At 63.1% G+C, this 55,848-nt stretch carries 55 protein-coding genes and 1 tRNA gene (2 of these 56 only partly in view); 19 read left to right on the forward strand and 37 right to left on the reverse strand.

Going from position 1 to position 55,848, the window contains the following annotated elements:
- From BX591_RS19775 to BX591_RS19785, 3 genes are all read left to right on the forward strand, one after another.
- Window positions 1-60 (forward strand) — tRNA-Thr (locus BX591_RS19775) (it extends 16 nt beyond the left edge of the window).
- A gap of 362 nt (window positions 61-422) precedes the next feature.
- Entirely contained in the window at window positions 423-992 is a 570-nt protein-coding gene (locus BX591_RS19780; RefSeq protein WP_167444586.1) for a TetR/AcrR family transcriptional regulator, read from the forward strand.
- A gap of 292 nt (window positions 993-1,284) precedes the next feature.
- Window positions 1,285-2,409, forward strand: a complete 1,125-nt coding sequence (locus BX591_RS19785) for a methyltransferase (protein WP_111933008.1) — start codon at window positions 1,285-1,287, stop codon at window positions 2,407-2,409.
- Between the two features lie 94 nt (window positions 2,410-2,503).
- On the opposite strand, the gene BX591_RS19790 is transcribed toward BX591_RS19785, so the two are convergent.
- From BX591_RS19790 to BX591_RS36165, 3 genes are all read right to left on the reverse strand, one after another.
- Complete coding sequence (locus BX591_RS19790; RefSeq protein ID WP_111933009.1) at window positions 2,504-3,844, reverse strand: TIGR03862 family flavoprotein; 1,341 nt, start codon at window positions 3,842-3,844, stop codon at window positions 2,504-2,506.
- 304 nt (window positions 3,845-4,148) lie between these two features.
- Complete coding sequence (locus tag BX591_RS19795) at window positions 4,149-4,469, reverse strand: type II toxin-antitoxin system HicA family toxin (protein WP_111933010.1); 321 nt, start codon at window positions 4,467-4,469, stop codon at window positions 4,149-4,151.
- A 144-nt stretch (window positions 4,470-4,613) separates the two neighbouring features.
- Window positions 4,614-4,877: a hypothetical protein gene (locus BX591_RS36165; RefSeq protein ID WP_146749793.1), complete on the reverse strand. Its 264-nt coding sequence runs from the start codon at window positions 4,875-4,877 to the stop codon at window positions 4,614-4,616.
- Here BX591_RS36165 and BX591_RS19800 point away from each other — a divergent pair.
- The gene (locus BX591_RS19800) at window positions 4,867-5,709 is read left to right on the forward strand and encodes a class I SAM-dependent methyltransferase (RefSeq protein WP_111933011.1); all 843 of its coding nucleotides are present in this window, start codon (window positions 4,867-4,869) and stop codon (window positions 5,707-5,709) included. The two genes, BX591_RS36165 and BX591_RS19800, sit on opposite strands and share 11 nt — an antisense overlap.
- Window positions 5,710-5,744: 35 nt before the next feature.
- Here the strand turns inward: BX591_RS19800 and BX591_RS19805 are convergent, their stop codons facing one another.
- Complete coding sequence (locus BX591_RS19805) at window positions 5,745-6,299, reverse strand: DUF1415 domain-containing protein (protein WP_111933012.1); 555 nt, start codon at window positions 6,297-6,299, stop codon at window positions 5,745-5,747.
- Between the two features lie 73 nt (window positions 6,300-6,372).
- Window positions 6,373-7,014, reverse strand: a complete 642-nt coding sequence (locus BX591_RS19810) for a TetR/AcrR family transcriptional regulator (protein ID WP_111933013.1) — start codon at window positions 7,012-7,014, stop codon at window positions 6,373-6,375.
- Window positions 7,015-7,168: 154 nt separating this feature from the next.
- Here BX591_RS19810 and BX591_RS19815 point away from each other — a divergent pair, with 154 nt between their 5' ends.
- Window positions 7,169-8,452, forward strand: a complete 1,284-nt coding sequence (locus BX591_RS19815; RefSeq protein ID WP_111933014.1) for an MFS transporter — start codon at window positions 7,169-7,171, stop codon at window positions 8,450-8,452.
- Between the two features lie 209 nt (window positions 8,453-8,661).
- Window positions 8,662-9,255 carry a nitroreductase family protein gene (locus BX591_RS19820; protein ID WP_176343102.1) on the forward strand — a complete coding sequence of 198 codons (594 nt, stop codon included), beginning with the start codon at window positions 8,662-8,664 and terminating at the stop codon, window positions 9,253-9,255.
- Between the two features lie 85 nt (window positions 9,256-9,340).
- On the opposite strand, the gene BX591_RS19825 is transcribed toward BX591_RS19820, so the two are convergent.
- Window positions 9,341-10,834 carry an MFS transporter gene (locus BX591_RS19825; protein ID WP_111933015.1) on the reverse strand — a complete coding sequence of 498 codons (1,494 nt, stop codon included), beginning with the start codon at window positions 10,832-10,834 and terminating at the stop codon, window positions 9,341-9,343.
- Between the two features lie 190 nt (window positions 10,835-11,024).
- On the opposite strand from BX591_RS19825, the gene BX591_RS19830 reads away from it, so the two are divergent.
- Window positions 11,025-12,275, forward strand: a complete 1,251-nt coding sequence (locus BX591_RS19830) for an Hsp70 family protein (protein WP_111933016.1) — start codon at window positions 11,025-11,027, stop codon at window positions 12,273-12,275.
- Between the two features lie 111 nt (window positions 12,276-12,386).
- On the opposite strand, the gene BX591_RS19835 is transcribed toward BX591_RS19830, so the two are convergent.
- Window positions 12,387-12,590 carry a cold-shock protein gene (locus BX591_RS19835; protein WP_060858913.1) on the reverse strand — a complete coding sequence of 68 codons (204 nt, stop codon included), beginning with the start codon at window positions 12,588-12,590 and terminating at the stop codon, window positions 12,387-12,389.
- 482 nt (window positions 12,591-13,072) lie between these two features.
- Between BX591_RS19835 and BX591_RS19840 the strand changes: the two genes are divergently transcribed.
- Window positions 13,073-14,668, forward strand: a complete 1,596-nt coding sequence (locus tag BX591_RS19840; protein ID WP_111933017.1) for an APC family permease — start codon at window positions 13,073-13,075, stop codon at window positions 14,666-14,668.
- 105 nt (window positions 14,669-14,773) lie between these two features.
- On the opposite strand, the gene BX591_RS19845 is transcribed toward BX591_RS19840, so the two are convergent.
- The 7 genes from BX591_RS19845 to BX591_RS19875 all read right to left on the reverse strand — a co-directional run bounded on the left by BX591_RS19845 (window position 14,774) and on the right by BX591_RS19875 (window position 20,940).
- Window positions 14,774-15,559 carry a DODA-type extradiol aromatic ring-opening family dioxygenase gene (locus BX591_RS19845; RefSeq protein WP_111933018.1) on the reverse strand — a complete coding sequence of 262 codons (786 nt, stop codon included), beginning with the start codon at window positions 15,557-15,559 and terminating at the stop codon, window positions 14,774-14,776.
- 133 nt (window positions 15,560-15,692) lie between these two features.
- Window positions 15,693-16,292 carry a UbiX family flavin prenyltransferase gene (locus tag BX591_RS19850; protein WP_111933019.1) on the reverse strand — a complete coding sequence of 200 codons (600 nt, stop codon included), beginning with the start codon at window positions 16,290-16,292 and terminating at the stop codon, window positions 15,693-15,695.
- A gap of 61 nt (window positions 16,293-16,353) precedes the next feature.
- Complete coding sequence (gene grxD, locus BX591_RS19855) at window positions 16,354-16,665, reverse strand: Grx4 family monothiol glutaredoxin (protein WP_035554969.1); 312 nt, start codon at window positions 16,663-16,665, stop codon at window positions 16,354-16,356.
- Window positions 16,666-16,803: 138 nt separating this feature from the next.
- Entirely contained in the window at window positions 16,804-17,652 is an 849-nt protein-coding gene (gene prmC, locus BX591_RS19860) for a peptide chain release factor N(5)-glutamine methyltransferase (RefSeq protein WP_111933020.1), read from the reverse strand.
- Window positions 17,653-17,662: 10 nt separating this feature from the next.
- The gene (gene prfA, locus BX591_RS19865) at window positions 17,663-18,745 is read right to left on the reverse strand and encodes a peptide chain release factor 1 (protein WP_111933021.1); all 1,083 of its coding nucleotides are present in this window, start codon (window positions 18,743-18,745) and stop codon (window positions 17,663-17,665) included.
- Between the two features lie 122 nt (window positions 18,746-18,867).
- On the reverse strand, window positions 18,868-20,154 hold the full coding sequence (gene hemA, locus BX591_RS19870) for a glutamyl-tRNA reductase (protein ID WP_111933022.1): 1,287 nt from the start codon (window positions 20,152-20,154) through the stop codon (window positions 18,868-18,870).
- 63 nt (window positions 20,155-20,217) lie between these two features.
- Complete coding sequence (locus BX591_RS19875) at window positions 20,218-20,940, reverse strand: response regulator transcription factor (protein ID WP_111933023.1); 723 nt, start codon at window positions 20,938-20,940, stop codon at window positions 20,218-20,220.
- 204 nt (window positions 20,941-21,144) lie between these two features.
- On the opposite strand from BX591_RS19875, the gene BX591_RS19880 reads away from it, so the two are divergent.
- Genes BX591_RS19880 through BX591_RS19890 form a run of 3 tightly spaced genes read left to right on the forward strand, consistent with a single transcriptional unit; the run spans window position 21,145 to window position 23,899 of the window.
- A complete protein-coding gene (locus BX591_RS19880; protein WP_111933024.1) occupies window positions 21,145-21,399 on the forward strand; it encodes a hypothetical protein in 255 nt (84 codons plus the stop codon).
- 19 nt (window positions 21,400-21,418) lie between these two features.
- The gene (locus BX591_RS19885) at window positions 21,419-23,236 is read left to right on the forward strand and encodes an aminopeptidase P family protein (RefSeq protein ID WP_111933025.1); all 1,818 of its coding nucleotides are present in this window, start codon (window positions 21,419-21,421) and stop codon (window positions 23,234-23,236) included.
- Window positions 23,237-23,275: 39 nt separating this feature from the next.
- Complete coding sequence (locus tag BX591_RS19890; RefSeq protein ID WP_111933026.1) at window positions 23,276-23,899, forward strand: HAD family hydrolase; 624 nt, start codon at window positions 23,276-23,278, stop codon at window positions 23,897-23,899.
- Window positions 23,900-24,011: 112 nt separating this feature from the next.
- On the opposite strand, the gene BX591_RS19895 is transcribed toward BX591_RS19890, so the two are convergent.
- From BX591_RS19895 to ugpB, 7 genes are all read right to left on the reverse strand, one after another.
- A complete protein-coding gene (locus BX591_RS19895) occupies window positions 24,012-25,136 on the reverse strand; it encodes a DUF748 domain-containing protein (protein WP_111933027.1) in 1,125 nt (374 codons plus the stop codon).
- Between the two features lie 175 nt (window positions 25,137-25,311).
- Entirely contained in the window at window positions 25,312-26,976 is a 1,665-nt protein-coding gene (gene ettA / locus BX591_RS19900) for an energy-dependent translational throttle protein EttA (RefSeq protein ID WP_111933028.1), read from the reverse strand.
- Between the two features lie 231 nt (window positions 26,977-27,207).
- On the reverse strand, window positions 27,208-27,510 hold the full coding sequence (locus BX591_RS19905; RefSeq protein WP_111933029.1) for a DUF3761 domain-containing protein: 303 nt from the start codon (window positions 27,508-27,510) through the stop codon (window positions 27,208-27,210).
- 67 nt (window positions 27,511-27,577) lie between these two features.
- Window positions 27,578-28,666, reverse strand: a complete 1,089-nt coding sequence (locus BX591_RS19910; RefSeq protein WP_111933030.1) for a sn-glycerol-3-phosphate import ATP-binding protein UgpC — start codon at window positions 28,664-28,666, stop codon at window positions 27,578-27,580.
- A 108-nt stretch (window positions 28,667-28,774) separates the two neighbouring features.
- On the reverse strand, window positions 28,775-29,620 hold the full coding sequence (gene ugpE / locus BX591_RS19915; RefSeq protein WP_111933031.1) for a sn-glycerol-3-phosphate ABC transporter permease UgpE: 846 nt from the start codon (window positions 29,618-29,620) through the stop codon (window positions 28,775-28,777).
- Window positions 29,617-30,501 carry a sn-glycerol-3-phosphate ABC transporter permease UgpA gene (ugpA, locus tag BX591_RS19920; RefSeq protein WP_111933032.1) on the reverse strand — a complete coding sequence of 295 codons (885 nt, stop codon included), beginning with the start codon at window positions 30,499-30,501 and terminating at the stop codon, window positions 29,617-29,619. The genes ugpE and ugpA overlap by 4 nt, the downstream gene beginning before the upstream one ends.
- 100 nt (window positions 30,502-30,601) lie before the next feature.
- Window positions 30,602-31,927, reverse strand: coding sequence for a sn-glycerol-3-phosphate ABC transporter substrate-binding protein UgpB (ugpB, locus tag BX591_RS19925; RefSeq protein ID WP_111933033.1), 1,326 nt, complete (start codon window positions 31,925-31,927; stop codon window positions 30,602-30,604).
- Between the two features lie 364 nt (window positions 31,928-32,291).
- Here ugpB and BX591_RS19930 point away from each other — a divergent pair, with 364 nt between their 5' ends.
- Window positions 32,292-33,263 (forward strand): glycerophosphodiester phosphodiesterase family protein, encoded by a 972-nt coding sequence (locus tag BX591_RS19930; protein WP_111933034.1) that lies wholly within the window; start codon window positions 32,292-32,294, stop codon window positions 33,261-33,263.
- 42 nt (window positions 33,264-33,305) lie between these two features.
- Here the strand turns inward: BX591_RS19930 and BX591_RS19935 are convergent, their stop codons facing one another.
- Together BX591_RS19935 and ychF are read right to left on the reverse strand one after the other, a co-directional pair.
- Window positions 33,306-33,656, reverse strand: a complete 351-nt coding sequence (locus tag BX591_RS19935; protein ID WP_111933035.1) for a nucleotide pyrophosphohydrolase — start codon at window positions 33,654-33,656, stop codon at window positions 33,306-33,308.
- Window positions 33,657-33,776: 120 nt separating this feature from the next.
- Window positions 33,777-34,871, reverse strand: a complete 1,095-nt coding sequence (ychF, locus tag BX591_RS19940) for a redox-regulated ATPase YchF (protein WP_111933036.1) — start codon at window positions 34,869-34,871, stop codon at window positions 33,777-33,779.
- A gap of 332 nt (window positions 34,872-35,203) precedes the next feature.
- Here ychF and BX591_RS19945 point away from each other — a divergent pair, with 332 nt between their 5' ends.
- The 5 genes from BX591_RS19945 (at window position 35,204) to BX591_RS19965 (ending at window position 40,329) form a co-directional block, all read left to right on the forward strand.
- Entirely contained in the window at window positions 35,204-35,563 is a 360-nt protein-coding gene (locus BX591_RS19945; RefSeq protein ID WP_111933037.1) for a hypothetical protein, read from the forward strand.
- Between the two features lie 99 nt (window positions 35,564-35,662).
- Window positions 35,663-36,835 (forward strand): UbiH/UbiF family hydroxylase, encoded by a 1,173-nt coding sequence (locus BX591_RS19950; RefSeq protein WP_111933038.1) that lies wholly within the window; start codon window positions 35,663-35,665, stop codon window positions 36,833-36,835.
- A 121-nt stretch (window positions 36,836-36,956) separates the two neighbouring features.
- A complete protein-coding gene (locus BX591_RS19955) occupies window positions 36,957-37,682 on the forward strand; it encodes a DsbC family protein (protein ID WP_111933058.1) in 726 nt (241 codons plus the stop codon).
- Window positions 37,683-37,785: 103 nt separating this feature from the next.
- A complete protein-coding gene (locus BX591_RS19960) occupies window positions 37,786-39,576 on the forward strand; it encodes a M61 family metallopeptidase (protein ID WP_111933039.1) in 1,791 nt (596 codons plus the stop codon).
- 156 nt (window positions 39,577-39,732) lie between these two features.
- Entirely contained in the window at window positions 39,733-40,329 is a 597-nt protein-coding gene (locus BX591_RS19965) for an FMN-dependent NADH-azoreductase (RefSeq protein ID WP_111933040.1), read from the forward strand.
- A gap of 152 nt (window positions 40,330-40,481) precedes the next feature.
- On the opposite strand, the gene BX591_RS19970 is transcribed toward BX591_RS19965, so the two are convergent.
- The 8 genes from BX591_RS19970 to rpe all read right to left on the reverse strand — a co-directional run bounded on the left by BX591_RS19970 (window position 40,482) and on the right by rpe (window position 47,826).
- Window positions 40,482-41,318, reverse strand: coding sequence for a uracil-DNA glycosylase (locus BX591_RS19970; protein ID WP_111933041.1), 837 nt, complete (start codon window positions 41,316-41,318; stop codon window positions 40,482-40,484).
- 69 nt (window positions 41,319-41,387) lie between these two features.
- Window positions 41,388-42,014, reverse strand: a complete 627-nt coding sequence (locus BX591_RS19975; RefSeq protein WP_111933042.1) for a CYTH domain-containing protein — start codon at window positions 42,012-42,014, stop codon at window positions 41,388-41,390.
- 48 nt (window positions 42,015-42,062) lie between these two features.
- Window positions 42,063-42,848: an indole-3-glycerol phosphate synthase TrpC gene (gene trpC / locus BX591_RS19980; RefSeq protein ID WP_111933043.1), complete on the reverse strand. Its 786-nt coding sequence runs from the start codon at window positions 42,846-42,848 to the stop codon at window positions 42,063-42,065.
- Between the two features lie 18 nt (window positions 42,849-42,866).
- Window positions 42,867-43,898 (reverse strand): anthranilate phosphoribosyltransferase, encoded by a 1,032-nt coding sequence (trpD, locus tag BX591_RS19985; protein ID WP_111933059.1) that lies wholly within the window; start codon window positions 43,896-43,898, stop codon window positions 42,867-42,869.
- Window positions 43,899-43,915: 17 nt separating this feature from the next.
- On the reverse strand, window positions 43,916-44,506 hold the full coding sequence (locus tag BX591_RS19990) for an aminodeoxychorismate/anthranilate synthase component II (protein ID WP_035555042.1): 591 nt from the start codon (window positions 44,504-44,506) through the stop codon (window positions 43,916-43,918).
- Window positions 44,507-44,519: 13 nt separating this feature from the next.
- Window positions 44,520-46,013, reverse strand: coding sequence for an anthranilate synthase component I (gene trpE, locus BX591_RS19995; protein ID WP_111933044.1), 1,494 nt, complete (start codon window positions 46,011-46,013; stop codon window positions 44,520-44,522).
- 375 nt (window positions 46,014-46,388) lie between these two features.
- Window positions 46,389-47,129 carry a phosphoglycolate phosphatase gene (locus BX591_RS20000; RefSeq protein WP_111933045.1) on the reverse strand — a complete coding sequence of 247 codons (741 nt, stop codon included), beginning with the start codon at window positions 47,127-47,129 and terminating at the stop codon, window positions 46,389-46,391.
- Between the two features lie 13 nt (window positions 47,130-47,142).
- Window positions 47,143-47,826, reverse strand: coding sequence for a ribulose-phosphate 3-epimerase (gene rpe, locus BX591_RS20005; RefSeq protein WP_105511193.1), 684 nt, complete (start codon window positions 47,824-47,826; stop codon window positions 47,143-47,145).
- A 277-nt stretch (window positions 47,827-48,103) separates the two neighbouring features.
- Between rpe and apaG the strand changes: the two genes are divergently transcribed.
- The gene (gene apaG / locus BX591_RS20010; RefSeq protein WP_035555052.1) at window positions 48,104-48,478 is read left to right on the forward strand and encodes a Co2+/Mg2+ efflux protein ApaG; all 375 of its coding nucleotides are present in this window, start codon (window positions 48,104-48,106) and stop codon (window positions 48,476-48,478) included.
- Between the two features lie 79 nt (window positions 48,479-48,557).
- On the opposite strand, the gene BX591_RS36550 is transcribed toward apaG, so the two are convergent.
- Window positions 48,558-48,719, reverse strand: a complete 162-nt coding sequence (locus tag BX591_RS36550) for a hypothetical protein (protein ID WP_167444587.1) — start codon at window positions 48,717-48,719, stop codon at window positions 48,558-48,560.
- A gap of 28 nt (window positions 48,720-48,747) precedes the next feature.
- Between BX591_RS36550 and mltA the strand changes: the two genes are divergently transcribed.
- A complete protein-coding gene (gene mltA, locus BX591_RS20015) occupies window positions 48,748-49,872 on the forward strand; it encodes a murein transglycosylase A (RefSeq protein ID WP_111933046.1) in 1,125 nt (374 codons plus the stop codon).
- A gap of 164 nt (window positions 49,873-50,036) precedes the next feature.
- Here the strand turns inward: mltA and paaK are convergent, their stop codons facing one another.
- From paaK to paaN, 5 genes are all read right to left on the reverse strand, one after another.
- On the reverse strand, window positions 50,037-51,341 hold the full coding sequence (paaK, locus tag BX591_RS20020) for a phenylacetate--CoA ligase PaaK (protein ID WP_111933047.1): 1,305 nt from the start codon (window positions 51,339-51,341) through the stop codon (window positions 50,037-50,039).
- Between the two features lie 208 nt (window positions 51,342-51,549).
- Window positions 51,550-52,011 (reverse strand): hydroxyphenylacetyl-CoA thioesterase PaaI, encoded by a 462-nt coding sequence (paaI, locus tag BX591_RS20025; protein WP_111933048.1) that lies wholly within the window; start codon window positions 52,009-52,011, stop codon window positions 51,550-51,552.
- 1 nt (window position 52,012) lies between these two features.
- Window positions 52,013-52,804, reverse strand: a complete 792-nt coding sequence (gene paaG / locus BX591_RS20030; RefSeq protein WP_111933049.1) for a 2-(1,2-epoxy-1,2-dihydrophenyl)acetyl-CoA isomerase PaaG — start codon at window positions 52,802-52,804, stop codon at window positions 52,013-52,015.
- A gap of 58 nt (window positions 52,805-52,862) precedes the next feature.
- The gene (gene pcaF / locus BX591_RS20035) at window positions 52,863-54,065 is read right to left on the reverse strand and encodes a 3-oxoadipyl-CoA thiolase (protein ID WP_111933050.1); all 1,203 of its coding nucleotides are present in this window, start codon (window positions 54,063-54,065) and stop codon (window positions 52,863-52,865) included.
- A 125-nt stretch (window positions 54,066-54,190) separates the two neighbouring features.
- A protein-coding gene (paaN, locus tag BX591_RS20040; RefSeq protein ID WP_111933051.1) for a phenylacetic acid degradation protein PaaN crosses the window boundary here: on the reverse strand, window positions 54,191-55,848 show its 3' portion. Its footprint extends 43 nt past the window's final position; only the last 1,658 of its 1,701 coding nucleotides appear in the window; the start codon falls outside the window, past its right edge; the stop codon is at window positions 54,191-54,193.

Here is a 55,848-nt window from a genome sequence, read left to right on the forward strand (position 1 = left end):
AGGTAGAGCGCTTGACTTGTAATCATGAGGTGGCGGGTTCGAGTCCTGCAGCCGGCACCAGAAGTACAAAACGGGGTTTCTGTTCATTCAGAAACCCCGTTTTTTTATTGGCGTTCTCGCCGGCAGCATTTGGAGAGGGCGCGTAAACGAAACGAGTGGCGGAGACGCAATGCATGTCCGCCACTCGAGTACATCAAAGGCTTAATTTTTTAATTAGTGCTTCGGCGGCCGTGCGGCGCCGCTGTGCGCGGTCTCTCAGGTCCTAGTGGGTACGGCCTTTCCCATAGGTTGAGAATGACTATAGCGGGGCGATACGGATCTGTCTATTGTTTGGCGGGAAAGCCCTGGTTACATCAAACGCCAAGTTAGACAACTTGCTGCACTTGTATAATCAATACGCATAATTCATTACCAAGGTCGCCGTGTCAGATAAGCGTCAACAGATTCTCGATACCGCAACGTCGCTGTTCGGCAAGCATGGCTACCACGCTGTGGGCGTGGATTGGATCATCGCCGATTCCGGGGTGGCGAAAATGACCATGTACCGGTATTTTCCGTCCAAGACCGACCTGGTGGTCGCCGTATTGCGAGAGCGTCAGGAGCAATGCGCGGTGTCGCTCAAAGCTTTTGTCGACGAGGCCGATGCGCCGCTAGTCCGCCTCGAACGGGTGTTCGACTGGCATCGGGACTGGTTCGAAAGCGACACCTTCACGGGCTGCATGTTCACGCATGCTGCAGCTGAATTCGCTGACAAAGGCAGCAGCATCCACGAAATTAGTGTCGAACAGAAAGCGGGTCTCACGCAATTCATCGAGCAACTGCTAGCGGATCTCGTCTCGTCCGCACAGGCCAGAATCCTCGCGCCAGTCATGGTGATGCTGCTCGACGGCGCCACTCTGGCGGTGCAGATTTCCAGTCGAAAAGGCGCTGCGGGCGAAGCTTGGCATGCCGCGCGCGCCTTGCTGGCTGTGCATTCCGAGGCAATCGCTTAGAAGCGCGACGTGTGAAATAGATCGGCCGCTCAGCGTAGCGGTGAGGCGCGGAGCGGTCGAAAATCACCATATCTCTTTCACCTTGTCGATTGTAGACTTTTTTGTCCATATTCATTTGTTGAGACCGGTATCCAGCTTGTTGACCGGCGAATAGCGCACCGCTAACCCGGATGACAGAGGTACTATTCGGGCGTCAGTCAGTCGGCACCACTATCCAGTACTCCGGCGGGCAACGCCCCCGACGACGCGAGTTTTCACCGCGTCCTTCCCGCAACACCGATCCCACCTCACCATGACCAGCCCCGCATTCATCACCTGGCCCGAAGCCGAAGGCCCCCGCACCGCGCGTTGGCGCTCCGAAGCGGCGGTGCCGCCGCCCAAACGCGTGGTCGTCGCCGACGACCGCACGACCGCCGACTCGGCCTACCGCCTTGCGTGCGAAGGCACGGCATTGCTCTGGAACGGCGACTTCCAGAACGCCCGTCAATTGCTGCAGGCGGTCACGCGCCGGCTGGAGCGCAAACCGCGCAAGCACGGCGACACGCCGATCGACGCCTTCAACCTGCATCGGCAGGCGCAGTCGCAGCGCGCCCGCACGCTCGGCATGATCCTGATTCCGCTCGACGCCGCGTACGCCATTCCGCTGCGCCGTGCTCCCGAGGTGCAGCAGGCCTGCGTCGAAACCTACGGGCCGGCGACCGATGAAGCGTCGGTCGTGTCACTGCGCGAATTGCTCGGCTTGATCGGCGCGCACGAGTGGCGCAAGAAGGGCGTCGAGATTCCCGCGCTCAGCGAGCGCATTCATCCGCATTACGGGGTGTTCTCGCCGGTGCGTGGCGAATATGTGGATCTCGTCGCCCGCACGCCGCTGCCGTCGCTGAACAAGGCGTTCGATATCGGTACCGGCACCGGCGTGCTGGCTGCGTTGCTCGCCAAGCGTGGCGTGAAGAAAATCGTCGCGACCGATCAGGATCCGCGCGCGCTCGACTGCGCGCGCGAGAACCTCACGCGCCTCGGTTATGACCAGCAGGTCGACATCGTGAAGGCCGATCTGTTTCCGGAGGGGCGCGCCCCGCTGGTGGTCTGCAATCCGCCGTGGGTGCCGGCGCGGCCCGCGTCGCCGCTCGAATATGCCGTCTACGATCCGGACAGCCGGATGCTGCTCGGTTTCCTGAACGGTCTGGCAGCACATCTATCGCCGGGCGGCGAGGGCTGGCTGATCCTGTCGGATTTTGCCGAGCATCTCGGGCTGCGTTCGCGCGAGTGGTTGCTCGATGCAATTGACAAGGCGGGCCTGACGGTGGTCGGGCGTGAGGATATTCGTCCGCGGCATCCGAAATCGACCGATGAGACCGATGCGCTTCACACAGCGCGGGTGGCCGAGTTGACGTCGTTGTGGCGGTTGAAAGCGCGTTAACCCAGGCGCGATGTGATGGGTTGGAACGCCGCCGCGCGTTGGGTGCCATCGGGTAACGGTGGGTAGCCCGACGTGCGGCGTTTTCGTTTGAGCGTTATGCGGTTGGCGTTTGCGTTGTGTCCGATCCATTCAGCGCATTCGCAGCGTTCGACCCAGCGAGGCCCGTCAGATACGCAAGCGCGCCGCGCCCCGCCACCAGTCCGCTGGCAAAGCACGCAGTCAACAGATAACCGCCGGTCGGCGCTTCCCAATCCAGCATCTCGCCCGCGCAAAACGCGCCCGGCAACTGCTCGACCATCAGATGCGAGTCGAGCGCTTCGAAAGGAATACCACCCGCCGTACTGATCGCCTCGGCGATCGGCCGGGCACGGGTGAGCCGCACGGGTAGCGCCTTGACCGCGTGCGCCAGCCGGTTCGAATCCGCGAACGTCTCCTTCGACAGAATCTCGTGCAGCAGTGCGAGTTTGACCCCGCCAATCCCGATTCGCCCTTGCAGATGGCTCGACATCGAACGCGAGCCGCGCGGCCGTGTGACTTCCACGATCACCCGATCCAAAGCCAAGCCGGGCGCCAGGTCCAGCGCGATCGTCACGTCGCCGTCAGCAAGAATCCGTTCGCGAATCGCCGACGACAACGCGTAAATCAGGCTCCCTTCCAGGCCCGTTTCGGTCAGAAGTATTTCACCTTGTCGATTGTGGACAGTTTTGTCTATATCGGTGAGCGAAATGGCGACTGGCTTGACCGGTTGTCCGGCGAAACGCTCGCGCAGATAGGGGCTCCAGTCGGCGTCGAAACCGCAGTTCGCGGCGCGCAGCGGCACCACTGGCACGTTGCGGGCGCTCATGAGCGGCACCCAGGCGGCGTCGGAGCCGAGGCGCGGCCAGCTTGCGCCGCCGAGCGCGAAGACGACCGCATCGCAGGTGACGAGCTGCTCGCCGTCGGGTGTCGTGAACTTCAGCGTGTGTCCGGCGGGGCGGCCGGAGGCGTCGGCGACAGCGCGGTCTTCGGCATCCCAACCCACCCATTTATGGCGCATATGAAAACGCACCCCCGTCTCTCTCAACCGATGCAGCCAGGCGCGCAACATCGGCGCCGCTTTCATATCGGTGGGAAAAACGCGCCCCGAGCTGCCGACGAATGTCTCGACGCCCAGCGCCTTCAGCCAGGCCCGCAGCGCATCGGGGCCGAACGCATCCAGTAGCGGCGCGATCTGCTGACGGCGCGCGCCATAGCGGCCGAGAAACGGTTCGAGCGCCTCGGAATGCGTGATGTTCATGCCGCCTTTGCCCGCCATCAGGAATTTGCGGCCGACCGACGGCATTGCGTCGTAGACGTCGACTTGCACGCCATGGCTGGCGAGCGCCTCGGCGGCCATCAAGCCGGCGGGGCCGCCGCCGATCACGGCGACGCGGGCATAATCACGGGAAAAAGGCATGCGGTCCTGCGGATGAGCGGAAGAGGCGGCGCCTGCCCGGCTGTGAAAGCGGGCGGCGCGAAGCGCGCTATTTTCACACCACGGGCAGCGTTGGGCAAACACGCGGGCAGCGGGGCCGGCCGAAAAAAGCAGGGTTCAGGCGTACCCGGATCGGCGCGACTGGCCGCCGCGTAATAGCCCGTGACATGGTTCGCGCGTGCGGCAGCACAGCCGGATAGGTGAACATGCACCGGTGTCCGGACCGACCGAAACTAGCGAGCGGCGCATTCCCGCCTGCTAGTTTCGGTCGCCGCATTCAAATTCTTTAGCCGGGGTAAGCCTCATCCACCTTCAATCCCGCCAGCTTGAAAATAACCCGCAGCGTCTGCGGTTTGATATCGCGCCGCGACGCGAGCGTCGTCATCACGAAGTCGAGTACTTTCGCGTACTTGAGCATGATCAGGCAGGTTTCCATGTCGACGCTGCCGTCGCGCATGACTTCGGCCAGGCGCAGCATTTCCGTGGAGATGTCGCGGGCCATCTCCAGTTCGAGTTGCTGTTTTTCAGACCAGGCCGGAGTGGCGATCAGCTTCGCCAGCATTTCCTGAAACTTCTGTTCGACGTTTCCGTTGGGTACCGTATCCATTGCTGCCTCTTCTATCATCCGAGCACGCGTCCAGTCGAGATCACGGCGCGCTGCTGGTTACGTAACGTTCGGTCCGTGTTCCGGGACCGTCCTCCCCACATGCATTCGGTTCGCGTGATCGAAGTCACGTCCGGCAGCTTGTTGTTATCGGCGATACGGCCTGCCCGCTTGGTCGAGACGCCATGAAGCCGGTTTTGCGTCACGCTGGAAACGCCCTGCGCGGTAAAAATCGAGCAGGAAACGTTCCAGCTTGTTGCCCTTTCTTGCATGATTTGCGCCACCTTTCGGTGAGTCGGCGGCACTTTGGGTAAACTGGCAGCAACTTTTCCCTTTTTCCGTCGCCTGTCGCACGTTCGTCGTGTAATCGACGGCGGTTACCTGCAAGCGGTCCCCCGAGATGTCCAGCAAAACCCACGAAATCCGTCCGAATCAGTCCATCGAGCTGTTGAAGGAGCTTCACATCCTCACGCGCGACGGCAAGATGAATCAGGACAGCCGCCGCAAGCTCAAGCAGGTCTACCATCTGTTCCAGTTCATCGAGCCGTTGCTCAAGGAGCACAAGGCCGATCAGGGGGCGGTGACGCTGGTCGACCACGGCGCCGGCAAGTCATACCTAGGTTTTATTCTGTACGACCTTTTCTTCAAGGAGTTTCAGGATGCCGCGGGTGGCGCATCGCACATATACGGCATTGAAACGCGCGAGGATCTGGTCGTGAAATCCGAGGAACTGGCCGCCCGGCTGGGCTTCGCGGGCATGTCGTTTCTGAATCTGTCGGTGGCGGAGTCGATCACGTCCGAGCGCTTGCCCGCGCGGATCGACATCGTGACGGCGCTGCACGCCTGCAACACCGCCACCGACGACGCGATCCGCTTCGCGCTGCAGAAGCAGGCGAAAAATATCGTCGTGGTGCCGTGTTGTCAGGCCGAAGTGGCGGGGGTCTTGAAGCAGAACAAGGGTAAGTCGCTGGGGAACGCGCTGACGGAAATCTGGCGGCATCCGCTGCATACGCGGGAGTTCGGCAGCCAGATCACGAACGTGCTGCGCTGTTTGCAACTCGAAGCGCACGGTTATCAGGTTAGCGTGACCGAGCTGGTCGGCTGGGAGCATTCGATGAAAAACGAACTCATCGTCGCCCAGTACAAGGATCTGCCGAGACGGCGTCCGGCCGAGCGCCTCGATGAGGTGATGGAAACGCTGGGAATCGGGGAACTGAAAGAGCGGTTTTTCGTGTCCGCCTGATTTCGCGGTGGTTTGCCGCGGAACCGCTGCGTCGATTAACGCTTCAGGAGGGCGTTCCAGCCGGCCAGGCCGATTCGCCGGAGCGTTTCCTGGTTGCGCTCGTAAATTTCCTCCGCGTCGGGAAACGCCTGAACTGCCCGCTCGATGCTGTCTTCACGCAGCAGGTGGAAGATCGGATACGGCGCCCGGTTGGTGTAGTTCTCGATCTCGTCTGGCTCGCTGCCTTCGAACTGATAAAAAGGATGAAAACTGGCGATCTGAATCACGCCTTCCAGTCGAAGCTGCTTGATCATCCGTTCGGCGAAAAACAGGCAGTCGTTGTAGTCGAGAAAATCGCCGAGCGTATTCGGAACGATGAGCAGCGTGGTATCCACGGCGTTCGGATCGACGGCGACCAGGGTTTGAAGCTCGGCTTCCAGGTCGGCGAGGACCGCTTCCATGTCCGTGGCGTCGCTCACGGCGTAGCGAATCTGGCCTTTCACATGCACCGCCTTCGCAAACGGACAGAGATTCAGTCCGATCACCGCCTCGGTCAGCCAATGGCGAGTAGCGGCGATGACGGCATCGTGAGATTCGGCGGGCAACGGCATGGCAAGTAAGAGCAGGAAAGCGGCAGGAAAGCGCCATTCTAACGGGACCGATCGGCACGCATGCCGATCCACCTCAACCCGCGGGCGCCGCGCCGCAAGCCGCCGCAATCAATTGCGCCGCCGCCTTCGGTGCGGCCAGAATCGGCCCGCACCCCGGCCCATAAGTCTGGCTGGCCGCGTACACACCTTCGATCATCAACCCGAGCGCGTTGGCCAGCGCGACCGGATCGTCGGCGCCGGCGTCGGTCGCGAGGCCGGTTAGCCGCGCCATCAGCCGCGCCTTGTTGTCATACACGAACTGCCGCGCCGGATGCGCGGCGTCGGGAAACTCCACCGACACGTTGACGAACGGACAGCCGCGATAATCGTCCACTGACGCCCGCACTGCGAGGTCGTCGAAATATTGCTGCAACTGTCTGGCCGGATCACCCGGATGTTTGGCGAAACTCTTCTCCACGTAGCCGAAGAACTGCTCATCCTTGCGCGCCAGATACGCCATCACCAGGTCGTCTTTCGACGAAAACTGGCGATACAGACTCATCTTGTTGACGCCCGCCCGCTCGACCACTGCGTCCACGCCGACCGTGCGCACGCCTTCGCGATAGAACAGCTCGTCCGCGGCGCGCAGCAGATGCTGCTGCGCCTGCGGCCCCGCCGTCTGCGCACTGCGCGCGCGCCGTGTGCCGGCCGCCTTGGGGGTTTCGCTATCGGACATGAATGACCACCTCGCCGTAATTGACGCCTTGACATGTTACCGAGCAGTAACTACGATCGCAACACTATTGTGACAGATCTGTCACAAGTCCCTTACCGAAGTCGTAACAATGCGAACGATGCGGCCGGTCCGGCCGGCATCGATTGGAGAACCGATGAACTGGGCAGCGAGACTGATTGGCGGGCGTTTCCACTACGGCTGGTTGACGGTCGCGGTGGTGTTTCTGGTGTTGCTGGCGGCGGCCGGCACGCGCGCCACGCCCAGCGTGATGATGGTGCCGCTCGAGCATCAATTCGGCTGGAGCCGCGCGACGATCTCGCTGGCGATCTCCGTGAACATTGCGCTGTACGGCCTGATGGGCCCGTTCGCGGCAGCCGCGATGCAGCGTTTTGGTGTGCGTCCCACGCTGCTGGCCGCACTCGGCACGATGGCGGCGGGCGTCGCGCTGTCGTCGCTGATGACGCATCCGTGGCAGATGGTGCTGATCTGGGGCGTGATGGTCGGCGGCTCGACGGGCGTGGCGGCGCTATCGTTGTCGGCCACGGTGGTGACGCGCTGGTTCACCACGCGCCGCGGCCTCGTGATGGGCATTCTCACGGCCAGCTCCGCCACCGGCCAACTGGTATTCCTGCCGATGCTCGCCGCCATCGCCGAGCATCACGGCTGGCGTAACGTCGTATGGGTCGTGGCGATCGCGGCGGCGATCGTGATTCCGCTGGTCGCGTTTCTGTTGCCCGAACGGCCGGCTGACATGCAACTGCGCCCGTACGGCGAAGCGCACGACGCGCCGATCGCCGCCGCCGGCAGCAAGCAGAATCCGCTCGCCATCGCGTTCGGCACGCTCGCCATGGCGAGCAAGCGGCGCGATTTCTGGCTGTTGTTCTTCAGCTTTTTCATCTGCGGCGCGAGCACCAACGGCTATGTCGGCACGCACCTGATCGCCATGTGCGGCGACTACGGCATGACGGAAGTGCAGGGCGCCTCGCTGCTCGCCGCGATGGGCATCTTCGATCTGTTCGGCACGACGTTGTCCGGCTGGCTGTCGGACCGCTTCAATAGCCGCGTGCTGCTGTTCTGGTATTACGGTCTGCGCGGTTTGTCGCTGATCTACCTGCCGCACGCGTTCGGTATCGACTTCTTCGGTCTGCCGCTGTTCGCGGTGTTCTACGGGCTGGACTGGATCGCGACCGTGCCGCCGACCGTGCGTCTGGCCACGGACGTCTTCGGCAAGGAATCGGCGCCGGTGGTGTTCGGCTGGGTCGTGGCCGGCCATCAGCTCGGCGCGGCTTTCGCGGCGCTCGGCGCCGGCATGCTGCGGGCAAGCCTCGGGACTTACACCGTGGCGTCGATGATTTCGGGCGGCCTGTGCCTCGTGGCTGCGCTGATCGTGCTGCGTATCAACCGGCCGGCCAAGGTGCCGGAACCGCAAGTGGCGTGAGGCTTGAGCCTTGGGGCAAGCCGGAAGCAAACTGCCCGGCAATGTCTGTCGGAACACCTCGCCGCAACGGCCCCACGGGGCCGTTTTCGCTTTGCAGCCTGCGTGAAAACTAACTGCGTACAGGTTGGAGCACGCGCATCGAAGCCCGGTTATGCTATGTGGCCCCGGGCAGTCGCCCGTCGATCATGAATTTCGACCGAGAGAAGCGCATGACCAACAAACCCGCCCCTACCGAAGTTGCCATCCACGAGCTGATTGCAGGCCGCTGGAGCCCGCGCGCGTATTCGAGCGAGCCGGTTAGCCGCGAGCACCTGCACGCCGTGCTGGAGGCGGCTCGCTGGGCCCCTTCGTCGTATAACGCGCAGCCGTGGCGTTTTGTCGTCTTCGATCGCAGCGTCGACGAGGTCTCCTTCAAGAAGGCTTTCGCGACGCTGGTGCCGTTCAACCAGGGCTGGAACGCCCCGGCGCCGGTGCTGATCGCGGTGACCACGCACACGCTCACCAACAAGGGCGAAGTGAATCGCTGTGCGCCTTACGACGCGGGCGCGGCAGCCATGGCGCTCGTGTTGCAGGCGCATGCGCTCGGCCTCGCCGCGCATCAGATGAGCGGCTTCGATGCGAACGCATTCCGTACGGCGTTCGAGTTGCCGAACGACGTCGACGTGATCTCGATCATCTCGCTTGGTCACTACGGTGAGGTCGACAAGCTCGACCCGGTGCTGCGCGAACGCGAGAAGTCGGTGCGCCAGCGTTTGCCGTTGGCGGATATCGCCTATGGCGGCGGGTGGAAGAAAGCGTTCTGAGCGGCGGTACGCCCTCGTATCACCTCTTCCGTAGAAGATGGAAAGCAGTTGGAAACGCGCGGGGGCAGTTCAAACCGCGCGTTTTTTATTCCGCTGTGGGCCGATCGTCCTGCTCGTCGACCACGCTCGACAGCGGCGCGGCAACGCTCTCGAGCGATTTGCGCTCGGCGTCCACGCCCCAGATCGCCGCGATCACCGCGGCCGCGAGCATTAGCGCCGAGCCGACCAGATAGCCCGAGAACACCTCGCTGCGCTGATGCGTATCGATCAGGCGGCCGAAGAACGCCGGCCCGGCGATCCCGCCCAGCGCCGTGCCGAAGGCGTAAAACACGGCGATGGCCAGCGCCCGGATTTCCAGCGGAAACGATTCGCTGACCGTCAGATAGGCCGAACTCGCCGCCGCCGACGCGAAAAAGAAAATCACCATCCACGCAATCGTCTGCGTGAGGACGGTGAGCAGGTGCTGCTCGAACAGATAACCGCTTATCGTCAGCAGGATTGCGGACAGGCCGTAGGTCGCGGCAATCATCTTGCGCCGTCCGATCACGTCGAACAGCCGGCCGAGCAGCAGCGGCCCGAGGAAGTTGCCGAGCGCGAACGGCAACAGATACCAGCCGATATGGTCGCCCGGAACCTGATAGAAATCGGTCAGCACCAGCGCGTAGGTGAAAAAGATCGCGTTGTAGAAAAACGCCTGCGCGGTCATCAAGGAGAGGCCGACCAGCGCGCGTCGTCGGTGGACGTTGAAGAGGGTATGGAACACCTCGCGCAGCGGCGTGTGATCCCGCGCTCGCAGCTTCAGGTGCGTCAGATCGTGGTCGGCGAGCGCGTGGCCCTCGCGACGAAAGCGTGTCTCGATGTTTTCGACGATCGAGCGCGCCGCGCGCTCGTCGCCGTGGGTGAGCAGCCAGCGCGGACTTTCCGGCACCCAGATGCGCATCGGCAAAATGGCCAGCGCCAGCACCGCACCGATAAAGAAGCACGCGCGCCAACCCCAGTCGGCCGGTAGGAGATGCGGATCGAGCAGCACCAGCGAACCCGCCGCACCGAGCCCCGCGCCGACCCAGAAGGTGCCGTTGATGCCGAGATCGGTCCAGCCGCGCACGCGGGCCGGCGTGAATTCCTGGATCGTCGAATTGATCGCCGTATATTCGCCGCCAATCCCAGCGCCGGTGAGAAAGCGAAACAGCAGAAAACTGGCCAGATTCCATGACAACGCGGTCGCGGCCGTGGCCGCCAGATACAGCGCCAATGTGATGAAAAACAACTTGCGACGGCCAAGGCGGTCGGTCAACCAGCCGAAGCCGAGCGCGCCGAGCACCGCGCCGGCGATATAGGCGCTGCCGGCAAGCCCCACGTCAGCGTTGGAAAAGTGCAACGACGGACTGGATTTCAACGCGCTGGCCACCGCGCCCGCCAGCGTCACCTCCAATCCGTCGAGCAACCACGTCACGCCTAGCGCGACGACGATCAGCGAGTGAAAACGCCCCCACGGCAAGCGGTCGAGCCTTGACGGCAAATCCGTCTCGACGATGGCGGCGGTTTTTTCGTGGACAGCGGCGGTAGGCGGCGCGCTCATTGCTCCAAAGTCTCCTCAAGTCCGAAAATTGGCGGCGTATCCTGTCGAATTCAGCAAGTTTTGTTCCGTCGGGCGGCCCTGACGCGTGAATGCGAGCGGCCCACAAGCGTCAGTTGATGCTGGTTGGGCTTTCGTGTTACAAAGCCGCTCCCCTTTCTGTCCGCGCCAGCCGTGAGCGGCGATTCCTGCCATGAACTATTGCGCGATTGACTTCGGTACTTCCAACTCGGCCGTGGCCGTTCCCGACGGCGGTGCGCTCAGGCTCGCGCCGGTCGAAGGCGCCTACACGACGCTGCCCACCTCGGTGTTTTTCAATACCGACGAAAACACCCGCGAGTTCGGACGGGCGGCGCTCGCGGCTTACATCGACGGTTTCGACGGTCGGCTGATGCGCTCGATGAAAAGCATTCTCGGCTCGCCGCTCGCCGAGAATTCCACCGATCTCGGCGACGGCTCCGCGATCAAGTACACGGATGTGATCGCGATTTTCGTCGATCATCTGAAGCGCTCGGCCGAAAAGGCCACCGGCGCGCCGATCAGCCGCGCCGTGCTGGGACGCCCGGTGTTTTTCGTCGACGACGATCCGCGCGCCGATCAGATGGCACAGCAGCAGCTCGAAGCCGCCGCGCGTTCGGTCGGTTTGCGGGAGATCCACTTCCAGTATGAGCCGATTGCGGCGGCGTTCGACTACGAGTCACATCTCGCGGAAGAGGGGCTCGTGCTGGTGGCCGACATTGGCGGCGGTACCTCGGACTTCTCGCTGGTGCGCGTCGGCCCGCAGCGCATGACCCGCGCGGAGCGCAAGGACGACGTGCTGGCGCACCACGGCGTGCACGTGGCGGGCACGGACTTCGACCGCCGCGTCGAACTGGCGACGATCCTGCGCGAGCTCGGCTATCAGGCGCTTGATCCGGAAGGCCGCGAAATTCCGAACCGGGTCTATTTCGATCTGGCGACCTGGCACCTGATCAACACCGTCTACGCACCGAAGCGCGTCAGCGAACTCTCACTGATGCGGCATCTGTTCACCGAGGTCAAGCACCACGACCGTTTGATGCGCGTGGTGGAACAGCGCTTTGGCCACGCATTGGCGGCGCACGCGGAAGAAGCCAAGATCGGCGTGGCGGCGGGCGGCGAGACCGTGATCGATCTGGACGAAGTGGAAGACGACCTGCGTCTCGCCTTCGACGAAGCGCAGCTGGTTAAAGCGGGCCAGGACGAAACGCAGCGCATCGTGCAGGCGGCGCGCGACACGGTTCAGGCAGCCGGCGTTGCGACGCGCGACGTCGGCGCGATTTACTTCACCGGCGGTTCGACGGGTTTGGCGTTTCTATCGGGTGCATTGGCGGCGGCGTTTCCGGACGCCAAACCGGTATTCGGCGATCGTCTCGCCAGTGTCGCGACAGGTCTCGGTATTCACGCGCGACGTATCTTCGGATAACCGGACTAATCAATCGCATACCGCGAAGATAATCACCGCGACTCGTTGTAATGGATATAAAAAAACCCCGCCGAGGCGGGGTTTTTTTGCGTCCAGAAGGAAGCGTGAAGCTTAAGCCGGCTTGATGTTAGCGGCTTGCTTGCCCTTCGGGCCCGTCTTCACTTCAAACGTAACCTTTTGGTTTTCTTGCAGCGTCTTGAAGCCTTCCGTGCGGATTTCCGAGAAATGCGCGAACAGATCTTCGCCACCGCCGTCCGGCGTGATGAAGCCAAAGCCCTTTGCGTCATTGAACCACTTGACGGTACCGGTTTCCATATTACTTGTTCCTAAAGATGGTAAATAAGGCCGAAGCCCAGAAAGTGCATGAAAATCAAGGAAGGGGGTAATGGGACCAACCGGAGTACCGTTGATGGGCGAACTACGAAAGACCAATTCACTCGCCGCTTGAAATCCTGCCCGGACGTTATACGGCCATTTTGAGAGAAGGTCAACACTCTCCTGGCAACTTTCCACACTTTAGGGTAGTGGGCGCAAATTTTGCTTACAAAGCTTGCTGTTCGCCCGATTTTTTTGCTAGGGAGAACCCTTAGTTGGCCTGCAGCGTGCGGGTGCAACCGTTAAACTACGCGCCGCGCGTCGGTTGCACCTGATTAGAATGGACCGTCGCCGCATCGACATGCGTATCACCCCGTCCCGCTCCCAGCGACGTCACGTGGTGCCGGTATGGTTCGGATGCACATTTGCATAGGTCCGGAGTCGGTGCTAAAGCACTCACTTCGGCCGACACAGGAGAAGACGTGAAAAGTTCTATACAACGGAACATCGGGCCGGTCGCGCTGCTGCTGACCGGCTTGGGTTCGATCATCGGATCGGGCTGGCTGTTCGGCGCGTGGAAGGCTGCAAAAATTGCCGGCCCGGCTGCCATTTGTGCATGGGTGATCGGCGCGGTCGTGATTCTTGCGATTGCGTTGACCTACGCGGAACTCGGTGCGATGTTCCCGGAGTCCGGCGGCATGGTGCGCTATGCACGTTACTCGCACGGCGCGCTGGTGGGTTTCATCAGCGCGTGGGCCAACTGGATCGCCATTGTCTCGGTGATTCCAATCGAGGCTGAAGCATCCATTCAATATATGAGTACGTGGCCGTATCCATGGGCGCACGCGCTATTCGTGGATGGGTCATTAACTCATAACGGGTTATTGCTGTCCGCCGCGCTCGTGATCATTTACTTCATGCTGAATTACTGGGGCGTGAAACTGTTCGCGCGCGCCAATTCGGCAATCACGATCTTCAAGTTTCTGATTCCCGGCGCGACGATTCTCGGTCTGATGTTCACGGGCTTTCATCGGGAAAACTTCGGCGAAGCGAGCAGCTTTGCGCCGTACGGCTGGTCGGCGGTGCTAACAGCAGTGTCGACGAGCGGTATCGTGTTCGCGTTCAACGGTTTCCAGAGCCCGATCAACCTCGCGGGCGAAGCGCGCAATCCGACCAAGAGCGTGCCGTTCGCGGTGATCGGTTCGATCCTGCTCGCGCTGGTGATCTACGTGCTGCTGCAGGTCGCCTACATCGGCGCGGTGAACCCGGCCGACGTGATGAAGGGCTGGAGCCACTTCAACTTCGCTTCGCCGTTCGCGGAACTGGCGATCGCGCTGAACCTGAACTGGCTGGCTATCCTGCTGTACGTCGACGCGTTCGTGAGCCCGAGCGGCACCGGCACGACCTACATGGCGACCACGAGCCGCATGATCTACGCGATGGAACGCAACAACACGATGCCGAAGATGTTCGGCAACGTTCACCCGTTCTACGGTGTGCCGCGTCAGGCGATGTGGTTCAACCTGCTGGTCTCGTTCATCTTCATGTTCTTCTTCCGCGGCTGGAGTTCGCTGGCGGCGGTGATTTCGGTGGCGACGGTGATCTCGTACCTGACCGGCCCGATCAGCCTGATGGCGTTGCGCCGTGCGGCGACGGATCTGGAGCGTCCGCTGCATATCGTCGGTATGAAGGTGATCGCGCCGTTCGCGTTCGTGTGCGCGTCGCTGATCCTGTACTGGGCAAAATGGCCGCTGACCGGCGAAATCATCCTGCTGATGGTCGTCGCGCTGCCGGTGTATTTCTACTTCCAGGCGAAGTCGGGTTTCGGCGGCTGGGGGCGTGATCTGAAGGCGGCGTGGTGGCTGGTGGCCTACCTGCCGGTCATGGCGATCCTGTCGCTGATCGGCAGCAAGGAGTTCGGCGGTCGCGGCTGGTTGCCGTACGGCTGGGACATGCTGGTCGTGATCGCGTTCTCGCTGGTGTTCTACTACTGGGGCGTGCACAGCGGTTATCGTTCGGAATATCTGGACGAGCGCGACGAGCATGACGAAGTGCTCGAAGGCATGGGCGCGCATTAAGTTGCGGCGTTTGTACGAAAAAAGCCCGCCTGAGGTGACTCAGGCGGGCTTTTTGTTTGGCGTGACGATTTGGCGTTTCGGCGTTTCGCTGCTGCGGCTACAGGCTCACGCGGTGCCGAACACGTAATTCGTCATTGCAAGCGAACGCTGGTAGGTGCCCAGCGATTGAATCGCCAGCGAATAGTCGTCGTCGGCCGCGCCCAGCGCCGCGAAAACGGGCAGCAGATGCTCGTCGGTCGGATGCATCAGCACCGCGTGCGGCGCCTGGTGGCGGTAGTCGAGCAGCGCGTCGATGTCGTGCGCGGCCAGCCGGTCCTCGAACCAGTCGGTGAATTCGGCGACGCGCGGATCGGCATCTTCCGGACGCGCGGAGAAATCCGCCGCGCGCAGATTGTGCGTGATCTGGCCGGAGCCGATCACCATCACGCCGTCGTCTTGCAGCGAGCGCAGCGCTCGGCCGACACGGAAATGATGGGCCGCGTCCTGATGCGGCTGGATCGACAATTGCGCGACGGGCACGTCGGCGTCGGGGAACATCAGCAGCATCGGCACCCAGGCGCCGTGGTCGAGCCCGTGCGGCTGGACGTCGGTAAGCACGCCGTGTTCGCCGAGCAGTGCGGCGGCGCGCCGCGCCACTTCGGGCGCGCCCGGCGCCGGGTACTGGATTTCGTACAACTGACGCGGAAAGCCGTAGAAATCGTGGATCGTTTCCGGCGCGGCGGACGTGCTCGCCACCGGCTGGGCCGTGCCCCAGTGGGCCGACAGCATCAGCACGGCTTGCGGACGCGGCAACTGCGCGCTCAGCACACCGAATTCGGCGGACGGCAGGGACGGGTCGATCGGCAGCGTGGGCGCGCCGTGGGAAAGGAAAAGCGAAGGCAAGCGGTTCATGTCAGCAACGCGGCCGGGAGGGCGGGGCGTGACGGTTGGGTTGCTATCAATATAGGTTCACACCGCGGCTTGATAAACGGGTGAAAACAGAATTGATTGTGTCGCCGGCGTTGTTAATGCGAAGCGCCCGGCGTCAGCCCTGCGCGTCCCGCAAGCCCTGCCAAACTGGCGACATAGCCGGCCCCAGCGCAAACAGATCCAGCACGCGTGCCGCGGTGTGATCGACCATCTCGTCGATCGACGCGGGCTGGTTATAGAACGCCGGCAACGGCGGGAAAATCACGCCGCCCATCTCCGTGACCGCCGTCATGTTGCGCAGATGCGCGAGATTGAACGGCGTTTCGCGCACCAGCAGCACGAGCCGGCGGCGTTCCTTCAGGGTGACGTCGGCGGCGCGGGTGATCAGGTTATCGGAGAAACCGTGCGCGACGCTGGCGAGCGTCTTCATCGAACACGGTGCGACGACCATGCCGTCGGTCGCGAATGAGCCCGAGGCGATGCTCGCGCCGACGTCGCGCACCGAATGGACGACATCCGCGAGCGGATGCACGTCTTCTTTGCTCAACTGGAGTTCGTGCTGGATATTGAGCCAGCCCGCGCTCGAAATCAGGAGATGGCTCTCCACGCCGCCCAGCCGGCGCAACGTCTCGAGCAACCGGATACCGTAGATGGCGCCGGTTGCGCCGGTGATCGCGACGATCAGCCGACGGGGCGCCGCAACGCGTGTTTCCATGGCTCGCGGCGCCTTGAATGAACTCGTGAGGGTCGTAAACGAACAGTCGAACCGGGGCCGCTCAGGCCGCGGCGAACAGTTGTTGCAGTTCGCCCGACTCGTACATTTCCATCATGATGTCCGAGCCGCCGACGAATTCGCCCTTCACGTAGAGCTGCGGAATGGTCGGCCAGTTCGAGAATTGCTTGATGCCCTGGCGGACTTCGTCGTCTTCCAGCACGTTGACGGTTTTGATTTCCGCGACGCCGCACGCCTTAAGAATCTGGATGGCGCGGCCGGAAAAACCGCACATCGGGAACTGGGCGGTGCCCTTCATGAAGAGGACGACGCCGTTTTCGTCGACGATTTGCTTGATGCGTTGTTGCGTATCCATGACTGACCTTGCGGTTCCGTGATGTGTGGGGAATAGGCTGAAATGATAGCGGATTTCGGTATAGCCGGCCGAGCGCCGCTTCGACCGTTGTATGAGTTCAGCGTGAATCCTGGCCTGAGGGCAGGCCCGAGGTCGGCTTCAATCGGACAAACGCCCGCCGCTAATTCGTTCGATGCCCGCCAGATCGCGCTCGGAGCGCACTTGCGCGAACCCTTGCGCCGTCAGCAGCGCGCGAACGGCTGCGGCCTGATCGTAACCGTGTTCGATCCACAGGACGCCGTGCGCGGCGAGGCGCGCGGGCGCGCCGGCGACGATCGCGCGGATCGCGCTCAGGCCGTCGGCTTCGTCGGTTAGCGCGCTGCGCGGCTCGAAACGCAGATCGCCTTCCGCCAGATGCGGATCGCCGCTCGGGATATACGGCGGATTGCTGACGATCACGTCGAAGCGTAGTGCGGCGTCGAGCGCCGTGTACCAGTCGCTTTGGCTTAAAACCATGGTGCCGCCGGGACGTTTTGGGTCGAGCAGACGTGTGGCGTTGCGCGTTGCCACCGCAAGCGCTGCGGCGGAGCGATCCAGCGCGTGGACTTGCGCGTCCGGCCGTGTCGACGCGATCGCAACCGCAATGGCACCGGTGCCGGTACCGAGATCGAGCACACGCGGTCGCGACAGACTTTCCATGGCCGCCAGGGCGGTCTCGACCAGCAATTCGGTTTCAGGCCGCGGAATCAGCACGTCAGGCGTGACTTCGAAATCGAGGCCAAAAAATTCCCGCGCGCCGACCAGTTGCGCGACCGGTTCTCCGGCCACCCGCCGCGCTTCCAATACGCGATAACGCTCGATCGCAGCGCTTTCAAGCGCTTCATCGCTGCGCGTGATCAACTGCGTATGACGCCAGCCGAGCACATGCGTGAGCAGAATCCGCGCTTCGAGCGGTGGCAGCGGCGACGCGCGCAACAAAGCGGCGGGCGTGACAGGCGTGGCGTTCATCGTCGGCGCTTTAGTCCGAATCGCCCAGCGAAGCCAGCAATTCTGCTTGATGTTCGCTGACGAGCGCCGCGATCAGTTCGTCGAGATCGCCGTCCATCAACGCGTCGAGGCGGTACAGCGTCAGGTTGATCCGGTGATCGGTCATGCGCCCTTGCGGGAAGTTATACGTGCGAATCCGCTCGGAGCGGTCGCCCGAGCCGATCAGGTTCTTGCGCGTGGCGGCCTCTTTCGCGTGCTGTTCTTGCGACTGCTTGTCCTTGATGCGCGCGGCCAGCACCTTCAGCGCGCGATCCTTGTTCTTGTGCTGCGAACGGTCGTCCTGACATTCGACGACGATGCCGGTCGGCAAGTGCGTGACGCGCACGGCCGAATCGGTCTTGTTGATGTGCTGGCCGCCCGCGCCCGACGCGCGGAACGTGTCGATCCGCAGATCGGCCGGATTGATTTCGACTTCGCCGATTTCATCCGCTTCCGGCATGACCGCGACGGTACACGCCGAGGTGTGAATGCGCCCCTGCGTTTCGGTGGCCGGCACGCGCTGCACGCGGTGGCCGCCCGACTCGAACTTGAGCTTTGAATACGCCGCTTCGCCGGCGATCCGTACGATCACTTCCTTATAACCGCCGAGATCCGATTCGCTCGCCGACATCATCTCGACCTGCCAGCGGTTGCGCTCGGCATAGCGAAGATACATACGCAGCAGATCGCCCGCGAACAGCGCGGATTCGTCGCCGCCGGTGCCCGCGCGGATTTCGACGTAGATATTGCGGTCGTCGTTCGGATCCTTCGGCAGCAGCATTTTTTGCAGTTCCGCGCCGAGTTTCTCCATGCGTTCGCGTGCCGCGCGAATTTCTTCTTCGGCGAAGTCGCGCATCGACGCGTCCGTCAGCAGTTCCTGCGCGGTCTCCGCGTCGTTCATGGCCTGACGCCACAGCGCGTAATGTTCGACCACGGGCCCTAGCTCCGCGTGCTCGCGTGTGAGCTTGCGGTATTGATCGAGATTCGAGGTGATGTCCTCGCGGCTCAACAGGTCGTTCAGTTCGGCCAGCCGGGTAGTGAGCTGGTCGAGCTTGCGTTGCATGCTCGTTTTCATCGGACGGGGTTCGGAGCGGGCTCCGGAAAGGACGGCGACTAGGGGAATGGGCTGATGCCCTGGTCAGAAGCACGTCGCGGGCCACCGTGGGTGGCGCGGACCGCGCGGCGGAGGCTGCGCCGCTAACGCTCCGTGGAACCGGAGTGTTTGTAGAAACCGCTCATCAGTTCAATGAGCGTGTCACGGTTTTCGCTGCTCGCGCGATTGAGCGCGTGCGTGGGTCCGTGGATCAGCTTGTTGGTGAGCGCTTGCGACAGCGCTTCGAGTACCGCAGCCGGATCGTCGCCGCGCGCGAGCATTTTCTGCGCACGCTCCACTTCGGCGCGACGCAGCACGTCGGCCTGCGTGTGCATATGGCGGATCACCGGCACGATGCTGCGCGCGTCGAGCCACTGCATGAAGTTCTGCACGCGCGTTTCGATGATCGCTTCGGCTTGCGCGACCGCGGCCTGACGCGAGGCATTGCCTTCGCGGACGATTGCACCGAGGTCGTCGACGGTGTACAGGAACACGTCTTCGAGCTTGCCGACTTCAGGTTCGATGTCGCGCGGAACCGCCAGATCGACCATGAAAATCGGCCGGTGACGACGCGCTTTCACCGCCCGTTCGACCGCACCCAGGCCGATGATCGGCAGGGTGGACGCCGTGCACGACACGATGATGTCGAACTCGTGCATGCGCGTGGGCAGTTCCGACAACGGAATAGCACGGCCGTTAAAGCGTTCGGCGAGCCGCGTGCCGCGTTCGGCCGTACGGTTCGCGACCACCAGTTCGCGCGGCTGCTGTGCGGCGAAGTGCGTGGCGCACAGTTCGATCATTTCGCCCGCGCCGATGAACAGCACACGCTGGTTCGAGACCTTGTCGAAAATGCGCTGCGCGAGCCGCACGGCGGCCGCGGCCATGGAAACCGACTGCGCGCCGATTTCGGTGGTGCTGCGTACTTCCTTCGCGACGGCGAAGGTGCGCTGGAATAATTGGTTCAGATACGTGCCAAGCGCGCCGGCTTCTGACGCGGTGCGCACCGCGTCCTTCATTTGTCCGACGATTTGCGTCTCGCCCAACACCATCGAATCGAGGCCTGACGCGACGCGGAACGCGTGGCGCACCGCTTCCGATTGCGGCAGCGCGTAAACGTGCGGCGCGAGTTCGTCGATAGGCAGGTTGTGGTATTTCGACAGCCACTGGATCGCGGCTTCGCGCGCGGCCTGGTCGTCGGTGACGCAATAAAGCTCGGTGCGATTACAGGTGGACAAAATCGCCGCTTCCGGCGCCGTGCGGGCCGTACGACCGAGCCAGGCGCTCGTGAAGGTGTCCAGTGCAGGCTTGATCTGTTCGAGCGGAAACGCCACGCGTTCGCGCAAGGCGACAGGCGCAGTGTGGTGATTGATTCCGATCGTTAGAAGCTGCATTTGGGGGAGCTATGGTTTAGCCCAACATTATAGCGTTTCCAAGATTCTTACATTGGACGCGTGTCAACCCACTTCCACCGCGGCCTCTACTGGAGTTTCCAGCGGGATCGCGTCGAGCTGGTAGCCGTAGCCGTAAAGCGGCGTCAGACAGTAGCCGAGTTCCGGACGCAACTGCAATTTAGTGCGTACGCGCGACGCGTGCGTGTCGACCGTCCGCGACTTCAGGTCGCGGCGGCGCGCCCAGACGGTTTCGAGAATATGCGCGCGCGACACCGGACGAGACAGATTGTTGAATAACAGCAGCGCAAAGCGAAATTCTTTCGGCGTCAGCGTGACTGTTAGATTACGAAATGTGACGGCTAGCGCGGCTGTGTCGAACGCGTAGCCGCCGATTACGTCGCGCCGCCGGTTGAGCGGCCGCCGCAAGCCGGCGCGACGCAGCACGGCGTCGACCCGCGCGAGCATTTCGGGACCGCGAACCGGCTTGCTGAGGCAGTCGTCGGCGCCGGCATGCAGCGCCGCGACGATCTGGCTTTCACGCGGCGCGGACATCAGCACGATCACCGGCAAGCCCGGCAGGACAACGCGAGCGCGCGGAATCACGTCTTCGGCCGGGTGGTCGCCGGCCCAGCTTTCGGTGATGAGAAGATCGAAGAAATCGTCCGCGGCGTGCTTCAGGAACGGGGCGCTCGCGGTGAAGTGATAGCAGACGTGGCCGCCGGCAAAAATAAGCCGGCCAACCAGTTTGGCGTGCGGCAGGTCCGGCTCGATAAGGGCGATTCGCATGGCGCGCTTTCAGCGTGGCAATGACCGAGAACCGGGCATATTCGTAAGGCTTACAGCTTGCCTAACATCACACCGACCCCTAAACTCAACCGCTATGCGGAAAGCGCCGTGCTGAACTTCTATAGTTAATGAGACAAAAATGTTAGCTGCCCTGGTTCCTTGCGCCCATGAGACAAATCTGAAATCGCGCGGGGTCGGCTGCTAATGGGGTGGCCCGGTGTGGTCGTCCTGGGGTTGGCGATCGGCCTCGCGGGCTGGTGGTTGCATCCGTTGCGCCGCTCGAGCCGCGCTCGTTGGTGGATGGCGCTGCTGGCCGGCGTGATAGGCGCCGCGGTCGCGCTCATGGCCGGCAATGTGACCGGCCTCTTTCATGATGGCGACACGCTCGAATGGCCGGTTTGCACCGCCGTTGCGTTGATCGCCGTTGCCGTGACGGTCGGCTCGCTTTCCCGTCGATGAATATTTGCAGGTGACTCTGATGAACGCCCGACTTCCCGAAACATCCTCGATTCCCGAACGGCTCGCCACGTTGCGTGACGCAATGGCGCGCGAAGGCGTGGCCGCTTATCTCGTCCCGTCGGCGGATCCGCATCTTTCCGAATATCTGCCGGGGCGCTGGCAAGGCCGGCAGTGGCTATCGGGTTTTACCGGCTCGGCGGGCACGCTGATCGTCACGGCGGATTTTGCCGGTGTCTGGACCGATAGTCGCTATTGGGAACAGGCCAATGCGCAACTGGCCGGCACGACCGTTCAGTTGATGAAAATGACCGGTGGCCAGCAGACCGCGCCGCATTTCGAGTGGCTCGCGCAGAACGTCGCGAGCGGCGGCACGGTAGGCGTGGACGGCGCGGTGCTCGGCGTGGCGGCGGCGCGCGCGCTGACGCTCGCGCTCGGCGCGCGCGGCGTGAAGCTGCGTACCGATGTCGATCTGTTCGACACGATCTGGCCGCAGCGTCCGTCGTTGCCGGCCGCCGCCGTGTTCGAACATGCCGCGCCGCATGCCGGCGTCGCGCGTGCTGACAAGCTGGCGCAGATTCGTCGCGCGATGGCGGAGAAGGGCGCGCAGTGGCACTTCATTTCCACGCTCGACGACCTCGCATGGCTGCTGAATCTGCGTGGCGCCGACGTCAGCTATAACCCGGTGTTCGTCGCGCATGCGTTGATCGGTGCGGACGGCGCTTCGCTGTTCGTGTCGGACGGCAAGGTGCCGCAGGCGCTGGCCGACGCGTTGGCGCGCGACGGCATCAGCGTCAAGCCCTATGCGAAGGCGGCCGAGGCGCTGGCCAAGCTGCCCGACGGCAGCGCGCTGCTGATCGACCCGCGGCGGATCACCTACGGTTCGCTGCGATCGGTGCCGGGCACGGTCAAGGTGGTCGAGGCGGTCAATCCGTCCACGTTCTTCAAGTCGCGCAAAACAGAAGCCGAAGCCAAGCATGTGCGCGAAACCATGGAGCAGGACGGCGCGGCGCTCGCGGAATTTTTCGCGTGGTTGGAAAGCGCGCTGGCGCGCGGCGAGAGCCTCACCGAAATGACCATCGACGAACGTCTGACGGCGGCGCGCGCGCGTCGTCCGGGGTTCGTGTCGCTGAGCTTCGCGACGATCGCGGGCTTCAACGGGAACGGCGCGATGCCGCACTATCGCGCGACCGAGGCGTCGCATGCGGTGATAGAAGGCAACGGGTTGTTGCTGATCGATTCGGGCGCGCAATATTTGAGCGGCACGACTGACATCACCCGCGTCGTGCCGATCGGCACGATCAGCGAGGCGCAACGCCGCGATTTCACGATCGTGCTGAAAGGCACGATGGCGTTGTCGCGCGCGCAATTCCCGCGCGGCATCCGTTCGCCGATGCTCGACGCGATCGCCCGCGCGCCGATCTGGGAAGCCGGTGCCGACTACGGCCACGGCACTGGCCATGGCGTGGGCTATTTCCTGAACGTGCACGAAGGCCCGCAGGTGATTTCGCACTATGCGCCGGCCGAACCGTGGACCGCCATGGAAGAGGGCATGATCACCTCGGTCGAGCCGGGCATCTACCGGCCGGGCAAGTGGGGCGTACGGATCGAAAATCTCGTGCTGAACGTGCCGGCTGAAAAAACCGAATTCGGCGATTTCCTCAAGTTCGAGACCTTGACGCTGTGCCCGATCGACACGCGCTGCCTCGATCTGTCGCTGCTGCGCGACGACGAACGCGCGTGGCTCAACGCGTATCACGAGACGGTGCGCACGCGCCTGTCGCCGCATGTTTCCGGCGACGCCAGGGCGTGGCTCGACCTGCGCACGCAACCCATCTAAGCGCCGCGGCGAAGCGGCGTTCGTACGGAGAAAGAGTGCATGGCGATCAAGGCAGTGGTGTTCGATTTCGGCGGCGTGCTGATCGATTGGAGTCCCGAGTATCTGTATCGCAAGCTGATTCCGGACGAAACCGAGCGCCGCTGGTTTCTGACGCATGTCTGTTCGATGGATTGGGTGATCCGGCAGGACGGCGGCCAGCCGATCGCCGAGGCCACCGACGAACTGATCGCGAAGTTTCCCGATCACGAGGCGCTGATCCGCGCGTTCTACGAGCGCTGGCATGAGATGGTGGCCGGCGTGCTGGAACAGGGCGTGGCGTTGATGGAAAAGCTCGAAGCCGCCGAGGTGCCGCTGTTCGGGCTGACCAACTGGTCGGCCGAGACCTTCCCGTACGCGTGGGAGCATTACCCGGTGCTGCGGCGGTTTCGCGACGTGGTCGTGTCGGGGCGGGTGGGACTGGCAAAGCCCGATCCGGCGATTTTCGCGGCCATGCTGGAGCGGATTCATGCGCAATTGCCGGGCATCGAGCCCGGCGAGCTGGTTTTCATCGACGACAATCAGAAGAATGCTGACGCCGCGACGGCGCTTGGCTGGCATGGCGTGCATCACACCAGCGTTGAACGGACGGAAGCGAAACTGCGCGAGCTGGGTTTGCCGGTTTAAGTTGTTTTTTTAGAGGCGGCGCAGGCGTACCGGTTTCCACGCAGGCCCAAACAGAAGCAGGCCTGGCAAAAGCTAGCCGAGCGCGCCTCGCCTCCGTACTACAGCATAGCGGCTACTGCCCCAGCAGACTCTTCAACGCGTTCCCCAAGCCTTTCACGGTTTCCCCAGCGCCTTTCGCCACGCCCTCGACGCTCACCCCCAGCGTCTTCGCGAAGTCCGCGCCGATCCGCTTGACGATGCCTTCCCGCACCGAAAACTTCGGATCGCGTAAATTGCCGTCCAATACGAAATGCAGCGTGATGTCGCCGTTGTGCGCTTTGAGCGCGGCAATGGCGGCCTTGGTCGGAATCGACATGAAGGTGTCGAGCGGATCGCCGCTGTCGGCGAGTTGCAGGTTATGAACAGTCACCGTACCGGGCGCATGCAACTGATAGTTGCGCACGGTCGACTCGACCGTCAGATCGACCGTACCGCCCGCGATCTGTGCTTTCGCGCCGGTCTTTTTCACCAGGTACGGATCGAGCATCGCGACATCGACGCCGCGTAGCGTGCTGGTGGTCTGTGAGTCCTTGGTGGCGATCTTGATCCAGCCGTTGAACGACACCGTGCCGGTATGCACCGGCCCTTTGATCGATCCCGTGAGGTCCACGTTGGTCGGTTCGGTGAGCGCGGGCAGATGCAAATGGTCGACGGTTGCGTTGGCGTTGCTCACCGTCACCTTGAAGGCCGGCGGCCCGACCGTCATGTCGTAGAAGTGGAAGTTGCCCTGTTCGAAGCGGATGTGATCGACCAGCTTTTCTCGGGGTGTCGCGGGCACGGCCGCACCGCTGGCCTGGTTGTCCGCCTGGTTCACCGATTGCCGCAGATTCGGCAGCAGACCAATAGTGCCGTCTTTCGCGCGCAGCACGGCCATGTCGAAACCGCGCACCACCACGCTGCGCAAATGCATGCGCCGCGCGATCAGATCGCGAATGTCCGGAGTGAGCGTGATTTCGTCCGCCCGAAGCGGGTCGCCGGCGGGCCAGCCGGGCGGTGCCTTGAGGACGACATTGGTGAGATGAACCGAGGTGAGGCCGACATCGATACGCTCGGCGCTACCTAAAGGGCCGAGCGCCGCAATCACTCGCGCCTTCACTTCGCGTTGCGCGAATTGCAGCGCGCCGATTGCGACCACGATCAGCACCAGCAGCACGCCGCCCACGGCGACGATCCAGCGCTTGCCCTTCGACATCGCCATGCTTACGCCTCCTCGTCACCGCGCGCCGCGGTGTGGCTATCGCCGGTTTTTGAGCGCGTGGCCTCGCGCTGATCGTGGCACGCAATACGTGTGCCTTGCGGCCGCGTGCTCGACAAAACAATAAGATCGACCAGGCGGTCCGTCTGCTCGACGAACCGCCCGCCCACCCAACACCTTAGCGTGCGATCGGCTTGTAACGCAGACGCTTCGGCCGGGCGGCTTCTTCGCCGAGACGCGCGCGCTTGTCCGCTTCGTATTCCTGGTAGTTACCGTCGAAGAACGTGATTTGCGAGTCACCTTCGAACGCGAGAATGTGCGTCGCGATCCGGTCGAGGAACCAGCGATCGTGCGAGATCACCAGCACCGAACCCGCGAACTCGAGCAAAGCGTCTTCCAGCGCGCGCAGCGTTTCGACGTCGAGGTCGTTAGACGGTTCGTCCAGCAGCAGCACGTTGCCGCCCGCGATCAGCGTCTTGGCCAGATGCAGACGACCGCGCTCACCGCCCGACAGGTTGCCGACCAGCTTCTGCTGATCGCCGCCCTTGAAGTTGAAGCGGCCGATATACGCGCGCGACGGCGTTTCGTACTTGCCCACTGTCAGCACGTCCGCACCGCCGGCGATTTCGTCGAACACGGTTTTCGAGCCGTCCAGCGCGTCGCGGCTCTGATCCACGTACGCGAGCTTGACGGTCGGGCCTTGCACGATTTCGCCCGAATCCGGCTGTTCGCGGCCGGTCAGCATGCGGAACAGCGTAGACTTACCGGCACCGTTCGGGCCGATGATGCCGACAATTGCACCCGCCGGAATCTTGAAGCTGACGTTGTCGAGCAGCAGACGGTCGCCGTACGACTTGCTGACGTTCTTGAACTCGATTACTTCATTGCCGAGACGATCGCCGACCGGGATGAAGATTTCCGAGGTTTCATTGCGCTTCTGGTAGTCCTGGCTGTTCAGTTCCTCGAAACGGGCGATACGCGCCTTCGACTTCGCCTGACGGCCCTTCGGGTTCTGACGGACCCACTCCAGTTCCTTCTTGATCGCCTTCTGACGCGCCGATTCCGACGACTCTTCCTGCTTCAGGCGCTCTTCCTTCTGGTCGAGCCAACTGCTGTAGTTGCCCTTCCACGGAATGCCGTGGCCGCGGTCGAGTTCGAGAATCCACTCGGCGGCGTTATCCAGGAAGTAGCGGTCGTGGGTCACGGCGACCACAGTGCCCGGGAAGCGCGTCAGGAACTGTTCGAGCCAGTCGACCGATTCCGCGTCCAGGTGGTTGGTCGGTTCGTCCAGCAGCAGCATGTCCGGCTTTTCGAGCAGCAGCTTGCACAGCGCGACGCGGCGCTTCTCACCGCCCGACAGATGCTCGATTTTGGCGTCCCACGCCGGCAGGCGCAGCGCGTCGGCGGCGATTTCGATCTGCTGTTCGGCGTTGCCGTCCGACGTGGCGAGGATCGCTTCGTACTTGGCCTGTTCGGCGGCGAGCGCGTCGAAGTCGGCGTCTTCTTCTGCGTAAGCCGCGTAGATTTCGTCGAGTTTCTTCTGCGCGTTGAAGACGTCGCCGAGGCCTTCCTCGACGGCTTCACGCACCGTCTTGTTCGGGTCCAGTTGCGGTTCCTGCGGCAGATAGCCGATGTTCAGGTTCGGCATGGGCGTGGCTTCGCCCTCGATCTCCTTATCCACACCGGCCATGATGCGGATCAGCGTCGACTTGCCCGAGCCGTTCAGGCCGAGCAGGCCGATCTTCGCGCCGGGGAAAAACGACAGCGAGATGTCCTTCAGGATTTGACGCTTGGGCGGCACGATCTTGCCGACCCGGTTCATGGTGAAGACGTATTGGGCCATTTGTTCACAATAGACGTTGACGACGCCGGCGGCGTAGGGGCGGGCGTCGCGGGGTGGATGGGTAATCGGTGTTGTGGCCGGGCGGAGCGCCCGGCGCCGGCCGGCGCGGCATCGAACGCGATGTCGTCGCGCGACGCCCCGCGCACGGGCGGGTTCTTCAGGTGGCATTGTACTTCGGCGAATGGGCGGGACGGCAGGGGCTGTCCGTTCGGCCAGGGTCGCCTCGGACGCTCAGAGCCAGTCGGCCACGCCGCCGTGCCGCGAACAGGTGCCGGGGCGATGCCGGCTGAAACTGTAGGTACCGTCGCGGCAACGTGCGCTCGCGCCCTCGGGCGCCTTGCCGGACAGCGAGCGGGCCGGCGCGTGGACGGTGTTGCCGTCGCGATTCGTGTAGGTATTGTGGTTGCTGAGGTTCGCTTCGTCGGGCGTCGTGCCGGGCGGCACATACGCGAACGCGGACGACAGGCTGAACAGCAGCACCGTGGCGACGGCCGCGCCGCGGCGAAAGATTTGATTGAAGGCGATGCCTTGCATGGTCTCTCAAGTCGTTGTTATGCCGGCCGCGCCTGAGCGCGCGACCGTGCTTGCGGCAAGCCGAAGCTCAGTTCGCGCGCCGTCCCGTCGCCGGATCGAAGAAATGGAGGTGCTGCGCCGGCAGCGCCACTTGCAGCGCTTCTCCCGCTCCGGGGCGATGCGCATGCGGCAAGCGGACCGTCACGTCGTGCTTGCCCCAGCGGCCGTGCGCGAGATTGTCCGCGCCGAGCAGCTCGCAGGAATCGACCGTGAGGGTGGCGTGCGCGGCATGCGCGGCGCCCGGCGTCATGTGCTCCGGCCGGATGCCCAGCGACCATTCGCGTCCCGCCGCGACTTCCCGGCCGATCGACGGCACGTCCGTCAGCGGCAGCTTCGGACCATTGCCGGCCACGTCGAAACTCGAACCGTCGTCCGACACCCGGCCGTCCAGCAGATTCATGCCCGGCGAACCAATAAAGCTCGCGACGAACACCGTGGCCGGCCGCTCGTAGACTTCGGTCGGCGCGCCGATCTGCTCGGCGTGCCCCTTGTTCATCACGATCACGCGTTGCGCCAGTGTCATCGCTTCGATCTGATCGTGCGTCACGTACAGGCTCGTCGTGGCGAGGCGTGCATGCAGACGCTGGATTTCGAGCCGCATCTGCACGCGCAAACGGGCGTCGAGGTTCGACAGCGGTTCGTCGAACAGAAACACCGCGGGTTCGCGCACGATCGCGCGGCCCATCGCCACCCGCTGACGCTGGCCGCCCGACAGTTCGCGCGGCTTGCGTTGCAGCAGGGGTTCGAGTTCGAGAATCTGCGCGGCGGCCTGCACGCGCTTCGCGATCTGCGCCCGCTCGACACCCGCGATCTTCAGCGCGTAGCCCATGTTTTCGGCCACGCTCATATGCGGGTAGAGCGCGTAGTTCTGGAACACCATCGCGATGTTGCGGTCTTTCGGCTCCAGTCGGTTGACGACCTTGCCGGCGATCGAAATGCTGCCGTCGGAGATGCCTTCCAGTCCCGCGACCATCCGCAGCAAGGTGGATTTGCCGCAGCCGGACGGGCCGACCATCACGACGAATTCGCCGTCGGCAACGTCCACGTCGATGCCGTGCAGCACGAACTGTTTGCCGTCGTAGGTTTTTTTAACGCCTTGCAGAGTCAGTGCAGCCATGCCGTTTTAACCTTTCGTTGCTTGCCGCGTAGCACGCGGCGTTGTCTCGGTGTTGCTCCGGTGTGGTCGATTGCAATGCTGGAAAACGGGCCGCCGGAGTCGCGCGAGTTACTTCTCCGTATCCACGAGCCCGCGCACGAACCAGCGCTGCATCGTCAGCACGACCGCAAGCGGCGGCAGGATCGCGAGCAACGTGGCGGTCATCACGAGATGCCATTCGGTCGCGGTGTCGCCGGAAGCGATCATGCTCTTGATGCCGACCACCGCGGTGGTCAGCGATTGCTGGCTCGAGATCAGGATCGGCCACAGATACTGATTCCAGCCGTAAATGAAGGTGATCACGAAGAGCGCCGCCATGTTCGTCTTCGACAGCGGCAGGACCACGTCCCAGAAGAAGCGCATGGCGCCCGCGCCGTCGATGCGTGCCGCTTCCATCAACTCGTCCGGCAGTGTCATGAAGAACTGCCGGAACAGGAACGTCGCGGTGGCCGACGCGATCAGCGGCAGCGTCAAACCGCTATACGTGTTGCCCAGATGCATCGACGTGACGACCTGCACGGTCGGAAAAATCCGCACTTCGACCGGCAGCATCAGCGTGATGAAGATCAGCCAGAACGCGAGATTGCGAAACGGAAAGCGGAAGAACACGATCGCGTACGCGGAGATCATCGAGACGGAAATCTTGCCGATCGCGATCGCCAGCGCCATCACGAGGCTGTTCAGCAGCATGCGGCCGAACGGCGCGGCCGCGTTGCCGCTGCCCTGCGACCAGACCGTCGCGATGTTCTCGAACAGATGCGTGCTCGGCACCAGCGAGAGCGGCACGCTGAACACTTCGTGCTCGCTCATGGTCGCCGCGCAGAACGCGACGTACACCGGAAACACCACCAGCACGACGCCCAGAAGCAGCACCGCATGACAGAAGAGGTCGAAACCGCGGCGGTTCTCGATCATGAGTATTGAACCTTGCGTTCGATAAAGCGGAATTGCACGACGGTCAGCGCGACGACGATCACCATCAGGATCACCGATTGCGCGCCGGAACTGCCGATGTCGAGTCCTTGAAAGCCTTCGGCGAAGATCTTGTAGATCAGCGTGCGCGTAGCTTGCGCGGGGCCGCCGCCGGTGGCCGCGTCGATCACCGGGAAGGTGTCGAAGAACGCGTAGGTGATGTTGATCACCAGCAGGAAGAAGCTGGTCGGCGACAGCAGCGGCAACGCAATGCCGAAGAAGCGCCGCACCGGCCCGGCGCCGTCGATCGCTGCCGCTTCGATCAGCGAACGCGGAATCGCCTGCAAGCCGGCGTAGAAGAACAGGAAGTTGTAGCTGACCTGCTGCCAGACCGAAGCCAGCACGACCAGAAACATTGCCTGGCTCGCGTTCAACGCGTGATTCCAGACAATGCCGTATTTAGCAAGCGCGTAAGTAACGAGGCCGATGCTCGGATTGAACAGGAACGACCACAGCACGGCGGCGATCGCGGGCGCGACCGCATACGGCCAGATCAGCAGCGTTCGGTAGACCTTCGCGCCGCGCACCACGCGATCCGCGCAGACCGCCAGCAGCAGCGAGATCACCAGCCCTGACACGGTGACGAGCGCGCAAAAAATCAGCGTCGTATAGAACGACGACAGATAGAGCGGATCGGCGAACAGTTGCTTGAAATTCGCGAGCCCGACGAATTCGCTCGACGTGCCGAACGCGTCCTGACTCTGCGTGGACTGCCACAGCGCCTCGCCGGCCGGCCACAAAAAGAACAGCAGCGTGATCGCGAGTTGCGGTGCGACGAGCAGGTAGGGCAGCAGGCTGGTGCCGAAGCTGGAGCGCTTTTCCATCGAATCTTCCCAAGGTTCCGCGGTGACTGCGGGTTCCGCTGCGGCCGCAACGGAACCCGGCTCGCGCTTGCTACGTAGTGCGCGCGAGCCGGTTGCTCACTTAGTTGCCGGCTTTCTCGAAGCGACGCAGCAGGTCATCGCCACGCGAGACCGACGAGTCGAGCGCCTGTTGCGGCGTCTTCTTGTCCGCCCAGACCTGTTCGAGTTCTTCGTCGATCACGGTGCGGATCTGCGGCATGTTGCCCAGGCGCAGACCCTTCGTGTACGGCAGCGGCGGCTTGTTGAGCATCTGCTTGATGGCGGTGTCGCTGCCGGGGTTCTTCTCGTAGAAGCCTTGCTGCTGCGTCAACTGATACGCGGCGGTGGTGACCGGCAGGTAGCCGGTATCCTGGTGCCACTTCGCGGCAACCGGTGCCGACGAGAGATACGCAAGGAACTTCGCCACGCCCTTGTATGTAGCCGGATCCTTGCCCGACAACACCCACAGGCTCGCTCCGCCAATGATCGCATTCTGCGGCGCGCCCTTCACGCTCGCGTCGTACGGCATCATGCCGGTGCCGAAATTGAACTTCGCGTATTTCTTGATGGTGGCGAGCGACCCCGACGAGTTCGTGATGATCCCGCAGTCGCCGCTATAGAACTTCGACACCGGTTCGTCCTTGCGGCCGACGTAGGTAAAGGTGCCTTCTTTCTGCATGTTCTGCAGGAACTGGATGTGCGCGACCTGCAGCGGCTTGTTGAATTCGAGTTGCGCATCCGCGCCGTCGAAGCCGTTGTTCTTCGACGCGAACGGCGCGCCATGCCACGCACTGTAGTTCTCGAGCTGAATCCAGCTCTGCCAGCCCGACGAATAACCGCACGCCATGCCCGACGCTTTCAGCTTCTGCGCGTCGGTTTGCAGTTCGGCCCAGGTCTTCGGCGGCTGGTTCGGGTCGAGACCCGCTTTCTTGAAGGCGTCCTTGTTGTAGTACAGCACCGGCGTCGAGCTGTTGAACGGCATCGAGATCAGCCCACCGGTCTTCGCGTCGCTGTAATAGCTGGCAATGGTCGGCACGAAGGCCTTTTCGTCGAGCGGCACGCCGGCTTGCTTGAATACTTCCGAGACGGGGATCACGGCCTTCCTCGCCTGCATCATCGTGGCGGTGCCGACTTCGTAGACCTGCAGGATCGCGGGCGCATTGCCGGCGCGATACGCGGCGATGCCGGCGGCGAGCGTCTGGTCGTAGGAGCCTTTGAAGACCGGCACGATCTTGTAGTCGCTTTGCGACGCGTTGAAAGCGTTGGCGATATCGTTCAGACGTTCGCCCAACGCGGCTTCCATGCCGTGCCAGAACTGGATTTCAGTTGCGGCCTGGGCCGCCTGGCTGACGCCGACGCTCAACACGGCGGCTACGGAAAGCGTACGGAACAGCGGCTTCAAACTCATCGGTGGGTCTCCTGTCGACCAGGGTTGGCGCATTAGCGCTTACGCTGGTCCCATGCAAGATCCTTGCGGATCGGAACGGGCGCGGTTGCGAATCGCGCGATTCTAGTTGTGTTCGATGACATTCCGGCGTCGGAGGCCGGGCGGCGTGACGCGCTTTTGGCGGGCGCCGACTGCGGCAATTTAACATCGGCTGTCACGAAACGGAAACATGATCGTCTGAAGGCCGTTTTTGCGCCGCGTCAACGCGCGATCACGTTCGCTGGACTTGGCCGTCGATGCGTTGGCATGATGGATGGCGCAATGGGCGCGTGCTTTGCGCGATGGACGGCACGCTACGTCACGCTACTTTTAATCAGGATTCCAGATGCTTGATTTAGTGCAGCGGGTGGTGGCTGGTTCGATCCCGGCTCTCGTATTGGCAGGCTGTTCGTTGGCGTCGGGCAATGCGGGCGACGGCACGCAGTTCACGGCGTTGCCGCTCATCATCGCTCACCGAGGCGGCACGGGCGATGCGCCGGAAAATACCCTGGAGGCGATCCGGCTGTCGGTCGAACATCGCGCCGACGTGATGTGGCTGTCGGTGCAGTTGAGCAAAGACGGCGTGCCGGTTCTGTACCGGCCGGCGGATCTGTCCGCGTTGACCGACGCGAAAGGTCCGGTGTCGGACTACACCGCAGCCGAACTCTCACTGTTGAATGCCGGTTGGAGCTTCCGTCAGGGCGACGCCTATCCCTATCGCGATCGTCCCGTCGGCATTCCCACGCTGCGTGCGGCGTTGCGCGCCGTGCCGCCGACCATGCCGGTGATCCTCGATATGAAGGCGCTGCCCGCGGAGTCGCAGACGCAAGCGGTGGCGCGGGTACTGGACGACGAACAGGCGTGGTCGAGGGTGTCGATCTATTCGACCGAGGCGGATTACCAGCAGACGTTCGCTGCATATCCGCAGGCCAAACTGTTCGAATCGCGCGACGCCACGCGTGGCCGGTTGGTGCGTGTGTTGCTGAATCAAGGTTGCGTGGATGCGCCGGGCGAACATGCCATGAGCGCGTTCGAACTGCATCGCGCCTTGACCGTGCTGGAAAAATTCACGCTGGGCGAGGGACAGTCGGACGTGCAGGCCACGTTGTGGACGCCGGCAACCGTCGCGTGTTTCCGGCAGAAGCCCGACGTACGAATCGTCGCGATCGCGGTGAACAACGCGAACGATTATCAGACGGCCGCGTGTCTCGGGATCGATGCCGTGCTGGCGGATTCACCGTCGAAGATGGTGCCGCTCAAGGAAGGCGCTGTGCTGCCGCTGCGCTGCGAACGAGCTGCGGCAGCAGGCGGTCAGTAAGGTCTTGGGCTTGGGTTTGGGTTTGCGCATTGCGCGACGTAGTCAGAGCTGCGAATACTTTGTCGCCGTCCCTTTGCATTTCTCCACCGGGTAACGCTCTTCGTTCAGCGCCACTTTCTCCATGGCGGCTTCGACCAGATCGAAGCCTGCGGTGTGAGCGACCAGCATCAGGTAAATGAACACATCCGCGCACTCATGCTCCAGATGTTTTTTGCGCGTTGGGTCGAGCAACAAGGCGTCTACCTCCGCATCGCTCTTCCACTGGATCGTCTCCAGCAATTCGCCGGCTTCGATGCTGGTCGACACGATCAGGTTGCGCAACGTGTGAAACTGTTTCCAGTCGCGGGCCTCGCGGAACGCAAGCACCCGTTCGAGCAGATCGCTGGTGGTCATGGCTTGACTTTCCTTTGCTGAAAAAGAAAAAGCCCGCGATAAACGGGCTTTAACGGGCTTTAACGGGCTTTAGCGGGACGGCGGCAAGATCGCAATGGATCTGGCAGGCTGGTCCGATACTTAGACGTTGAACAGGAAGTTCATTACGTCGCCATCGTGCACGACGTATTCCTTCCCTTCCGCGCGCATCTTGCCGGCTTCTTTCGCGCCTTGCTCACCCTTGAAGGCGATGAAGTCGTTGAACGCGATGGTCTGCGCGCGAATGAAGCCGCGCTCGAAGTCCGTATGGATTGCGCCTGCTGCCTGCGGCGCGGTGTCGCCAATATGAATCGTCCATGCGCGCACTTCCTTCACGCCGGCCGTGAAATACGTTTGCAGACCCAGCAGCTTGAACGCCGCGCGGATGACGCGGTTCAGGCCCGGCTCTTCCATGCCCATGTCGGCGAGGAACACTTCCATGTCCGCTTCGTCGAGATCGGCGATTTCCGCTTCGATCGCCGCGCACACCGCCACGACCGGCGCATTTTCCGCTGCCGCAAACTTCGTGACCGCGTCCAGGTGCGGATTGTTCTCGAAACCGTCGTCTTTCACGTTCGCCACGTACATGGTCGGCTTCGCGGTAATCAGGCAGAACGGCTTGAGCGTCGCTTTTTCTTCGTCCGACAGATCGAGCGCGCGGACCGGCTTGGCCTGGTCGAGTTGCGCGCGGACCTTTTCGAGCACCGCGGCGTTCTTGGCGGCTTCCTTGTCGTTGCCCGACTTGGCCGCCTTGGAATAGCGCGACAGCGCTTTTTCGACCGTTGCGAGGTCGGCCAGCGCCAATTCGGTGTTAATCACTTCGATGTCCGACAGCGGGTCGACCTTGTTCGCGACGTGAATGACGTTGTCGTCTTCGAAGCAGCGCACCACGTGCGTGATCGCGTCGGTTTCGCGGATGTTCGCGAGGAACTGGTTGCCGAGGCCTTCGCCCTTGCTCGCGCCGGCCACCAGACCGGCGATGTCGACGAACTCGACCACCGCCGGCAGGATGCGCTCCGGCTTGACGATTTCAGCGAGCGCCTTCAGACGCGCGTCCGGCACTTCGACGATGCCGACGTTCGGCTCGATCGTGCAGAACGGGTAGTTTTCGGCGGCGATGCCCGCCTTGGTCAGCGCATTGAACAGGGTGGACTTGCCGACGTTAGGCAGGCCGACGATGCCGCATTTGAGGCTCATGGAAATCCTTCAGTGATTCAGTAAGTTGCGTGATGCGCTCGACGCTGTATGCAGGAGTCGAAAAGCCTTCGCGTTTGGCGTGGCGGCGAACCGCAGCGGAGCAGGACAAGACACCGGGTCGGGCAGGGCCTCGACGGTCCCGGGCGAGTCTCGTCACGGAAAGCGCAATTGTAACCCGTTCGGATCGGCTTCCTGAGCAGGGCGTGGCAAACCTGTCCCGTCACGAAACGCACGCAAACGGCCGTCAACCGCGAAAACCCCGCGCGGCCGATTCGTCAGATCAATGTAAGATGGCCGTCCGGGGCCGCTAGAGCCCTTTCCGAGAAAGCATCATGAAAATAACAACCTATCTGAGATGGGGCGCGGGCATTGCGCTGGCGGCTGGTGTCGTCGTGTGGCTGCTACCTAATTACGACGAGGCGCAGGCCGCCACCGACCGCCAGACGGTCAACTGCATGGCGAACGCGCTCACCCTCGACGATAAGCGCCGTATCGCCGGGTTCGCCGACACCAACGACTTCGACTCGTTGTGGCGCGTCTATGACCGGGTGTTCCCGGACTGCATGGTGCGGGGCGACCAGCGTGACCATAAGCGCGAACTGGTGTCGAACGCGTGGCGGGTGCTGTCGTCCGATCGTGACTTCATGCTGCTGCGCGAATCCCATGCGGCGCACGCTGCGCAAGGGCAGTAGCGCACGAGTAGCGCACTAATCGACGGATACCTTGTTCCGGGCCAAATGTGCCGCGCGCCTCGATCCGTCCCCGGCAACCCCCGCAGCTATAATGCGCGCATGAACGCACACCACCAGACCTTTGATGTCGTCGTGATCGGCGGCGGGCTCGTCGGCAAGACCGCGGCGTTGGCGCTGACGCAAGGCGGACTGCGCGTGGCGCTGCTCGCGCAGCCCTGCGCGGCGCTGCCGGCCGGCGCCGTATTCGACTCGCGCGTCTACGCGTTGTCGTCGAGTTCGCAGGCGCTGCTGGAACGCTTGCGGGTCTGGCAGGCGCTCGATCTGGCCCGCCTCGGGCCGGTCTACGACATGCGCGTTTATGGCGACGCGCACGCCGAACTGCATTTCTCCGCATTCCAGGCGTCGGTGCCGCAACTGGCGTGGATCGTCGAATCGTCGGTGATCGAACGCGCATTGGACGCGGCGCTGCGCTTCCAGCCGAATCTCACATGGATCGACACGCGCGCGCAGGCGTTGGACTTTACCGTCGACGGCGCCAGCGTCGGCCTCGCCAACGGCAACATTCTCGAAGCCGATCTGGTGGTCGGTGCGGACGGGGCGCATTCGTGGGTGCGTGCGCAGATCAACTCGAAGATGAATCGCCGCGACTACAAACAGACTGGCGTCGTCGCGAATTTCAAGGCCGAAAAGCCACACGGCGAAACCGCCTACCAATGGTTCAAGGACGGCGAGATCGTCGCGCTGCTGCCCATGCCGGACGGCCACGTGTCGTTGGTCTGGTCGGCGCGCACCGAGCACGCTGAAAAGCTGGTCGCACTCGATCCGGCGCAACTCGCGGCTGAAGTGGAACGTGTGACGGGCGGCCAGTTCGGCGCGCTCGAATGCGTGACGCCCGCGCAGGGCTTCCCGCTTGCGCTGCAAACGGTCGACCGGCTGGTCGCGCCGCGCGTCGCGCTGGTCGGCGACGCCGCGCACCTGATCCACCCGCTGGCGGGCCAAGGCATGAATCTCGGCCTGCGCGACGTCGCGGCGCTCGCCGATACCGTCGCCGGCAAGGAATCGTTCCGCGATCTCGGCGACATGGTGCTGTTGCGCCGCTACGAGCGCGCTCGCCGCGAAGACATTCGCGCGCTGATGATCGCCACCGACGGCCTGCAGAAACTTTTCTCCGCGCCCGGTCCGTTTGCCAAGGTGCTGCGCAATACCGGCATGGCGTTTGTCGGCGCGCAGCCGCTTATCAAGCGCTGGCTAGTGTCGGCCGCGCTGGGTTGACGTTTGCCGCGCGGCACGCCGGGGCTGGCGAGACGGGTATCATGAACGGATGGGCGCCCTGCCGGTCAGACCGGAACCGTCGCAAAACGCGCACACCGCGCGAATGAACCAGGAATTCAGCATGAAAAAGACCTTCCGCGTGGCGGCCGCCGCGCTTGCCATCGCCGCCATCACGCTCGGCTGCTCCGCGCAGGCCGACCAGACCACCGACAAACTCAAAGCCACGCTGCAAACGCGGCTGGCCGACGTGACGATCAAGAGCGTGACGAAGTCGCCGATCGCCGGCATCTACGAAATCAATCTCGGCACGCAGATCGTCTATAGCGACGCGAACGGCGACTACCTGCTGCTCGGCGACATGGTCGACGCGAAGACCCGCAAGAATCTGACCGAAGCGCGTCTGTCGGAAACCAACCGCATCGATTTCGCGAGCCTGCCGTTCGGCAACGCGGTGAAGGTCGTGAAGGGCAACGGCTCGCGCAAGATCGCCGTGTTCTCCGATCCGAACTGCCCGTACTGCAAGCAGCTCGAAACCACGCTCAAGTCGATCGACAACGTGACCGTGTACACCTTCCTGTACCCGGTGCTGTCGCCGGATTCGACCGCCAAGTCGAAGTCGATCTGGTGCTCGACCGATCGCGCCAAGGCCTGGGAATCGTGGATGCAGGACCACCAGGCGCCCACCGCCGCCGGTACCTGCGACACCGCCGCGATCGACAAGAACCTCGCGCTCGGCCACGCCATGAACGTGGACGGCACGCCGACCGTGTTCCTCGCCGACGGCCGCCGTCTGCCCGGCGCCGTGCCGGCCGACCGGCTCGACAAGGAAATGTCCGCGGTGCATTGAGTTGCACACCGTTCGGAACATATAGAGAAGCAAGGAGGCGCAGTGCGCCTCCTTTCACATTCAGCCCCAACATCCCCGCCTCACACTCTCCTAATCGCCGCCGATGAAGCCGATCCGCTACACCATCGTTCCCAAGCAACCTGCCGCCCACCTGTTCGAAGTCACCGTGACCGTCGCCGATCCCGATCCGGCCGGCCAGCGTTTCATGTTGCCGGTGTGGATTCCGGGCAGCTACATGGTGCGCGAGTTCGCGCGCAACATCGTCACGCTGCGCGCCGTCAATGACGCCGGCCGCAAGGTGCGCGTCGAGAAGACCGACAAGCACACGTGGCAGGCCGCGCCGGTCAAAGGTGCGCTGACGCTGCGCTACGAGGTGTATGCGTGGGATCTGTCGGTGCGCGCCGCGCATCTGGACGACACGACGGGGTTCTTCAATGGCACCAGCGTGTTTTTGTCGCCGCTCGGTCATGAAGAGGCGCAATGCGTGGTCGAGATCCAGAAACCGGACGGCGCCGCGTATCGCAACTGGCGCGTCGCCACGGCGTTGCCGGAGGCGCGCGGCACGAAGCGCTACGGCTTCGGCGAATATCGCGCGCAGAACTACGACGAACTGATCGATCACCCGGTGACGCTGGGCGAATTCGCGCTGGCAACGTTCGACGCGCACGGCGTGCCGCACGACATCGTGATCGCCGGCCGCGTGATCGGGCTGGACATGGCGCGACTGTCCGCCGACCTGAAGCGCATCTGCGAAGCGCAGATCGCGTTGTTCGAGCCGAAGTCGAAGAAAGCGCCGATGGACCGCTACGTGTTCATGACCCAGGCCGTCACCGATGGCTACGGCGGGCTGGAGCATCGCGCTTCGACCGCGCTGATCTGCAATCGTGGCGATTTGCCGGTGCAAGGGCGCGATGCGCTCAGCGAGGGCTACCGAACCTACCTCGGCCTGTGCAGCCACGAGTACTTCCACACCTGGAACGTGAAGCGCATCAAGCCGGCGGTATTCGCGCCGTACGACCTGAACGACGAGAACTACACGTCGCTGCTGTGGCTGTTCGAGGGCTTCACGTCGTACTACGACGATCTGATCCTCGTGCGCAGCGGCCTGATTTCACCGGACGACTATTTCGGCCTGCTCGGCAAGGTGGTGGGCGGTGTGCTACGCGGTAGCGGCCGCCTGAAGCAGACCGTCGCCGAAAGCTCGTTCGACGCATGGGTCAAGTACTACCGCCAGGACGAGAACGCGCCGAACGCGATCGTCAGCTATTACACCAAGGGCTCGCTGGTCGCGCTCGCGTTCGATCTGACGATCCGCGCGCAGACCAACAACCGCAAATCGCTCGACGACGTGATGCGTCTGCTGTGGCAACGTTTCGGCCGCGACTTTTATCGCGGCAAGCCGGTCGGCGTGGAGGAAAGCGAGGTCGAAGCGCTGTTCGCGGAAGCGACCGGCGCGCAACTCGGCGAGCTGTTCGCCGAGGCCGTGCATGGCACGCGCGATTTGCCGCTCGAAACGCTGTTCGCGCCGTTCGGCGTCACGCTTGCGCCTGAATTCGACAAGAACGCCCGGCCGTCGCTCGGCGCGCGCTTGCGCGGCGGCGCGGATTGCACGCTGGCGGCGGTGCATGAAGGCAGCGCCGCGCAGAAAGCAGGGCTCTCGGCCGGCGACGTGCTGATCGCGCTCGACGGCCTGCGTGTGACCGGCTCGAATCTTGACGGCCTGCTGGCACGCTATCAGCCGGGCGCGAAAGTCGCGGTCCACGCGTTCCGTCGCGACGAACTGCGCACCACGCAAGTCAAGCTGGACGGCCCTGAGCCGGCACGCTACAAGCTCGCGGTCAGCGACAAAGGGACCGCCGCGCGCAAGGCCCGCGAGCGCTGGCTTGCAAGCTGATCGTAATCGTCGACGTTATTAATCGACGGCCGAGGGCAGCGGATTGTTCTACCAGTGCAACAATCCGTCGCTGCCGGATGGCTTTTTCTCGTGGCGGTAAAAAAACACAATGACTTCACTCGCGCAAAACTGCGCGCCCCTACTGGAGTCACCCTCATGACCACGATCCTGCAAATCAACTCGGCAGCCCGCTCGCAAGGCGCGAACTCGACGCTTCTCGTCAACGAACTGACCGCCAAGCTGCAACAATCAAACCCGGGCGCGCAAGTCGTCGTCCGCAATCTGCAAGCTGAACCGCTGCCGCACCTGGACGACGCCGTTTTGGGCGCGTTCTTCACGCCTGCTGACCAACGCACTGCCGAGCAGGCCGAAATCGCCGCACGCAGCGAAGCGCTGATCGCCGAATTGCAAGCCGCCGACATCGTCGTGATCGGCGCACCGATGTACAACTTCGGTATCTCGTCGCAACTCAAGACGTACTTCGACTTCATCGCACGTGCCGGCATCACGTTCCAGTACACGGCGAACGGTCCGGAAGGTCTCGTGAAGGGTAAGAAGGTCCACGTCGTGTCGGCACGCGGCGGCAAGTATCTGGGCACGCCGAACGACAGCCAAACGCCGTATCTGAAGGCTTTCCTCGGTTTCCTCGGCATGACCGACGTGAACTTCATTTACGCTGAAGGCCTGAACATGGGCCCGGACGCAGCGACCGCCGCGCTGGCTTCGGCGCGCGAAGCGATTGCCGCCGCGTAAGAAGGTCGATGAAAGGATGGACGCGCTGGTTTGAACCGGCGCGTATCGCGGTGTAGTGCGCGATGTCACGATGCAACGAAAAACGCCACGGGTTTGAAACCTGTGGCGTTTTTTTTGGTTCGCGCGCCGATTTGCGCCTAGACGTATTACCGTTACGCCAGCATCTGCGCTTCGTCCGGCAAGCGCCAGTCGATCGTTGCGCGGCCGTGCTGGGCGAGATACTCGTTCGCCTTCGCAAAATGCCCGCAGCCGAGAAAGCCGCGATGCGCCGACAGCGGCGACGGATGCGGCGCTTCCAGCACATAGTGCGATTGGCCGCCGAGCAGCGCGCGTTTCGCTTGCGCGTGCGCGCCCCACAGCATGAACACCAGGCCGTCGTGACGCATGGCAAGTTCATGGATCAGCGTGTCGGTACACTTTTCCCAGCCGCGTTTCGCGTGGCTCGCCGCGGCGTCGCGCTCGACCGTCAGCACCGTGTTCAACAGCAGCACGCCCTGTTTGGCCCATGTATCGAGACAGCCGTGGCGCGGCGTGTCGTGGCCAAGGCTCGCGGCGATTTCCTTGAAAATGTTGCGCAGCGACGGCGGCGTGCGCACGTTCGGCGCTACCGAGAATGCCAGCCCGTGCGCTTGTGGCGTGCCGCGATCTTCGCCGTGATACGGGTCCTGGCCGAGGATCACCACTTTCACTTCGTCGGGGCTGGTCAGGCGCAGCGCGCGGAATACATCGGCGGGATAAACGGTCTTGCCGGCCGCGCGTTCACCGTCGACAAAACGGCACAGCGGCGCGTAAGCGTCGCTTTCGATGAACGGCTTGAGATGCGTGCGCCATGCGGGGGGCAGCGCGGCGAATTGGGCTTCGAGGGCCGGCGGCGCGCCAGCCGATGAAGGCGAAACCGGATTGTTCGGTGCGTCGGCGGGAGGGGGCGCGGCGTCGCCGAAAAGCGAAGCCTGCGACGAATCGGAGCGATTACGGGAAGCGGAGGTCATGGCGGGGAAGTGTCGCAGCAAACGTGCGCTGGCTCAAGATGTGCGGGTGGGCACGACGTTCGTCACCGCTCAATCCGCCCGCAATTGGTACCCGCGCTGCGCTTTGCTGACGTTATCCGGCGCCAGCCCTGCGACCGCTTTGCCGAGTTCGACTGCCAGCGCATTTAAAGCGGCTTCGTCGCCGGATTTGAGTTCAAGTTCGACCTCGGAAATCGGCGCGCGACGCGTTTCACCATTCACTTCGGTGATCACGTCGCCTCGATCGATCGCGGCTTCGACCGTCGCGCCGTTCAGTTCGACGTTCCACAGTGTGCGCGTGAAGTCCGTGCGGAACAATTCGACCAGCTCCGGCGCGGCCCGACGCAAAGCTTCAGCCGCGCTTGGCTCATCGCACTCGCGCAGTAGCGCGTCAATCTCGAGCTTTTCGCCCGCAACCGGCATTTCCCACTCGTGGCGGCTGTGCAAACCGTCCTTCGCTTCGCCCACCGTCTTGAAGGTTTGCAGCCAGCCGTCCGGTGTGTGACGCAAACGCAGCGCGCTTTTCGACTTCGCCAACGTCAGTGCCGGCGTATCGAAGTAAATATTCGCGAGCTTGACGTCGCATCCTTCTGCGCCTGTCCGCGCGACAAACCACTGCGTCGCCGCCCGCACCTGGTCAGCCGGCAGCGCCAGCTTGATTTCGCGTTCCATGCCCATGATCTGCCTTGCTCCGTGTGCCGCATTGCCGCGTGTCGACATTGACGCTCAGAAAAACATCCGCGCAAGCTCCACACCCGGCTCATCCGCGCGCATGAACGCCTCGCCGACGAGGAACGTATGCACGTCCATCGCGCGCAGCCGTTCGACGTCGACGCGCGACAGAATGCCCGACTCCGTGACGACGATCCGGTCGTCCGGAATCGCTTCGAGCATGCCGATGGTCGTCTCGATCGACGTTTCGAACGTGCGCAGATTGCGGTTGTTGATCCCGATCAGCGGCGTTTTTAGCGTGAGCGCCTCCATCAGCTCACGGCTGTCGTGCACTTCGACCAGCACGGCCAGATTCAACGAATGCGCGAGCGCTTCGAGGTCTTGCATCTGCGGCGTGTCGAGCGCGGCGGCGATCAGCAGGATCGCGTCGGCGCCCATCGCGCGCGCTTCGACGATCTGATAAGGATCGACGATGAAATCCTTGCGCAACACCGGCAGGCTGCAGGCCGCGCGGGCTTCTTCCAGATACGCGACGCTGCCCTTGAAGAACTGCACGTCGGTCAGTACCGACAGGCATGCCGCGCCGTGCTGTTCATACGAACGCGCGATCTCGGCGGGCACGAAGTGCTCGCGCAGCACGCCTTTCGACGGGCTCGCCTTCTTCACTTCGGCGATCACCGCGGCGAGGCCGGCAGTGTGCTTCGCGCGCAATGCGCCGACGAAATCGCGCATATCGCGCGACGCCGCTTCGAGGCGCAGTTCTTCGAGCGGCGCGCTTTGCTGCGCCGCGCGGACTTCTTCGCGTTTGACCGCGATGATCTGGTCGAGAATGTCGCTCATCTGTGTCTCGCTACGTGATTAGTGCTTGAATTGCTGGGTGAAGCGGATCAGATCGTTCACCTTCGCGCGAGCTTTGCCGCTTGCGATCGCTTCGCGTGCCAGCTGAATGCCGTCCGCGATCGACGCCGCCACGTTCGCCGCGTACAGCGCCGTGCCCGCGTTCAGCGTGACGATTTCGCGTGCCACGCCCGGGGTGTTGTCGAGCGCCTCGAGCAGCATGGCCTTCGATTCGGTCGCGTCCGCCACTTTCAGTGTGCGGTTCGACACCATCTGCAGGCCGAAGTCTTCCGGATGAATCTCGTACTCGTGGATCTGGCCGTCGCGCAATTCGCCGACCTGCGTCGCCGCGCCGAGCGAGACCTCGTCCATGCCGTCCATGCCATACACCACCAGCACGTGCTTCGCGCCGAGGCGTTGCATCACGCGCACCTGAATCCCGACCAGATCGCCGTGGAACACGCCCATCAACTGATTCGGCGCGCCGGCCGGATTGGTCAGCGGGCCGAGAATGTTGAACAGCGTGCGCACGCCGAGTTCGCGCCGTACCGGTGCGATGTTCTTCATGGCCGGATGATGATTCGGCGCGAACATGAAGCCCATGCCGGTTTCCGCGATCGACGCCGCGACCTGTTCCGGCTGCAGATCGATATTCACGCCGAGCGCTTCGAGCACGTCCGCGCTGCCCGACTTGCTCGACACGCCACGGCCGCCGTGCTTCGCGACTTTCGCACCGGCGGCGGCCGTGACGAACATGGTGGCCGTGGAAATATTGAAGGTTTGCGAGCCGTCGCCGCCGGTTCCGACGATATCGACGAAGTTCGAGTTGTCCGGCACGTCGACGTGCCGGGCAAATTCACGCATCACCGTGGCGGCCGCAGTGATTTCGCCGATCGTCTCTTTTTTGACGCGCAAGCCGGTAATGATCGCCGCCGACATGACCGGCGACAGTTCGCCGCGCATGATGAGGCGCATCAGGTGCAGCATTTCGTCGTGGAAAATCTCGCGGTGCTCGATGGTCCGTTGCAGCGCTTCCTGGGGCGTAATCGACATGATTTCGTCTCTCTTCATCAGGCGCGTTGAGTGGACGCGAGTTTCGACTGCTTCACGAAGTTCTCGAGCAGCGCGTGGCCGTGTTCGGACAGGATCGATTCCGGGTGGAATTGCACGCCTTCCACCGCCAGTTCCTTGTGACGCACGCCCATGATCTCGCCGTCTTCGGTCCATGCCGACACTTCGAGGCAATCGGGCAGCGATTCGCGTTCGATCGCGAGCGAGTGGTAGCGGGTCACGACGAAGTGCTTCGGCAGGTCGGCGAACACGCCTTTGCAGTCGGTTTCGATCGTGCTGACCTTGCCGTGCATGATGGTCTGCGCGCGCACCACACGGCCGCCGAACGCTTCGCCGATCGCCTGATGGCCGAGGCACACACCGAGAATGGGCGTCTTGCCGGCGAATTCGCGCAGCACGTCGAGCGTGATGCCGGCGTGTTGCGGATTGCTCGGGCCGGGCGACAGGCAGATGCGCTCGGGGTTGAGCTTCGCGATCTCGTCCAGCGTGATTTCGTCGTTGCGGTAGGTGCGCACGTCTTCGCCGAGTTCGCCGAAGTACTGCACCAGGTTGTAGGTGAACGAGTCGTAGTTGTCGATCATGAGCAGCATGGTGTGTCTCCGGTCAGAAGTCGCTATCGAGGCCGTCTTGAACCTGTTCGGCGGCGCGTAATACGGCGCGTGCCTTGTTCTCGGTCTCTTGCCATTCGGATTCGGGCACCGAATCCGCAACGACGCCCGCTGCCGCCTGCACATACAGATTGCCGTTCGCGATCACGCCGGTGCGGATCGTGATGGCGAGATCCATTTCGCCGGTGAACGACAGGTAGCCGACCGCTCCGCCGTACAGGCCGCGTTTGACGGGCTCCAGTTCGTCGATCAGTTCCATCGCGCGAACCTTCGGCGCGCCCGACAACGTGCCGGCCGGGAAGGTGGCGCGCAACACGTCGAAATTGGTAGTGCCGGGTTTCAGCTTGCCTTCGACCGAACTCACGATGTGCTGCACGTGCGAGTACTTTTCGATCACCATCTTGTCGGTCACGACCACCGAGCCGATCTGAGCGATGCGGCCCACGTCGTTGCGCGCGAGGTCGATCAGCATGACGTGCTCGGCGACTTCCTTCGGGTCGTTCAGCAGTTCGGTGGCGAGTTCCGCGTCGCGTTCCGGCGTATTGCCGCGCGGACGCGTGCCGGCGAGCGGCCGGATCGTGACGATACGGTCTTCGCCGCGCTTTTCCTGGCGCACCAGAATTTCCGGCGATGCCCCCACTACGTGGAAGTCGCCGAAGTTGTAGTAATACATATACGGCGACGGATTCAGCGAGCGCAGCGCGCGGTACAGCGAGAGCGGATTGTCGCGGAACGGCTTGGTCAGGCGCTGGCCGACCTGCACCTGCATCAGTTCGCCGGCGGCGACATATTCCTTCGCCTTGCGCACGGCGGCGAGGTAGTCGTCTTTGGCGAATTCGCGGTAAGTCTCGGTGCGCACGCTGGCCGAGGTGACCGGCGGCTGCACGGTCGTGCGCAAACGCTGACGCAATTCACGCAGACGCTGTTTGGCTTTGGTGTAAGCCTCGGGCTGTGTCGGATCGGCGTAGACCACCAGATAGAGCTTGCCGGCGAGGTTGTCGATCACCGCGACTTCTTCGGTCAGCAGCAACTGGATGTCGGGCAGATTCAGATCGTCCGGCGGCGCGGTGTGCGCGAGCTTTTTCTCGATGTAACGCACCGCGTCGTAACCGAAGTAACCGGCCAGGCCGCCCGCGAAGCGCGGCAACCCAGGGCGTTGCGCCACTTTGAAACGCCCCTGGAATTGCTGGATGAATTCGAGCGGATCGCCTTCGTGCGTTTCGACGACCTTGCCGTCGCGCACGATTTCGGAGACGCCGTTGCGGGTACGCAGCAGCGTACGCGCCGGCAAGCCGATGAACGAGTAGCGGCCGAAGCGTTCGCCACCCACCACCGATTCGAGCAGAAACGAGTTGGCGCCGTTGCGCTCGCTCTGCGCGAGCTTCAGATACAGCGACAGTGGCGTTTCGAGGTCTGCCAGCGCTTCGGCGATCAGCGGAATGCGATTGAAACCCTCGTTGGCGAGGGACTGGAATTCGAGTTCGGTCATGTTCCGATCCTGTACGGTGATCCGGCGGCAGCATGCGTCGGACAAAGCGGGGCGTTGCGCGGCCGGTCAGGGCGTTCGTTCGACGGTTTCGACACGATGATGATACCGACCGGCGCGAGTTTCCCATCGACGCGTACAAGCAGTGTCAGCGCAACACGGTACCTTGTGGGTACACGCAGGCCGATTCAACCGATGCAGCGAAACAGGACGATGGAAAAAACGCGTGAGCGCAGCGAAGCAAAAAACGGTTGCCGAAGACGAGCTTCAGCGTACCTCAGGCGAGGTTAGCGCGACCAGCGACGCCAGGGCCAGGCTCCCCGGTCGATGCTAATCAGACTCCGTTTTTTGTTCAGAAACATGAGAATGGTGGACTTTTCAGGTCGTTGAATGGTGCGCTGCGATCGCCTTGGCGGCGTCGAGCAGCGAGGCAACTATACCATCGGATTTTATTTCTTGTATAGCGCGACCATGGTTGTAGCCATAGGGCACGGTCAGCGTCGCCATGCCCGCCGCACGGCCGGCCAGCGCGTCGTTTTCCGAATCGCCGATCGCCACCGTGGCTTGCGGCTCAACGCCCAACTGCGCTGCGGCAGTCAGCATGGGCAGCGGGTCGGGCTTCTTTTTCGCGAGGCTGTCGCCGCCGAGCACGACGCTGAAATAGTGGGCCAGCCCGTATTGCTGCAACAGCTCGACCGCGAACCGGTGCGGCTTGTTGGTCACGCAGGCGAGCTTGATGCCGGCCTCGCGCATGGCGCGCAGGCCGGCTTCGACGTCGGGATAGAGCCGCGTGTGCGTGCCGTTGATCTTGCCGTACTCTTCCTGATAGATCGCGAGCGCTTCGTCGAAACGGTCTTGCGCATGGGCCGCTTCGAAACGCGGCGCGAGCACGCTGCGGATCAGATGCTCCGAACCCTTGCCGACGTAACCGACCACTTCTTCACGCGAGGTTTCGATCGCGTCGAGCTGCGCGAGCATGCCGTTCAGGCCGGCGGTGAAATCGTCGGCGGTATCGACCATCGTGCCGTCGAGGTCGATGATCGCGGCTTGCAGGCGCGGACCGGTGAAGATCGGCGCGGGAAACGTGGCGTGCGCTTGGCCTTGCTGCGGAGCGGTCATAGGGCGTGCGGTTTTAGTGCTGGATGTTGGCGAGTGCCGCGCGCATTTTTTCGATCACGACTTTGTGATCGGGCTGGCCGAAAATTGCCGAGCCAGCCACGAACGTGTCCGCGCCGGCCGCCGCGATTTCCGCGATGTTGTCGACCTTGACTCCGCCGTCCACTTCCAGATGAATCTCGCGGCCGGTGCGCTCCTTGTACGCGTTGATACGCGCGCGCGCTTCGCGCAGCTTGTTGAGCGCTTCCGGAATGAACGACTGACCGCCGAAGCCCGGATTCACCGACATGATCAGCACGAGGTCGACTTTGTCCATCACGTGATCGAGGTAGTTCAGCGACGTGGCCGGGTTGAACACCAGGCCAGCCTTGCAGCCGTGGTCGCGAATCAGCGACAGCGTGCGATCAATATGGTCCGAGCCTTCAGGATGAAAGCTGATCAGGTTCGCGCCGGCCTTGGCGAAATCCGGCACGATCCGGTCGACCGGACGCACCATCAGATGCACGTCGATCGGGACGTCCACGTGCGGGCGGATCGCCTCGCACACGAGCGGCCCGATGGTCAGATTCGGCACGTAGTGGTTGTCCATCACGTCGAAGTGGATCCAGTCGGCGCCGGCGGCGACGACGTTACGCACTTCCTCACCCAGACGGGCGAAGTCGGCGGACAGAATGCTGGGGGCAATGCGGAATTGCGTCATGGCGGGGAAGGATGCAAGCGGGAAAGCGTCATTTTACCGTTTTGTGCGCTCGGGAACCGGCTCGCGGACGGCGCGCGTCACTTTCGCGATGCGCGCCGTGAAGATGACAAAACGTCTGAAGAGCCCTTGGCCAGAGGGATTTGTCCGGTTGCGGGCCTGCCGCGCATCAAGCAGAATGCCAATCCATAAGCACCGCATCGCCAGTGCGCCTGCAAACCATTGGCGTATGGGCTTTCCCGCGATTTTTCACAGCCCGTTTCACCAGATTGGAATCAGGATGAGCCAGTACGAATTCAGCGTCTCGGCGCAGGTGCAGTTTCTGCCCGAAGAGTCGGACCCGGAGCGCCGCCAGTATGCGTTTGCATACACGCTGACCATCCGCAACACTGGCCAGGTGCCGGCGCAATTGATTGCGCGGCATTGGGTGATTACCGACAGCGACAACAACGAGCAGGAAGTGAAGGGGTTGGGCGTGGTCGGCCACCAGCCGCTGCTCAAACCGGGCGAGCACTTCGAATACACGAGTTGGGCGGTGATCGGCACGCCGGTCGGTACCATGCGCGGCGAATATTTTTGTGTGGCGGAAGACGGCGAGCGTTTCGAGGCGCCGGTGCCGGAATTCATCCTGCGCATGCCGCGTACTTTGCATTGAACCGAGGCCGCCGACGGCGGTCTCTTAAACACTCCAACGCGCTGGAATTTTTACGCGGCAGGCTTTTCGCGCAGCAGCTCTACGACGGGTTCTGTTTTTTATGCTGTTTGGTCGAGTGGGCGCGCGTGATTTTCTTCTTGCCGGACGACGTCCACACCACGATAAAAACCAGCAGGAAAAGCGCGAGGAGCGACTCCAGCGCGAAGATGAGCATTGGGTATTCGTCGAACAGATCAGACATGGCGGTTTCCATCAAGAACGAACATTGTATGCGGTTTGTCCGCACGGCCGGAGCATGGCTCGGCGCGCTTTCGGTTGCGGTGATGCTGGCGTCCTGCGGCGGCGGCGGCGCGGTCCGGTCTTCGGTGTCGCCGCCCACGGGCGCTGCGATCATACCCGGGCAGATTGCCTCGACGCGGCTCACGGCGGTTGCGTGGCAGCAGGTGCCGGGTTGGCAGGACGACTCGCTGATCGGCGCGACCGCCGCGCTGCGGCAAAACTGTGTGCGACTGGCGCGTCAGCCGAACTGGGCGCGCGCATGTGCCGCAGCCTCACAGATCGACGATCTCGACGTCACCGGCGCACGGACTTTTTTCGAGGCCTATTTCACGCCATTCCAGCTAGCGAATAACGACGGTACGCTCGACGGTCTTGTCACCGGTTACTACGAGCCTTTGCTGCGCGGTTCTCGCACGCGTCACGGCGTGTATCAGACCGCGCTGTATCGCTGGCCGTCCGGCTATCGCGCGGGCGCGCCGCTGCCGGTGCGTGCGCAACTCGAACGCGCGGGTGTGCTCAATGGCAATGAGCTGGTCTGGGTCGACGATCCGATCGAAGCGTTCTTCCTGCAGGTTCAAGGTTCCGGCCGGGTCGTGATGGAAGACGGCGGCGTGATGCGACTCGGTTTCGGCGGCACGAATAACCAGCCGTACAAGTCGATTGGGCGCTGGCTGCTGGATCGCGGCGAGCTCACGCCGGCGCAGGCGACCATGCAAGGTATCAAGGCTTGGGCGCGCGCCAATCCGACCCGGGTCGATGCGCTGCTGGATACGAATCCGCGCTTCGTGTTCTTCCGCGAAATGCCTTCCGGCGAAAGCGTGCCGGGTGGCGGGGCGGATGGTCCAATCGGCGCGCTCGGCGTGCCGCTCACGCCGGAGCGTTCGATCGCGGTCGACCCGTCCTCGATTCCGCTGGGCACGCCGGTGTTTTTGCAGACCACGCGCCCATTGACGAACTCGCCGATGAATCGCCTCGTCTTCGCACAGGACACGGGTTCCGCGATCAAGGGCGGCGTGCGCGCGGATTATTTCTGGGGTCTCGGCGATGACGCCGGAGACCTGGCCGGGAAGATGAAGCAGGCTGGCCGGATGTGGTTGTTGTTGCCGAATTCGTGAGGGTGGGGCTGGGGTTGAGTTTAATGGCTTAGGCCTGACGCAGGGCCTCCTCGTCAGTCGGTGAGCTTCGGCGGTCGGTGAAGCGGCGGATTTCGTTTTGAAACCCGCCGTCTTCAACCGCCGTCTTTAGCATTAGCCTGCCGCTGGTCAGACGCCGCCCTTCCTCAAAGCCCCGACTTGCGTTTGTCCACCACGCGCCGCGCTTTGCCCACCGAACGTTCAATCCCGTTCACAGCCAGCACATTCACCACGGCACTCACGCCGATCAATGCCTTGATGTCGTACGTCAACGCCTGCTTTGCCGAGCTCAACGCAGCGGTATCCGGCGCCGTCTCCGGACACGGTTCGACATTCAGCGTCAATACGTCGAGCGGCCCTTCCTTGGTCAGCACGATCTGATAGTGCGGTGCGAGGGCGTGCTGCTTGAGCAGCAGTTCTTCGATCTGCGTCGGGAAAACGTTCACGCCGCGCACGATCATCATGTCGTCCGAACGCCCTGTAATCTTTTCCATGCGACGCATGGTGCGAGCCGTGCCGGGCAGGAGTCGCGTCAGATCGCGTGTGCGGTAGCGGACGATCGGCAGCGCTTCCTTGGTCAGCGAAGTAAACACGAGTTCGCCGAGTTCGCCGTCGGGCAGCACTTCGCCGGTTTCGGGGTCGATGATCTCGGGGTAGAAATAGTCTTCCCAGATGGTCGGGCCGTCTTTCGTTTCCACGCATTCCGATGCCACGCCTGGTCCCATCACTTCGGACAGTCCGTAAATGTCGACCGCGTCGATGCCCATGCGTTTTTCAATGGCCTGACGCATGTCGTTGGTCCAAGGCTCCGCGCCGAAGATGCCGAGGCGCAGCGAGCAGCTAGCCGGATCGATGCCCTGACGCTCGAGTTCGTCCGCGATCGAGAGCATGTAGCTCGGCGTCACCATGATGATGTCCGGCCGGAAATCCTGGATCAGCTGGACCTGCTTTTCGGTCTGGCCGCCGCCGAACGGAATCACGGTGAGTCCCGCGCGTTCCGCGCCGTAGTGAGCGCCGAGACCGCCGGTAAAGAGTCCGTAGCCGTAGCTCACGTGAACCTTGTCGCCGCGGCGCGCGCCGGCCGCGCGAATGGAGCGAGCGACGAGATTCGCCCACGTGTCGATGTCGCGTGCGGTATAGCCCACCACGGTCGGCTTACCGGTCGTTCCGGACGACGCGTGAATCCGCGAAATCTGTTCCTGCGGTACGGCGAACATGCCGAAGGGGTAGCTGTCGCGCAGATCCTTCTTGGTGGTGAAGGGAAAGCGCGCCAGATCCGCGAGGGTTTTCACTTCGCTCGGGTGTACACCGGCTTCGTCGAACTTGCGACGATAGACCGGCGAATTCTCATAAGCGTGATTCAACGACCATTTGAGCCGTTCAAGTTGAAGCGCGGCTAGTTCGTCGCGGCTGGCGGTCTCGATGGGGTCGAGCGGAAGGGCGGTGGTCATCGAATGTCTCCTTGCTGCCTCAATGCCTGGGTCTGATGTTCGGAGCGCTTGCGCGCAAAAAACTGGGGCGGCCTGCCGTTTATGAGTGTCGTGTGCGCTAGTTCGTCGACTAGTCGCCACGCTGTGCCTCGGAACTTGCCGCCGGATTGCTGCAGTTACCACTCACGATCCCGCGAGTGGTGTGTCGCGACGTATCCGTGCGTCTTTTTCAATCGCCTACGGGAATCAGGTTGCCTTTAATCTGCGCCGATTTGCCGCGAAACATCGCGACGGTTTCCTCAGCGCGATTCGTGACACGAATATCGTAGATGCCGGTGCGTCCGCTCAACGTCTGTTCGACGGCTTCCGCCGTCAGTACGTCGCCGCCATGCACCGGGCGCAGAAACTCGATCGAGCAGCCGGCTGCAACTGTGTTGATGTTGTATGTATTGCAGGCGAACGCGAACGTGGAATCGGCCAGCGTGAAAATCAGGCCGCCGTGACAAATCTGATGACCGTTCAGAAAGTCTTCACGCACAGCCATACGCAAGCGCGCATAGCCGGGGCGGACTTCCAGGATTTCGAGGCCGAGCGCCTTGCTGCAGGCGTCGTTTTCGTACATGGCGGCTGCGGTTGCGCGGGCGAGTTCGTCCGGCGTCATCTGGCTGGGTTGGCTGGTTTGTGCGGACATTTCAACGGCCCTCGAAACGTGGTGCACGCTTTTCGACGAAAGCCTTAACGCCTTCCGCGTAATCGTGGGAAGCACCGAGCTCACGCTGCAGATCGCGTTCGAGGTCGAGTTGCTGATCCAGGGTTTGCGTCGCGCCGGCCCGCATGGCCTGTTTGATTGCCGCGATCGCGCGCGTGGGCTGCTGCGCGAGTTGGCTCGCGAGTTTGGCGGCGGTGCCGGCGAGTTCCGCGTCGTCGACCGCTTGCCAGATCAAGCCCCAGCTCTCGGCTTTTTCCGCGCCGAGTTTGTCGCCGGTAATGGCAAGTCCCATGGCGCGCGCCATGCCGATGCGTTGCGGCAGGAACCAGGTGCCGCCTGAATCTGGCACGAGGCCGATCTTTACGAATGCCTGTATGAAGCTCGCGGAGCGGGCTGCCAGGACGATGTCGCAGGCCAGCGCGAGGTTGGCGCCGGCGCCGGCGGCCGTACCGTTTACCGCGGCGATCACCGGAATTGGCAGAGCCTGCAGGCGGCGAATCAGCGGATTGAAATACGTGTCGATCAATTCACCCAGATCGGTCATCGCGCCGGGCGTGAAGTCGAGATCGGCAAGATCCTGGCCGGCGCAAAAACCACGGCCTGCGCCGGTGAGCACGAGCGCGCGGGCAGTGGACGCTTCCACCTCGTCCAGCGCGGCGCTCAATTCCTGATGCATTGCACGCGTGAAGCTGTTCAGCTTGTCCGGGCGGTTCAACGTAATGGTCGCTACCCGGCTCGATGCATCTATATCCAGGCGAATGGCTTCATACGACATTGGGTGTCTCCTCAAAGTCTCTTTGACCGATGGATGCTTCAGCGTTTGTGCGCTTGTATCAGAGTCGCTCGATGACTAGCGCGATGCCTTGGCCCACACCGATACACATCGTGCAGAGCGCAAAGCGGCCGTTGATCCGCTCCAGCTGATATAGCGCCGTCGTGATCAGACGCGCGCCCGACGCGCCGAGCGGGTGGCCGAGCGCAATAGCGCCGCCGTTCGGATTGACACGCGGGTCGTCGTCGCGCAAACCAAGCGTGCGCAAAACGGCCAAGCCTTGCGACGCGAAAGCTTCGTTCAACTCGATCACGTCGAATTGTTCGAGCGTCATGCCGAGTTGTTTCAACAGTTTCTGGGTCGCCGGCGCCGGGCCGATGCCCATGATGCGTGGTTCGACGCCCGCCGTTGCCATACCCACCACGCGAGCGCGCCGACGTAGGCCGTACTGATCGGCGGTCTGTTGATTCGCCAGCAGCAGCGCGCAGGCGCCGTCGTTCACACCGGACGCATTGCCGGCCGTCACGCTGCCGTCAGGACGAACGACACCTTTGAGCTTGCCCAGACTTTCGAGCGAGGTTGCCCGCGGATGCTCGTCGAGCATGACTCGCACCGGGTCGCCTTTCTTCAACGGGATGTCGACACCGACGATCTCCGGGGCCAACGTGCCGTCTTCCTGTGCGCGAGCCGCCTTCTGCTGGCTAGCCAGGGCAAACAAGTCCTGGTCCGCGCGGCTGATACCGAATTCGATCGCGACGTTTTCTGCCGTTTCCGGCATCGAATCGACGCCGTATTGGCGTTTCATCAGTGGGTTGATGAAGCGCCAGCCAATGGTTGTGTCGTAAATATCGGCTTGCCGGGCGAAGGCGCTAGTGGCCTTGCCCATGACGAACGGCGCACGCGTCATGCTTTCTACACCGCCGGCGATCATCAACCGCGCTTCGCCTGCCTTGATTGCGCGTGCGGCAGTGCCGACCGCGTCCATGCCCGAGCCGCACAAGCGGTTGATGGTCGCGCCGGGCGCATCCGTCGGCAAACCCGCCAGCAGCGCGGACATGCGCGCAACGTTGCGGTTGTCTTCACCTGCCTGATTGGCGCAACCGTAGATCACGTCGTCGAGCGCGTGCCAGTCGACGCCTGGATTGCGCTCGATCAGCGCCTTGATCGGCACCGCGCCGAGGTCGTCGGCACGAACGTCCTTGAGGGCGCCGCCGTAGCGGCCGATCGGGGTGCGAATCGCGTCGCAGATGAAGGCGTCGTTCATATGAGCTCCTGCTGGGCGGATCTGCGCGTAATGCCGATCCGATGTCTCATGTTAGTTTGGGGGCACGGCTCGGTCCATTCGGCCGAAAGTCATAGGACGAAAGCCGTGCTTTTGTCTTATGACGTTCAGCCAGCTACCGCCGGCGCCGCTTTCGGTTCAACATGAACGCGGCTTTGAATGACACGGAAGCGGTTCGCCACGAAAGCTGCATCGGCCAGCGCTGCGTTGGCCGCCGGGTTGGCGCCCGTACCGTGGAAGTCGGAAAACGCCGCCGACTGATTGACGAACACGCCGCCGGTCAGATTGATCGATAGCGCCACGCCGCCGCGAATGGATGCCTCGTGCGCTTGGTCGAGTACGGCTTCGTCCGTGCTGTAGACCGATAGCGTCAGCGCGCCGTGCTCGGCGGCGATAGAGCCAGCGAGATCGAGCGACTGGGCGGTCGAGTCCGTCGCGATCACGAACGAGATCGGGCCGAACCACTCCTTGGTGAATTGCGCGTAGTCGGTGGCGGCATCCAGTTGCAGCACCAGCGGCGTGCGCACGCGGGCGCCGGCAAAGGCCGGGTGTTCGAGCGACTGGCTTTCGGCCAGTACACGGCCGAGCCTGACGGCTTCGCCAATACGCTGGGTGACGCCGTCGTTCTGGATTGCGCCGAGCAGTTCGACGGCGCGGGCCGGGTCGGCAACCAGTTTTTGGACCGCGCCGGCAAGGGCTTGCGCGACGTCGTCGAAAGCGAGCGTGCCGTCGGCGGTGCGAATCCCGCCGCGCGGCACGTAGATGTTTTGCGGCGCCGTGCACATCTGGCCCGAGTACAGCGCGAGCGAGAAGGCGATGTTGCGGGCAACGGCTTTGATGTCGTCTACCGAGTCGATCACGATCTGGTTGACGCCGGCTTTCTCGGTGTAGACCTGTGCCTGATGCGCATTGCGCTCAAGCCACGTGCCGTTTTGCGTGCTACCCGTGAAGTCGATCAGCTTGATCTCCGGGCGCAGTGCGAGGTCCTGGACGAGTGCGCCGTCGTTCGGCTCGGTTGCGAGCAGCGTGACGACGTTCGGGTCGAAACCGGCTTCACGCAAAACGTCGCGGGCAATCCGCACGGTTACTGCCAGCGGCAGAATTGCGCCCGGGTGCGGTTTGACGATGACTGTGTTGCCGGTGGCCAGATCGGCGAAGAGGCCCGGATAGCCGTTCCACGTTGGGAACGTGCAGCACCCGAGTACCAGGCCGATACCGCGCGGCGCGACGGTATAGCGCTTGTGCATGGCGAGCGGCGGGTTCTTGCCTTGCGGTTTTTCCCAATGGGCGTCGGCCGGAATGCGGCGCAGTTGGTCCCATGCGTACACCACTGCTTCGAGCGCGCGGTCTTGTGCGTGGGGGCCGCCCGCCTGGAAGGCCATCATGAACGCCTGACCTGTCGTGTGCATCACGCTGTAGCCGATTTCGAAGCTGGCGCGATTCACTCGTGCGAGGATTTCGAGGCACACGCCGATCCACGCTTGCGGGCCCGCCGCGCGCCAGTCACGTTGCGCGACTGCCGCCGCTGCGATCAGCGCCTCAGGATCGGCCTTCGGGTAGCGCACGCCGAGCGGAAAGCCGAACGGCGAGACTTCGGCGCCGACGGTGTCTCCCGTCGACGGTTGGTCGAGTTCGAAGGTCGCGTCGAGGTGTGCTTTGAATGCGGCTTCACCGTCCGCGTTCGCTGTTTCCCCGTACACTTTCGGACTGGGCATCTCGACGAACGGGCTCCAGTAGCCGCGCGTTTCGACCGCGGTGAGTGCCT

It is taken from the genome of Paraburkholderia bryophila, from assembly GCF_003269035.1.
GTDB lineage: Bacteria > Pseudomonadota > Gammaproteobacteria > Burkholderiales > Burkholderiaceae > Paraburkholderia > Paraburkholderia bryophila.

Coding starts and splice junctions, on each gene's coding strand:
- BX591_RS19785 (WP_111933008.1), top strand. CDS start 1,285: ATGACCAGCCCCGCATTCATCACCTGGCCCGAAGCCGAAGGCCCCCGC.
- BX591_RS19790 (WP_111933009.1), bottom strand. CDS start 3,844: ATGCCTTTTTCCCGTGATTATGCCCGCGTCGCCGTGATCGGCGGCGGC.
- BX591_RS19795 (WP_111933010.1), bottom strand. CDS start 4,469: ATGGATACGGTACCCAACGGAAACGTCGAACAGAAGTTTCAGGAAATG.
- BX591_RS19800 (WP_111933011.1), top strand. CDS start 4,867: ATGTCCAGCAAAACCCACGAAATCCGTCCGAATCAGTCCATCGAGCTG.
- BX591_RS19805 (WP_111933012.1), bottom strand. CDS start 6,299: ATGCCGTTGCCCGCCGAATCTCACGATGCCGTCATCGCCGCTACTCGC.
- BX591_RS19810 (WP_111933013.1), bottom strand. CDS start 7,014: ATGTCCGATAGCGAAACCCCCAAGGCGGCCGGCACACGGCGCGCGCGC.
- BX591_RS19815 (WP_111933014.1), top strand. CDS start 7,169: ATGAACTGGGCAGCGAGACTGATTGGCGGGCGTTTCCACTACGGCTGG.
- BX591_RS19820 (WP_176343102.1), top strand. CDS start 8,662: ATGACCAACAAACCCGCCCCTACCGAAGTTGCCATCCACGAGCTGATT.
- BX591_RS19825 (WP_111933015.1), bottom strand. CDS start 10,834: ATGAGCGCGCCGCCTACCGCCGCTGTCCACGAAAAAACCGCCGCCATC.
- BX591_RS19830 (WP_111933016.1), top strand. CDS start 11,025: ATGAACTATTGCGCGATTGACTTCGGTACTTCCAACTCGGCCGTGGCC.
- BX591_RS19835 (WP_060858913.1), bottom strand. CDS start 12,590: ATGGAAACCGGTACCGTCAAGTGGTTCAATGACGCAAAGGGCTTTGGC.
- BX591_RS19845 (WP_111933018.1), bottom strand. CDS start 15,559: ATGAACCGCTTGCCTTCGCTTTTCCTTTCCCACGGCGCGCCCACGCTG.
- BX591_RS19850 (WP_111933019.1), bottom strand. CDS start 16,292: ATGGAAACACGCGTTGCGGCGCCCCGTCGGCTGATCGTCGCGATCACC.
- grxD (WP_035554969.1), bottom strand. CDS start 16,665: ATGGATACGCAACAACGCATCAAGCAAATCGTCGACGAAAACGGCGTC.
- prmC (WP_111933020.1), bottom strand. CDS start 17,652: ATGAACGCCACGCCTGTCACGCCCGCCGCTTTGTTGCGCGCGTCGCCG.
- prfA (WP_111933021.1), bottom strand. CDS start 18,745: ATGAAAACGAGCATGCAACGCAAGCTCGACCAGCTCACTACCCGGCTG.
- hemA (WP_111933022.1), bottom strand. CDS start 20,154: ATGCAGCTTCTAACGATCGGAATCAATCACCACACTGCGCCTGTCGCC.
- BX591_RS19875 (WP_111933023.1), bottom strand. CDS start 20,940: ATGCGAATCGCCCTTATCGAGCCGGACCTGCCGCACGCCAAACTGGTT.
- BX591_RS19880 (WP_111933024.1), top strand. CDS start 21,145: ATGGGGTGGCCCGGTGTGGTCGTCCTGGGGTTGGCGATCGGCCTCGCG.
- BX591_RS19885 (WP_111933025.1), top strand. CDS start 21,419: ATGAACGCCCGACTTCCCGAAACATCCTCGATTCCCGAACGGCTCGCC.
- BX591_RS19890 (WP_111933026.1), top strand. CDS start 23,276: ATGGCGATCAAGGCAGTGGTGTTCGATTTCGGCGGCGTGCTGATCGAT.
- BX591_RS19895 (WP_111933027.1), bottom strand. CDS start 25,136: ATGGCGATGTCGAAGGGCAAGCGCTGGATCGTCGCCGTGGGCGGCGTG.
- ettA (WP_111933028.1), bottom strand. CDS start 26,976: ATGGCCCAATACGTCTTCACCATGAACCGGGTCGGCAAGATCGTGCCG.
- BX591_RS19905 (WP_111933029.1), bottom strand. CDS start 27,510: ATGCAAGGCATCGCCTTCAATCAAATCTTTCGCCGCGGCGCGGCCGTC.
- BX591_RS19910 (WP_111933030.1), bottom strand. CDS start 28,666: ATGGCTGCACTGACTCTGCAAGGCGTTAAAAAAACCTACGACGGCAAA.
- ugpE (WP_111933031.1), bottom strand. CDS start 29,620: ATGATCGAGAACCGCCGCGGTTTCGACCTCTTCTGTCATGCGGTGCTG.
- ugpA (WP_111933032.1), bottom strand. CDS start 30,501: ATGGAAAAGCGCTCCAGCTTCGGCACCAGCCTGCTGCCCTACCTGCTC.
- ugpB (WP_111933033.1), bottom strand. CDS start 31,927: ATGAGTTTGAAGCCGCTGTTCCGTACGCTTTCCGTAGCCGCCGTGTTG.
- BX591_RS19930 (WP_111933034.1), top strand. CDS start 32,292: ATGCTTGATTTAGTGCAGCGGGTGGTGGCTGGTTCGATCCCGGCTCTC.
- BX591_RS19935 (WP_111933035.1), bottom strand. CDS start 33,656: ATGACCACCAGCGATCTGCTCGAACGGGTGCTTGCGTTCCGCGAGGCC.
- ychF (WP_111933036.1), bottom strand. CDS start 34,871: ATGAGCCTCAAATGCGGCATCGTCGGCCTGCCTAACGTCGGCAAGTCC.
- BX591_RS19945 (WP_111933037.1), top strand. CDS start 35,204: ATGAAAATAACAACCTATCTGAGATGGGGCGCGGGCATTGCGCTGGCG.
- BX591_RS19950 (WP_111933038.1), top strand. CDS start 35,663: ATGAACGCACACCACCAGACCTTTGATGTCGTCGTGATCGGCGGCGGG.
- BX591_RS19955 (WP_111933058.1), top strand. CDS start 36,957: ATGAAAAAGACCTTCCGCGTGGCGGCCGCCGCGCTTGCCATCGCCGCC.
- BX591_RS19960 (WP_111933039.1), top strand. CDS start 37,786: ATGAAGCCGATCCGCTACACCATCGTTCCCAAGCAACCTGCCGCCCAC.
- BX591_RS19965 (WP_111933040.1), top strand. CDS start 39,733: ATGACCACGATCCTGCAAATCAACTCGGCAGCCCGCTCGCAAGGCGCG.
- BX591_RS19970 (WP_111933041.1), bottom strand. CDS start 41,318: ATGACCTCCGCTTCCCGTAATCGCTCCGATTCGTCGCAGGCTTCGCTT.
- BX591_RS19975 (WP_111933042.1), bottom strand. CDS start 42,014: ATGGGCATGGAACGCGAAATCAAGCTGGCGCTGCCGGCTGACCAGGTG.
- trpC (WP_111933043.1), bottom strand. CDS start 42,848: ATGAGCGACATTCTCGACCAGATCATCGCGGTCAAACGCGAAGAAGTC.
- trpD (WP_111933059.1), bottom strand. CDS start 43,898: ATGTCGATTACGCCCCAGGAAGCGCTGCAACGGACCATCGAGCACCGC.
- BX591_RS19990 (WP_035555042.1), bottom strand. CDS start 44,506: ATGCTGCTCATGATCGACAACTACGACTCGTTCACCTACAACCTGGTG.
- trpE (WP_111933044.1), bottom strand. CDS start 46,013: ATGACCGAACTCGAATTCCAGTCCCTCGCCAACGAGGGTTTCAATCGC.
- BX591_RS20000 (WP_111933045.1), bottom strand. CDS start 47,129: ATGACCGCTCCGCAGCAAGGCCAAGCGCACGCCACGTTTCCCGCGCCG.
- rpe (WP_105511193.1), bottom strand. CDS start 47,826: ATGACGCAATTCCGCATTGCCCCCAGCATTCTGTCCGCCGACTTCGCC.
- apaG (WP_035555052.1), top strand. CDS start 48,104: ATGAGCCAGTACGAATTCAGCGTCTCGGCGCAGGTGCAGTTTCTGCCC.
- BX591_RS36550 (WP_167444587.1), bottom strand. CDS start 48,719: ATGTCTGATCTGTTCGACGAATACCCAATGCTCATCTTCGCGCTGGAG.
- mltA (WP_111933046.1), top strand. CDS start 48,748: ATGCGGTTTGTCCGCACGGCCGGAGCATGGCTCGGCGCGCTTTCGGTT.
- paaK (WP_111933047.1), bottom strand. CDS start 51,341: ATGACCACCGCCCTTCCGCTCGACCCCATCGAGACCGCCAGCCGCGAC.
- paaI (WP_111933048.1), bottom strand. CDS start 52,011: ATGTCCGCACAAACCAGCCAACCCAGCCAGATGACGCCGGACGAACTC.
- paaG (WP_111933049.1), bottom strand. CDS start 52,804: ATGTCGTATGAAGCCATTCGCCTGGATATAGATGCATCGAGCCGGGTA.
- pcaF (WP_111933050.1), bottom strand. CDS start 54,065: ATGAACGACGCCTTCATCTGCGACGCGATTCGCACCCCGATCGGCCGC.